Raw genomic sequence first — 54,810 nt, forward strand, 5'->3', positions numbered from 1 at the left:
GAAATGTAAATGTGTGATCCCGCAACTTCGGTACCGAAATAAGCACAAAAAAACACCCCTTTTACGGAGTGCCTCCAGCTGTCTTTAAGAATTTTTCTACCGCTTCCGCCCTCGACTTTACATTGAGCTTCTCGTAGATTCGCGTTAAATAATATTCGACGGATCGAGTGGTCATATAGATTTCCTTGGCTATTTTATGGTTCGTGTACCCCTTACTCACTAATCCTAGAATATGTTCTTCTTTTTCCGTAAGGGCAGCTTCTTTAATCCATCCACTTTGCTTCCCTTTCCCCCTTAATTGTAATTGCTTAAATACTTCAATAGGAATAATAGTTTCACCGTGCTTCACCCGTTCTACCAAACGTATCATCTGTTCTGCAGATGCATCTTTTGTAAGAACACCACTAATTCCGATACTAAGCAATCGTCCTAAGATGGGCAGGTAATCCATACCGGTAAAAATGATCACGTCGACTTCTGATGATATCGTTTTCATTTTTTTCGCTACTTCCAGCCCTTCTATATCAGGCAGATCTAAATCGAGAAAGATGATGTCGGGATGTTCCTGAAGAAAGCATTCCATGGCTGCTTGTCCTGACTCGGCGATACCAATAACCTCTACGCCTGCCACCTTTTCTAGAATCATGCGCGTTCCGAAGCTTATCGTTGGGTGATCATCCACGATCAGTATCTTCTTTTTTTTCGCCATGTTTCTCCTATTCCCTCACTAGAATGATATAATAGTTTCAATTATTAGAAATCATTGTAACATTTTATAACCAAGTAATACAATTTTAATTTTTGTCCATCTATTGAGAAAGGGAGGGATTTGACATGGATAAGGACAGAAATGAATTTCGGCAAACGTTGGAAAACTTACAGAATGTCATTTTTAAATTTAAAAGGCGAGCGGATGGAGCGATTATTTACACCCTATATGAAGGTAGAATTGCTACTCAGCTTGGTCTGACTACGAATGTAACCTACGGTAAAACTTTACAAGAAATATTTTCTTCTGATCAAGCCCAATATCTTACCCCCCTCTATGAACGAGCCACTAACGGTGAGACCGTGTCCTACGAATTCACTTATCAAAACCGTGTATTCTACAATCTACTATCCCCCATTGTCCATAACGGCAAGGTGATTGAAGTTGTAGGATCTGCTGTAGACATTACCGAACGCAAGCGCATGGAACGTGAATTAGAGTGGGCTAGAGATCAGGCATTGCTTGCCTCTCGTTTAAAATCTGAATTTCTCGCAGCGGTAAGTCACGAGATCCGCACCCCTATGAATGCCATTAGCGGTATGATTAGTTTAATGCTTAAAACAGCGCTCAATGAGGAACAAAAGCGTTTCTCTACCGTCATTGCCGACTCTGCCAACTCCTTAATGTCCATTTTGAATGATATACTCGACTTCTCTAAGCTTGAAGCAGGAAAAATGACCATGGAGATCAATGAATTCGACCTTCAAAAGTCTGTTGAAGATATTATTGAACTCTTAGCACCGAAGGCGTACGAAAAAAAGCTGTCACTCGCCCTTTTTCTAGATCCTACGATTCCTAAGCTGGTCAGTGGTGACCCCGGAAAATTAAGACAGATCTTAATTAACTTAATCAACAACGCCATCAAGTTCACCTTACAGGGCGAAGTTAGCATCTCCGCTCAAGTCCTATCTCTTGATCGCCATGATGTATACGTGCGTTTTGAAGTAAAAGATACCGGAATAGGAATCTCCCCCAAGCTTCATGACTGTATTTTTCAACCGTTTACGCAAGCAGACGGTTCTATTACACGACAATTTGGAGGAACAGGTTTAGGTCTATCTATTGTGAAACAATTAGTGGAACTAATGGACGGAGAGGTTGGAGTGGAATCAGCGGAGCAGGTCGGCTCAATGTTTTGGTTTACTTGTCGTTTTCATAGAGTGCCGGAGATGGCTGCTCACCAGGTTGAGTTAAAGACTGACCCTTCGGGCAAGATCGTCATTGTATCACGAGGAAACGACGAGATGAGAGCGCTTACCTACTTTTTCTCTCCATTTGGGACAACCTGTGAACATTGGGAAGATCCAGATCATGCGCTAATGTTCATCAAGCAACAATTGATGAACGGCAAAAAAATAAAAGCCATCATCGCTGATACAGATCTATGGGACACTATTCCATGGGTGCAGCAACTTAGGAGGAATCCTCTGACAAATGGGATCAAAATGATTGCTATCCTTTCTCCGTTGCATTACATCAAAAGAAAAATAATAGAAAGAGGCCTGTTCGACGCCTTCCTTTCTCGGCCCATTAAACCATCTCAACTTAGCTTTTTAAAAGAGAAATTTTGCACTGACGATGGATTCGGAGTAACTACCCCATCCTTATCACAGCGAGATAAATTCTCCAAGAAGAAATCCATTTTGCTGGTCGAGGATAATGTGATCAATCAAGAAATTATATCCTTATATCTTAAGGAAAAGGATTATATGATCCACACCGCCCTCAATGGAAAAGTTGCTCTTGCGCTCGTTTCCAAACAGAACTATGACCTTATTTTTATGGACTGTCAAATGCCCGAGATGAGTGGCTACGAAACAGCCCGTCAGATCCGAAATCTCGAAATGCTTACGGGTCAACATGTTCCAATCATTGCGATCACCGCCCATCTCCAACCAGGAGAGAGAGAAGCTTGCATGGCTGCAGGGATGAGCGATTTTCTCGGCAAGCCTTTTACATCGGAACAACTTCATGAAACTCTAGAACAATGGCTGCCTGAGTTAGAAAGGGAAGTCCCCTCATCACTGGACACAGAACGCTTTCTGTCAATGGATCCGGAAAGCGCAAGGCAACTCAGTATTTTATTTGCCACGGATACAGAAAAGATATTAAACCGTATAGAAGCCGCACTTCCAACACTTGATCGCCAAACCTTTTATAAAGAAGTACATAAAGTCAAATCAGGTTGTTCTTTTATCGGAGCAAAAAAGTTAAGCTCCTTATTAGAGGAAATGGAACAGCTTGATCCCGTTGATCAAGCGTCAGATATTAACCACCAGCTTGCTCTTATTCGGGAGGAGTTTAACAAAGTTAAATTAGAAATTCCAATCTTCTCCCCTAATAACCATTGATAACCATCATTCTTCTTGGACACATTATTCAGAGATACCTACTGGAGGTGAAGAAATTGAGTGACCAAGAGGTTAGAGACTACATTACCATTGAAGATGAGCAAGGTCAGGAGAAGCAATATGCAGTAGAGGCTTTGTTTGACATGGAAGATCAATCTTATGCATTGTTGACCTCAGAGCAAGAGACGATTCTCATGAGAGTTGAAGGCGACGATGAGGACCGTTACCTTGTTGGTATTACAGATGAAGAGGAAAGCGAAGCAATTCTAAGTGCCTACCAAATCGCCGTCGAAAACGCACCAGCGGAATAGCATAGGGTAGATGTGACCCATTATATAGGCGGAGAATTTCCGCCTATTTTTTGGATTTTAAGTTTTTCGGCTAAAATAACAGGAAAATTTTCCGTTATTTTCATATTTCACCTCGATTTTGAGTAATTGGCCCACATTAGCAGGAAAATCTCCGCTTATTTCGATTTCTTTTATCCATCTACCTAAAATAGGCGGAATTTTTTCGCTTACCCCCCAGCCAATCTCCCTACTCCATCTTCCATTTCGCTGGATCAGCTAGTTCCTGGTTTCCAGTAATTAAATTCTTGACCTCGCAATCTCCTCCAGGTTCAAAAGGTAGAAACCACACATACGGTATTCCTTTTCTAGACGCGTAGCGAATCTGTTTGGCAAACTTCACTGCACTAGGGAAGACCTCTACTTTATGCCCGTTCTCTCTTAGCTTGGCTGCAATCGCAAGGGCCTCTGCATACCGATCGTCCTGCGGTAAAACCACGAGGATATCAGTAGGACTTTTTCTTCCTAGTGGAAGCTCGTTCTCATGGAACAGCTTTCCTAGGACCCGCGATAATCCGATAGACATCCCAACTCCACTTAGATTCTTATCAATGAAAGAGCCTGCTAAATTTTCGTATCGACCACCCGAACACACACTGCCTAGCTCAGGATACTGAATTAACGAAGATTCATAGACTGTTCCTGTATAGTAATCAAGCCCGCGGGCAATAGACAGGTCCGCTATCACAGCGCCTGAGGGAAGATCCTGTAAGTCTTGCAGGACCTGATCTAATTCTTCTAGCCCTTCCTGCATAAGAGGATGCTCAACCCCAAGCTCTTGAACCTTAGATACAAGTCCTTCACGATCCGTTTTAATTTTGGCAATCGCTACACATCGTTGAGCTAGTTCATCTGTTAACCCTTCTTCCTCTTGAAGGATCTTTAATACGCCTTTTTCACCCAGCTTATCCCACTTATCGATCGCGCGAACGATTCGGCTCATTTCCTCAATCCCTAGACCTAGAAAGTATCCCTGGAGGACTTTGCGATTGTTTAATCTAAATTGAATATCAAGGCCTAACTTCTGAAAGATCCCAAACATGACTCTAGGCATCTCTGAGTCGAACCTTAAGGGAAGCGTATCCTCATGGATTACATCGATATCACACTGGTAAAACTCACGATACCTGCCTACCTGTGCTCGCTCTCCTCTCCATACTTTTTGCATCTGATATCGCTTGAAGGGAAACACGAGGTCTCCATAATGCTGTGCTACATAGCGCGCAAAAGGGACTGTTAAATCATAATGCAATCCCAATCGGGCTTCATCTCCCTCTTCGGCATGCAGCCTTTGCATCACATAGATTTCTTTATCAATCTCGCCCTTTGCAGTTAGAACATTTAATTCTTCAACCGATGGAGTTTCAATACAGGCATACCCAAAACTCTCAAATTCCTTGCGTATCGTATCCATCCACATGAGTTCAACAGCTTTCTGTTCGGGTAGCCATTCTGGAAAACCTGAAATTGCCTGGGGGCGATACTTCCCCTTTGCTTGATTTGACATGAGTGATCTTCTCCTTAGAAAAAAATGAAAAAGCCATGCAAGGCTACACCTCACATGGCTCCCAATGGCAAGAGCTTCGCAGGTGCAAACACAATAAGCGTTTACACCTAGAAAAAACATTAACTGTTTTTCCAATGGGTACAAACGCAATGAGAATGATGACGATGATGATGGCAGTTGAGTTTCTTATTACTCATCTTGTTTCCCCCCTTAATTATTTATCTAATCTTACTGTAAAATTGTGGTCGATAGCAAGTCATGATTTTCCCTTGTGACTTATTACACATCCTTTTCTATTCTCTCTTGTTAGAATGACACTACAACAAGGATACATTATCAATTAGGGGGAAGAACACCATGCGTGTTATAACAGAATGGAAACCGGAAGTTCCTCAGTTTTGGGAGTCAACTGGAAAACAAATTGCGCGAAAAAACCTTCTCATATCGGTTTTCGCTTTGATCTTAGCCTTTATCGTTTGGCAGATTTGGTCTGTTGTAGCGGTTCGTCTTAATGATGTAGGATTTAATCTAAGCAAGAGTGAATTGTTTACTCTGGCAGCCCTTCCGGGTTTATCAGGAGCAACCTTGCGTCTAGTCTATACTTTCATGCCGGGTTTACTAGGCGGAAAAAACTGGACGGTGATTAGTACAAGTGTACTTTTAATACCAACTATTGGAATTGGATTTGCCGTACAGAATCCAGAAACTCCGTATTATGTTTTAGTGATCTTAGCAGCCTTGTGTGGTCTTGGCGGAGCAAACCTGTCTTCCTCAACAGCAAATATTAATGCCTTTTTCCCTAAGAAGCATAAGGGTACAGCTAACGGAATTAACGTTGGAATTGGGAACCTCGGTGTTAGTGTAGTGCAGTTTGTTACTCCACTAGCCATTGGGGTGAGTTTTATAGGAGTAATGACCGGTAGCTCCCAAGTGCTTCCAGACGGTTCAGAAATCTACATTCAGAATGCTGCGTTTATCTGGGTCATTCCTATTGTTGCAGCGATTCTATTAGCTGCCTTCGGAATGGACAATCTTCCCAATACAAAACAAAGTTTTAAAGAACAAGTTGTTGTCTTAAAGCATAAGCACACTTGGATTATGACATGGCTCTACGTCATGTGCTTCGGTTCTTTTATAGGCTACGCCGCAGCATTTCCGCTGCTAATTCGTTCCGAGTTCCCTGAAATTAACGCCGTGCAATATGCCTTCCTTGGGCCATTAGTAGGTGCTTCCCTTCGTCCACTTGGAGGGTGGATATCTGATAAAGTAAACAGCGGAGCTAAAGTTACTTTCTGGACTACACTCAGTATGGTTGCCGCAACCGCCGGAGTCATCTATTTCTTGAACATAAACCATTTCAACGGATTCTTAGTGATGTTCCTCATCCTCTTTGCAGGTACGGGTATTGCCAACGGTTCAACCTTCCGCATGGTTCCCTTCATCTTTGAAGGAAAGCAATCAGGCCCAGTACTAGGATTTATTGCGGCAATAGGAGCATACGGAGCATTCTTTATTCCTAAGATCTTCGGATGGTCCATCGATTCTACAGGTTCAGCTAATCTTGCACTCAATCTCTTCATCGGTTATTACGTCATCAGCTTGTTTGTTTGCTGGTTCTGGTATTCTAGAAAAAATGCTTCAATTAAATGTTAAATACAAGTAGGCTTAGAAGAGCTGTTTCTGCTATAGTAGAAACAGCTTTTCACATTAAAGGAGACGTTTGTCTATGCAAGAAAAGAAAAGATGTGGTTGGGTAACAACCGATCCCCTCTATATAAAGTACCATGATGAAGAATGGGGTGTCCCTGTGAGGGACAGTCAGAAGCTCTTTGAGATGCTGTGCTTAGAAGGAGCACAAGCCGGGTTGTCTTGGATAACGGTTTTGAAGAAGAGAGAAAATTATCGAACAGCCTTTGACAACTTTGATCCTCAAAGAATAGCCCAATATGATGAGCAAAAAATTAATATATTATTATCAAACGAAGGGATTATTCGACATCGCGGCAAGATTGAAGCCTTTATCACGAATGCAAAATGTTATCTGGAAATGACCCATAAAGGTGAAGATTTTTCCACCTTTCTCTGGTCTTTTATTGGAGGGAATCCTGTCATCAACGATTGGACAGAGAATCAAAAATCCCCCAGTAAAACCGAGGTTTCCGATGCGATGAGTAAAGCATTGAAAAAGAAAGGGTTCAAATTCGTAGGAAGCACGATCTGTTATGCGTTTATGCAAGCCACAGGTATGGTAGACGATCATGACGGCTCATGTTATAAACGAAGCTAAAATAAGAAACCTTGGCTGTCTTCCAAGGATTCTTATTTTGCGTTTTTTTCCACATATTCTATAAACCCATCCCGTGCGCCTTTTTGTTCTATAATTTTCTTCACATAATACCAGTCGGAAAGCAATCCCTCTTGTTTTTGTGTTTCTATATATTTTCTAAACCTGTCTTCTTGGATCAGCTGTTGATACCAATCCTGTTTGTCCAACAAGGTCCATACCTCTGAAAGAGTGGGGTCCTTTATCCTTAAAAGATATTTCTTGATCACATGCGCCACACCTGCTCCGAGCGCTAACATAGCTAATAGTCCAATCATACTTACTAGGCCTCGTTTTCTAATCTTTTCCTTACTTCAGGAAGTGTAGGAAGTGCCGTCATAGCTCCCTTTGTTGAGGCAGCTAACCCCCCTGATACAGCTGCAAATTTTGTAAACTCTCCTACTTCATCAACGGTTAAGGTTGTTATTGTTTTTCTCGATGCATTGATGTTATATAAGATTCCCGAGACAAAAGCATCCCCTGCACCGGTTGTATCCACGACAGAAACAGAAATGGCAGGAATTCGTCGAGTTTGTCCCTTAAACTGGAAAACACAACCTTCCCCACCCATTGTGATAAAGATAAGCGGGATATCATATTGAGCCAACGAGGACAAACCATTCTCTATACTCTGCTCCCCTGTCAAGAATACCAGTTCTTCTTCTGATATTTTGAGAATATCAGCTTGCCCGATAGTGGAAAGGATCGTTGTTTTTGCCTCTTCTGGTGTCTTCCAAAGACTCAAGCGAAGATTAGGATCGTAGGAGATTAACATTCCATTCTGTTTAGCTAATTGAATGGCATGCACGGTTGCACTTCTAGATGGCTCACTAATCAAGGATATCGAACCAAAATGGAGGATGTGATTGTTTTCAAACCATTCAGATTGCAAATCTTTTATACCAAGATATCGATCTGCACTTGGATCAATATAAAAACTAAAACTTCTCTCACCACCAGGGTCTAACGTAACGAATACGATACCTGTACGGACATGTTCTTCCCACGATACATAACTTACATCAACCCCTTGAGCTTCAAGGGTATCCAACAGAAATTTTCCAAGGACGTCTTGTCCGAGCTTGCCTAAGAAAAAAGCTTTCCCACCTAACTTCGATATCCCAACGGCCACATTAGCAGGCGCCCCTCCAGGACTCTTCTGATAAATTAAATGATGTTCATCAAGTGGAATAAAATCAATTAATGCTTCACCTAAACAAATGACACCACTCAAAGCTCTTCCCCCTTTTTCTGTAATTTCCCCTTAACACATGTAATTTAGTATAATGATATGACAAACAACCATTAATTTCTATAACTACAACCTATAGGGATGTGGTTACAAGGGATAAAATATGAAAATAATCGAATATAACAATGAGGTCATACGTTATGGGGAAATTATTCTACGCAGTAAAGGTGGGCCGGGAGCCTGGAATCTTTCGAAAACAAAAACAAGCCCTAAATCAGGTGCGTGATTTTTCTAGAGGAGAATGGTGCCGATTCCCTACGTTTGAGCAAGCTGAGCAATATCTTCGGGAGTCTGTATGCAACATCGACTATGATTGGTTAATTCGGGAACGTAATAAAAAGTGGTATCGGAAAAAGGTCTCCTTTGAAGAACTTTCCTTTTTTGATGAATTAGCCCTAACTCAAGAATACTCCAATGAAGAAGAAACGATCATAGCCTATACGGACGGTTCAGCTTATAAAGATTACGCTGCCTATGGCGTTGTAATCGTAAAAGATCAACAAGTCATACACCAAATATCAGGAATCAAACGAATACACAACCAGAAGTCCATGTCCTTAATTGCTGAAATCCTAGCTGTTGAAGCATCAGTTCAATATGCTATTGAACAACAAAAGAAAAAGATCGCGATATTTCACGATCTCTCCACTTTAGGCCTCGCAGCTTATGGTCAAGTTCATATTAACACGATCCTTTACCGTGATTACCAACAATTTATCACTGAAGCCCTACAACATATTGATATTCACTTTGTAAAAGTTAAAGGGCATAGTGAGAATCCATATAATAATTTAGCCGACCAATTAGCTAAAGATTTAATCAATAAGAAGAAAAAGAAATGAATGGTTTTGATAAGATAAAAAGAGGGTCCCAACTTCGCGTTGGAACCCTCTTATCTCTTTAATTAATAAATGAACCCTGGTCGGGAGATAATCACCAATAAAATGTAAAGCACCAAGATAAACCCAATTGACTGTCCTAATCCTCCTACAACTGCACTCATGACTGAATTCCTCCTTTTTCTGTTAATCTAATATATCTTATGAGAGGGCAACGGCAAAGGTATGTGCTAACACCCATTCACCGTAAATTCAAGCATTCGCCTATAGATTAATTCATCTTCTTTTTAATATTATTGATCTGCTTTTGACTAACACCTGATTTCATTAACATGGAGATCATCCCTAAGGCTGAACCCATTCCTCCTGATGCAATCTTTTTAAAATTTTTGACGAGACGATTTAATTCTTCGTCACTAAATTTCTGTCCAGATTCCTTTCCCGCTGCTTTCAAAACCTTCCTCAAGGTTTTTTCATCCGTTAGCTTATCAGGTGGGACACTTTGCACGAGCTTAATAATCGTATTAATATCCATAAAAACCTCACTCCTATTATCGTATTGACTTGATATTTTATGTCAACCGGACAGGTGAGGTAATAGAGCAAAGACACAATTTAGAAAGAATCATGAAATTCTTCCAACAGGTAATGATATGAAAATAAAGTACCTTGTAGAAAGGGGAAGTACCACAATGAATAACAATCAAATTCGCGAATTTTTAACGGATAAGAATTGGGTAGAACCTCATCACGATTCAAGATTTATTCACCCTCACCATCCTTATGTCATTATTAATGCAGGCGACGAGGGTCAAGTTACCTTAAGAGAAACATCCGATCACGGGCAAAATGGTGAGGAAATCTTTACCTTTTATTCCTTAGACCAATTGCAAGGATGGTTTGAGAATAATATTGGAGAATAAAAAAACAGGGGCTTGATTATCCCCTGTCCTTCTCTTCCTCTATAGGTAGATCGACTCCTGTAATGTGAAAACCAGCATCTACATAGATCGTCTCACCCGTAATTCCTGAGCCCCAATCACTCAGTAGCAATAGGGATGCTTTCGCCACTTCATCGACCGTTGCATTTCTTCTTAATGGAGAGTGAGCAGCGGTATGCTCTATGAGTTGATTGAATGCTCCAATTCCACTTGCGGCCCTTGTTTTAATCGTTCCAGGTGATAAACAATTCACTCGAATACCTTCCCGACCAAGATCCGCGGCTAAATAGCGGACATTGCTTTCTAAAGCCGCTTTTGCTACGCCCATAATGTTATAATTCGTAACAACACGCTCCCCTCCCATATAGGAAACGGTCATGACCGCGGCATCTCGATTTCTCAACATGTCTAGAGTTTCTTTCAAGACCACATTTAAGGAGAAGACCGAGATCAGCATAGAATCCATAAATCCTTGCCTCGATGTTTGAATAAAGCGTCCTTCAAGTTCCCCTTTTTTGGGCCCTCCTGCTACAGAGTGGACGATAAAATCCAGCTCCCCCTCAAAATGCTCTCGAAGTTTCCCCATAACCACCTGAACACTATCTTCTCTTGTAACATCCATCTCATGATAGAACTTGGATCCGATAGACTCAAACAAGGGCTGTACAAAGCGAAGCGTCTTCTCATTCTGATAGGTAGAAGCCAATTCCGCCCCTTCTTCCCAACACTTTTTGGCGATATGCCAAGCAATGCTGTGCTCATTCGCAACTCCGAGAACAAGACCCTTCTTCCCTTGCAATAACTTATTCATCGGTACTTCCTCATTTCTATAATTTTACTCTTCTCCCATTTAATCATAACCTATGACTGGGGGAAAGTCGTTTACAAAATGGACAAAAAGCTTTGAACGTTTAATGAACATGTTTACTGGCTCATTTTCATTTCCTTAATTAGCCATTATGATTATTCTATATTCCCTTGTTATTCTATTACAAAAGGAGCTCAGAACATGTCGGATCCTACCATTCTCATTACAGGATTATTTGCTACCGTGTTTCTTGCCTACAAGCTCGGCAGAAAAGATAAATATCTTCTTTTGCACTCTATTTTCTTTGGTTCAGCCATGATGATTTTACTTTGGCAATCACTTACTGCATCCAACGTTCAACCTTTATTCGAATATCTTATGTTTACGTTAATCACTCTCTCCTTCCTGCCACTACTCGTATGGTTTAAGAAAACAAAAAACATAGCTTAGGCTTTATGGTCCATCCATTTGCCTAGGTTTTTTTGTTTCCATTTTAAAAAAAGGGTTGAATTTTACTTTTGGTATACAATATACTAAAAATAAAGAGAATTATTATCATACGAGGAGGTACACCATGCTATTACAAAAGGAGCAACAAAAAAAAGAAAGACAATTCTTTATCGACGGAATTAATCTATATGGAACAGAAGATGAAAAAGAAGCGTTAGAAGCTTATTTGATTCAACAGGACGTTGTTAAGCGTATGGAAGAATATTATGAGACTCTTCGCCGCGGACACGCCCGAGTAAGTGAATTCTTGGTTACTGGTGGAAAACGCTTCAAGGCAATTAATCTAGCAGAAATGAAAGAGAAGTATGATGAATTGCTTGAAGAACACCGTGCGAAAGAAGAAAGATTGAAGAAAAAGTTTGAAGCGATCCTCTTTGCTACGGATACCGAGAGAGAAGCTGATATCAAACTTCTTCAACATGCCTATAAGAGTCTTTAAACGATTTTTTTAGCTTTTCCTTTGCATTCCCCAGCTTAAACCGTATATGATAAGCATACTACGTCAACAGCAGAAAGAATGCAGGTGAAGCAAATGGAAATGAAGAGAAAAGGAGAATGGCTGGAGATCAACATCCCGGCAGAATGGAAAGACTCCACCATCGAAGATGTCCTTCTGCAAAAGTGGCAAGCACCAAAAGGACTACTCCACCAATGGAGGATGGACAAAGGGGTTAGGGTAAATGGGGAGACTGTCCGTTGGAGCCATCCCCTCCAAGCAGGTCAACGGCTTCAGGTACACTTGTTCAAGGAAGAAGATTACGGGGTGGTACCGGAGTATCTTCCCCTAGAGCCTTTATATGAGGATGATCATCTCCTCGTCATAAACAAGCCGGTAGACATGGACACCCATCCAAACCAAGAACATCAGGGGGGGACCTTAGCCAATGCGGTAGCTTATCATTGGCAAGTGCAAGGTCTAAGCACGAAGGTACGGCATATTCATCGCCTAGACCGTGATACGACGGGGGGTGTCATCTTTGCCAAACACGCCTTGTCTGGTGCCATGCTTGATCGCATGCTGAGCGCCCGAGTGATCAAACGAACTTATGTTGCCTTTGCGCATGGTCTTTTAAAACAGCAAAAAGGTAAGATCGACCAACCGATCGGTCGTGACCGTCACCACCCCACCCGACGTCGTGTTTCAGAACGTGGAGATCAAGCGATTACTCATTTCCGATTGATAGAGCTTTTTCGAGACCATCATCTCTCTCTCGTAGAACTACAGTTAGAGACAGGTCGCACACATCAAATCAGAGTCCACATGAGTCACATTGGTCATCCTTTGGTTGGTGATCACCTTTATGGCGGCAAGGTTCATTTATTCCCCAGACAAGCCCTTCATGCAGGACGTATAGAACTCCTACACCCGCTTACTGGGCAGAACTTAAATATTACGGTTCCTTGGCCTAATGATTTGCTTGATCTTCTAAATAAAGTAAAAACCTACACAAACAAATAAAACAAACTTGCCTCCCCTGCTACAGCAAGGGAGGCAAGTTTGTTTATACCTTATTTAGCTCCGTTAATGATAAACAGATGCTCGTTTCCAAGTATCATGTTGAAGACAAAGTAAAGGATCGGGAACATTAGTATTACAAAGAATATAAGAATAAGTTTAGGAAGTCCATCAAATTGATTCTCCGGCTTGTTCGATTGTAATTTAGCCAATGTGATACACCTCTTTTCTACGACTGTTTACAAGAGTACTTTATCACATTTTTATGGTTAATACGGAGAATAACCGAAAAAGTTATTACAATTTGGTGAACAAGGCCCTTTAAGCCCAATTATCTATTAGCATAAGCAGTTCTTCGTATTCATGTCGCTCCATGCACTGAAGAGGTTCTAATTGTTGTGTTTTCACCATTTCGTGCATCTGGGCAGATAGTTTCTGGAGTACTTCTCTTGCTCCGAGTTGATTCGTTTCCTGATCAGACATTACCAGAGCTTGTAAAGCTTTGATCATACTACGGCTGCCTTCTGAGTCACCAGAGAGGATCTGTTCCCATAGAGATTCGTACAATTCCCCAAAATCCTGAGGCTCCATCATACTAAAACATCCTCCTTCTCATACAGATGTCCATAGTATAATAATTATTTACCTATTTTAACCTCGCCCGTCCAATTTAACATTCCACCGACCATATTGTACATGTTCCGATAGCCCATGGTAGAAAGATATTCGCAAACTTTTCCGCTTCGATTCCCGCTGCGGCAGATAAAGACGGTTTCCTTCTCAGGGTCTATTTCACTTTTTCTTATATCGAACTGGCTTAGAGGAATTAAGGTGACCCCTTCGATATGTCCAGCCTCATACTCTTCAAGCTCACGTACATCAATAAACTGAATATCCTTTCGTTCCTTAAGTAACTGTTCCACCTCTTGTGGAGTTAGATCCTTCCAACCTTTATCTTGCATCTCATTCATTCTCCCTTCTTAAACTATCTATTCCTTGTTCATATGACCCTTCTGCTCGTACATCTTCTGATCTGCTACACGAATAAGCTCCCGCAGCTCCCTTCCATCCTCGGGGAAGACAGATGTCCCTATAGAGATTGTGATCATCAACTCCATATCTTGAGCCAGCCTATGTACATCCTCTCTTATTCGATCAAGAAAAGCCTCCGTCCCTTCACGATCTGTAAAAGGAGCAATAATTAAGAACTCATCGCCACCCCAACGAGCCACGATGTCACTTGTACGCACTTGAGAAGTTAGAATGTGGGATAACCTCTGCAATACTTGATCTCCCACTTCGTGACCATAGCTATCATTAATGAGCTTAAAATTATCTACGTCTACAACCGCAAGACTCAGAGTTTCCTTCCTTCGCACGACCATAGCCATTAATTTAGGGAGTACATCATGGATAAACCTTCTATTGTAAATTTCCGTTAAGACATCCTTCTCAGACAAAAATTTTACTTCATCATATTTTCTCCCTAATCCCCACCCAATAACCATAAAAACCGGAAGGAGCAGAAGCGCCAACGAGTCTACTCTCTCTATTCGCCAATAGAGGTACCCATTCATTGAGATTGTTAACAGCAAAGATAAAAGAAGACCGAGTATTCTCCCCGAATATCCCATTTACATTGCTCCCGTTCATAGAGGAATGATACTAAAAACTTTACAATATATATATGTAAGTTTCCAGTCAATAACTCTCTATCCACAGAAAAACAATAGTTATAAGCGCATTAAGTAATAATACATGAACAAACCAATGGACAGAGTTCCAAGGACGACAAACCCAACAAATGTCCATATCACCCATTTTGTCTCATTGTTATTTTTCAATTGCTCATCCCTTTGATTAGGATTCATCTTAAGTCCTCCTGCCAATTAACGTATGACTTTAAGTATTTCCATTCTCTCATATCCCTCTGGATCTAGCAATCACGCAGCTTCTACTATCCTATCCAACCTTTCTATCCATGAAACATTGCATCTCCCTTACCAACTTAATCGTGAATAAAGATTAACTCTCCATCCACATTAGAATCTACTTTTAGATTGAGATCATCAAAATACCACAGATCACTTTCCTCTATGTAAAAGGTTATCCCCTTCTGCACTACCTTTTCTACAGGTCGATTCGGAGCTTCCTTCACAACTCCTAAGGAGTATCCCGCTTGGACTGTACTACACCCTCCGTAACGAGTATAGAAGCGAATATAATCGCCAGGTCCTGCATTCATTTCATCTTTGAACCATTCCATCGCTCGATCTGTTACGGTTATTTTCACTTACCTCACCTCCATGCCTCTTATCATAACACCAAATAACAACCTTATCCTTCATTGGAATCTCATGTGAAAAAAAGTTATGATAAGGAATATACGATATTAAAAAAGGAGGCTTCCCCAATGGAATGGACAAACCCTAGTCAACTCCCCTCGATCATGCAAAAAGAGTGGACAAATCAAACTGTAAGAGTTACTTATACCCAATGGGAGGACGAAGATTTAGAAGCAGATGAAGTTATGTCAGAGTGGGACGCCCAACTCATCTCATGCACAGTCTCCGATAACCGAAACCATGAGTTAGACGGAGTATTTGAATTTCGAACAGGAGACGGTGAGGAAATTATAGAAATTGTTATGGACTTTCCTCCTGATGGAGAGGATGTTATCGCTGTTCAAGAAGGACCAATCCTTCGAATCTTCGGGAATGAAGCCACCCTGTATCTACAAAAAAAATAGGAGGAGTTTTATACTCCCCTATTCTTCTACTGCCACTTTCCAATACCATGGTTCCCCAATTATAATGCGATGAGTTCTAATCGTTCCCGGATTAAACTCAACAACATGTCTGGTCCCTTCTAGAATCAGTCCCTGTCGGTTAGGCTCCAGCCTTTCTTCTAATCCGATAACCAACCCTTTTTCATTCAAGTAAACGACATCGATAGGGAACCTCATCTGGAAGGTATGGATCGCCGTAGCACCCATGAGAAACAATCCCTTTCCAGCGGTCGTTCTTCCCAATACTCCCCTCATTAATTCTTCCTTCGTTAGGGCTAGCTCCATCGTACGGAAGAAGCGCCTGTGGCGATAAACATGTATGATTTTCACCACACCATCCCCTACACATTATTGCAGTACAGTTGTTCTTTATCGTATTCAAAAATGATGTCTTTGTTCCTACCCGTGCACATAAAATAAGGGAAGGAGGTGTCAACGTCATGTTGCAATTGCCATTCCGGTATGCCCTATCAGCTGCCTATGCCAAACTCATCATTGAGGACGTCATATTGGCTGCGCAGGGTTTGGCTTCTGCGGGTTGGTATAACCTGCTGGTATTCGCAGACCCTGTCTACCGCTGGGTTCGCCAAGTGCGAAGTCAACAGCTCCATCAATGGCAATCGAGAGAGGTCGCTGAATATGTACAAAAAGAGCTAGGTCCAGATGATGATGCCGAACGGATCGTTAAAGAGGTGTGTGTTGATTTTAAGCTTGGAGAAGTTAGAATTATTATGTGGAATCGAATGAATGCGGGTTATGTGTTTCGAAGAATTTATCTGCCTTTGCATTGGCGGGACTTCTTGAATGAGGAGGAGCTAAAAGCGATTATCGGGCACGAATTGGGCCATCAAAAAATGGGGACAGATAGTATGGTTCCCTTGCGTTTAGTAAACAGGATGGGGGATGAGCTCCTTTTTACCATGTTGCCAGTTCATACGACAGGTTATTTCCTCGTACTGATGTCTATTATATCAGAAAATATCTCCTACCTGAAACTGCTCTCCCTTACCTTCCTTTATCGTCTCGTCCACTATATCATCGAAAATTACTTCGCTCGAAAAGATGAATATACCGCAGATCAGTATGGAGCAAAAGCGGTCAATCCTGAGACAATGAAAAAGGCCTTAGCCAAGATTGATCTCAGGGCAAGAGGAGAAATTTTACAGCACTTGCCTTATCTCCCCCACATTAAGCAGTATTATTATCAATGGTTATTAAAAAAAGACAAAGGAACTCTGCGAGAAGCCTTACTCGATCATCCCTTTCTGGGCAAGAGGTTAGAGGCTCTAAGTTCAAAACAGGGTTAAAAAAATGGAGCTGCTTCTTCAAAAAGAAAAGCAGCTCTCCCACTTTTAAGCTTGATTCATAGTACAGTCAGTCGGTTCAGGAATATGCACTGCAACAATATCCTCTATGGATACGGTAATGAGTGGATTCGTTTCATTTGGGGAGTGATCAAGAAAAGTGAGCTGACCTTTGTCCATCTCACTCAGGGTCCCCATAAACTGATGTTCGTCACTCAATTCAACGGCGCCAAACACTTGCTGTTCCAACATGAATTGCAACTTTTCGTCAATATCCATCTTCTTGTCCCCTCCTTATCCTACTTATTACCATTTCCTCAACCTTTCTTCTTATTCAGTAATCTAATTTCCTTCCGCCAACTCAGATAGCTCTGTCCATCTCTCAAGAGCTTTATCTAATTCCTGTGCTACCTTTTCTTGTTCCTCCGACAGTGCTGATAACTGCTGATAATCCCCACCGGATTCGTTAATTAAAGCAAGCAACTCTGCACTTTTCTCCTCTAAGAGAGCTATTCTCTCTTCGATCTGTTCAAACTCTTTTTGTTCTTTAAATGACATTTTCTTTGGTTTCGGGCTAACTACACCCTGAACGATCTCTTGCTTAACTTCTTTTTTCTCTTGCTTTTGCACAGCATCTTCCGCTTTTTTCTTCTCCAGATATTCCGTATAATTGCCGAAGAACGGATAAAGCTTTCCCCCGTCGCCGAAGTAAAACAGATGATCCACCGTCCGATCCAAGAAAAAACGGTCATGCGACACAATGATAACTGCACCCGGAAATACGTCTAAATAATCTTCTAGAATGGTCAAAGTCTGAATATCAAGATCGTTTGTCGGCTCATCCAGAAGAAGAACGTTAGGTTGTTCCATCAGAATGCGAAGCAGATATAATCGTCGCTTCTCTCCCCCAGAAAGTCTTGAGATCGTTGTCCATTGAATGGAAGGAGGGAAAAGAAATCTCTCCAACATTTGCGATGCGGATAAAACAGATCCATCTGCACCGTAGATCACTTCAGCGCCTTCTTTGATATAGTCAATGACCTTCATGGAGGGGTCTAAGTTCATACTCTCTTGATCATAGTAGGACAACTTCACGGTTTCCCCACGTTCGATTTGACCCTGATCTGGCATTAGTCTACCTGCGAGCATATTTAGTAGGGTGGATTTCCCCGTCCCATTTTTCCCTATAATCCCTAGTCGATCCGTTGGCAGAACGATATAGCTAAAATCGTCAATGAGTTTTCGCCCATCCAATTGCTTGGTTACTCCCTCTAGCTCGATTACCTTTTTTCCTAACCTGCTAGAGCTTAAGGCTCCTAGATCAATTCGATCCGACTGCTCCTCATATCCAGCTTGCTTCAGTTCGTGAATACGGTCAATGCGGGCTTTTTGTTTTGTTGTTCGCGCCTTTGCCCCTCTGCGAAGCCAGGCGATCTCTCTTCTAAGGATATTTTGACGCTTAGCCTCTGAGGCCGCTAACTGTTCTAATCTTGCTGCTTTTTGATCTAAGAACTGACTATAATTCCCGAGGTATCGGTATAATTGACCCTGATCCAGCTCAACTATCTGATTAACCACCCGATCTAGGAAGTACCGGTCATGCGTAATTAAGAGTAGAGCCCCTCTATACTTAGCCAGATAATCCTCCAGCCATTCCACGGTTTCGTGGTCAATATGGTTAGTGGGCTCATCAAGAATGAGCAGATCTGCAGGATGGATTAATGCTCTCGCCATCGCCACGCGTTTCTTTTGCCCTCCAGAAAGCCCTAAGAGACGATGGGAAAAGGCACGGATTCCAAGACGAGTTAAAATTGACTTGGCATGGGTCTCTAACTCCCATGCGTCCTGCGCATCCATCTGAGGGATTAAATCATGTAGACGCTTCTGTAATCGTTCATTCCCTGGTTGCTCATTCAGTTCCTCTAAGACGAGTTCATATTGATGAACAAGCTTCATAATAGGACTATCCCCAGCAAAAACATAGTCTAAGACGGTCATATCCTCCTCAAACCATGGTTCTTGGGGTAAATATTGCACTTTCACTTGATTGCCCACAGCTATTCTTCCTTGATCAGGAGGAACTAGACCAGCGATAATTTTTAGGAACGTAGACTTACCTGTCCCGTTGACTCCAATGATGCCGATTTTCTGACCCGCCTCAATGCCAAAGGTGACATCTTCTAATAACGGTTTAATACCAAATGATTTAGAAATAGATTCCATCGATAGTATATTCATAGATTAACACCTGTTTATTTGAATTTTTTCTCTATCATAACATAAACGACATAAAAAATAGGCGTACACATGGTTTCCATTTCAAACCGCGGCACACCCATTCGAATATTAATCTGTAAAAAATTCACTGAAGTGATAGTACCTGTTGTACCTGAGGCAACTGTTGCAGCCTAGATAGAAGAGACTGCGGGATCTCTTCATCCGTAAGTGACACAAGCAATGCTGATTTCCCTTTCTGCTCACGTGAAACATTCATACTAGAGATGTTAATCTTATTCTCAGCCAATACTCTGGAAACATCATGGATCACACCCGGGTAATCCTGATGATAGACAAGAATACCATGGGAATTTGGAGTAATTCGGCAGGTGTAATAATTAATTTCACTGATAAACATTCCCTGATGATCCTTAGAAAAGGTATATTTATTGCCCCCAATTTCTAAGATTGCCAGTTGATTCATGTATTCCCCAGAACTCGTTTCAATGCGAACCTTATGCTCCCTTGAAGGTCCCACTAAGCCTTCTACCATATGCCTCGCGATCTCTTCCCGATGTTCATGAGTCAGAATCATGAGCTTAGCGCCTTCCATTTGAGCTTCAATGTTTCTAATCAAACTTGTTAATTGTTGTAGTCCAGAAAAATCGGTCATGGGCATACCTCTACTTTCTCCTCATCAATCTGTGGTTTCCCCATTACCATTTTATGTGGAATCCGAACATTTATCAACTAAAAAGGGCGTTTTCTAAATTCCTAATGATTAATGTTCGGATTTCACACCAAAGGAAGAACTTTAATGACCGCATCACCTTCTACTACTTTCTTATCATATTGATTAGAGATCGTAGTTTGTAATCTTAAGGTAGAGGTGTCTGGTTCCCATTCTGTTATGACTGCCCTAATATGAATTTCATCATTGACTTTTAACGGTCGTACAAATTTTAAACTCTGCTCTAGATAAACAACATAATGCGTACTGGTATCCACAATCTTTGTTCCTAGAAGAGCAGATAAATAACTTGCACTCAACATGCCGTGCGCTATCGGCTGCTTAAAGATCGTTCGGCTGGCATACTCTTGATCCGTATGGAGCCGATTATAATCACCAGATAACCTAGCAAATTCATGTATAATTTCATCTCTTACCAATTCATCATAGCTAAATGTTTGGCCAATAGTAAACATGCTTACCCCCTCAAATGGATAAATATTCTAACCTTTATCCACTTTGCCATAGAGCAAGCTCTATTTACAATGAATTTTTTATTTTGCTTTTGTAAAAAGTCTACCTGTAGCCTTTTCCCTTTAAATCATGTTGTATTTGAAACCAATCCTTCACGCGAACGACCCCAGCTGGCAGCTTCGCTTGATTATAAGGAGTATCCAAAAGATATACGGGAACCTGTAAGCTATCCCATATTTGCAACGCGTTCTCCAGGCGATCCTCTACCATAATCTTTACCTGGTGCTCCTCTATTGCAGCCAACTTGTCATGGGAACCTGTACAGACGATTTCACGAACCGGAAAACCATGGTCGATGAGCCACCGCTTTGTTAAGTCCATATATTCCTTGTATCGCGCTGTAATGTATACAATATTAAAGCGCTCATCTATCCAGTGTAATTGCTGCTTGGCACACAAACGTGGAATCGACTCTTCATAGATGGGCTTACTATGTTGATCAAAAAGATCTGAGAATTCCTTATACTCCATCCCAAAAATTTCGTGTAAATCATATTGAATGATCTGTTCTGGCTTAACTTGAGTGTTCAAGAGCCGGTTCAAATAAGGGAGAAACGAATCAAACTCTGTTAACGTACCATCTATATCAATTCCTAGCGTTAATCTAGACATATTACACACCTCACATAAGCTAAAAATACCTAGAGAAAAAGGGGAGGTCCCACAAGCCCTATACGCTTGTGGGACCTCGCCCTTATAAGGCCTGACTCACCTGCAACACACGGTCCAAAAATTGTTCAATCTCTTGACGACTCTTGCCTTGTCGGCTAACAAATCGAATGAGTTCTCTCCCATTTCGGAAGGCAATAAAGCTAGGAATTCCAAAAACATCTAATTCCTTTCCTAACTCTTCGAATTTATCTCGATTTATTGAGATAAATTCAATTTTACCCTGATACGCTTCTTCTACTTCCGGCATGAAGGGATCAATTCGATGGCAATCCGGACACCAATCTGTGTAAAACTTGGCCACCGTCACCTGATCTTTACCAATTTGCTCCTGCCATTGTTCAAGACTTATAATTTCAACCATAATTCCCTCTCCTTTATCACTCTTCTACTTCTCTTCATCTACTTTTGGAACGTACTTGCGAAGAATCTTCGTCTCTTCCTCTACTTGATTAAATTCACTCGGAGATACAGCTACCCAACGAGGAGGGAGGCGTTTGACTGCTTCCTTCTGTTTATCTTGAGGAGGCAGCTCACCTTCTGTTAAAAGACGTTCCAGCTCTTTTTCTACCTGATCTTTTTCCACATTCATAGAAGCAATTCCTTTCTGTCCTTAGAATAAGAATTCTCTGCTGCTATTATCGGCTTGTCTGTGCATGCTTATGTGTGCTCAAGACCAGTGTTCTAGCTCTTGTAGTGAGCGAATACATTCTAAGGGGTAAACCCCCTTCTTAGCTAGATGATCCGAATCGGCTTGGTAGGCGATAAAAGAAATTCCTGCTTGTTGAGCTGCCATACCATCAATCCAGGAATCCCCTACCATGACCCACTTCTCCTTCGGAATAGTCGGGCAACGATTCAAGATGTGTAGAACACCAGATGGCGAGGGTTTAAGCTTCTCCATCTGATCTCGACCTGCTACATAATCAAATAAATGGAAAACGGACAGCTCCTTAAGTGCTTTTTCCGCTGCAGGTAAGGCGTTATTCGTCAAAACGGATACCCACTTGTCCTTCCCTCGCAGTCCGCTAAGCAATTGGGCAGTATAAGGTTCTAGTTTTGCTCCTTCCATGCCTTCCGACTCTACTTCCTCAACCAATGTCCATACTTCCTGTTCAATGGCAGGGAAGTGCTGATGTCTCCTTCCAAGCTCAATGATCTGAGAGGGAGTTTTATTAGACCACTCCAGATCCAGAGGAAGCAAGTGGTGAGAGACAAGCAATTCATAAACCGATTTCTTCATCTTGTAAAAGTCAATTCGAGATTGCAGAAGAGTATTGTCCATATCAAAGATAAAGGCTTTAAATGGTTTCATTCTTGCTCCTTTTGGATAAAATTCCTCTATAGGAGGGATCGACATGAAAGAAAAAATTGTAGAAATGCTAACACCAGAAGTCAAACAGCAAATTGACGACGAGATGAGACAACTCAAGTACACCAAAAATTTCCGTTCAGCTTCCGCTGAAGAATGGTACGTCTTTCTTCCATCCTATCAAGATCCGCAAACCCAAGGCGCTGCAGGAAAAGCCATCATTCACTATGATTTATATGGGAACAAAGAGATCTTTATCCATACCACCATCATATTCGACGACCCGAAGCTGCATCAACCCGAATCCTATCCTATCGTCTACTCGATCGCCGATGAGCTCGTCAATCGACTAGTCGGCTATGCCGATACCTTATTGTCTGTTCATTCAGGCGCCAATTCCTTCCAAGCTGAATATGTGAACGGATGATAAGGACATAAGCGGAGAATTTCCTGTTATTTTCAAAAAATGACTAAAAATGGCCAAAATAGACGGAGATTTTCCGCCTATTTACAGTTTTCACTCTCATTTTAGATGTGTTAGGCCTATTAGCGGAATAAATTCCTGTTATTCCACTCCATTTTAATCATCTCAGGGCAATAAAGGAAGTTTTTCCCTTATTCTATCCTCTCAAGAGACCTACCCGTTCAGCACCTGTTCTCTAATCAACGTTGGGACTTCCTTTTTCTCCGGGAAGCGCCCTTTTTCTTTCTTGGAATAGATCAATTGATCATTAATCGTAACCTCAAAGATCCCTCCACCCTTGGGCATTAGGATAATCTCTTCAATATCATATCGAAAATTCGTATCATCCATTAATTCATCCACCAAACTGATGGCTTTTGGCAAAAAGTTTCACATATTGCAGTATTCAATCTTTACGTTCAGCTTCATAGAGCTCACTCCTTCTTCATCTGTCCTCTTCCATTATATACAACTGAGAAATGATAGAAAATACTTTGATGCTCCCCTAATAAGCACCCAGATCTACAATTTTTCGCATGATGGTAATAAACGACTCAGCAGCCTTAGACAGATATCTTCCTTTCTTGAATCCGATCACAAGGGTGCGCGTAGGTTGGAGGTCGCCAATTGGCAGATAAATGGGAACATGGCTAGAACGTCTTGTCCGTGTAACCATCTTTGGAATGAAGCCCACTCCCATCCCTGAAGCCACAAGCGATTGGACTGTTTCAATATTCGTACTTTCAAACACTACCTTCGGCTCAAACCCCGCTTGTTGACATAAACGCTGTGAGATCTCTCGAAATCCTTGTCCCCTCTTCAATACAACAAAAGGTTCCTCTCTGCACTCGCTTAGGTTCACTTCTTTTCTTTCTGAGAATCGATGTTGGGGTGGAACTGCCAGATAGATAGGCTCTTCTAACAAAGGAACCGCATCAAGTCCCTTCTCACTAATCGGAAGAGATAGCAAACTAATATCCGTCTGGCCTTTAGCGGTAAGCTGCTCTAAATGGGTTGTCGTCTCCTCTACCATAACAAGCTCAATCCCCGGAAACTCATTTTGAAACAGCGGCAAGGCAGCAGGAAGCAAGTGGGCTCCCGTTATCGGAAGCGTCCCGATAATGATTTGTCCCTTGGAACTGTCCACGACATCCATCATTTCCTGTTTCAACTGCTCTACCTGGTCTAAAATTTTAGAAGCTTGATCAACAAACCTTTTTCCCGCGTAAGTTAAAACAATATCACCGGGTCTACGCTCAAAAAGTTGAACCCCAAGCTCTTTTTCCAGTTTAATCATCTGTTGGCTTAAAGAAGGCTGAGCAAGGTGGAGCTTCTCCGCTGCTCTAGAGAAATTACGCTCCTCTGCTACCATCAGAGCATATTCAAATTGACGAAGTTCCATAATCCACCCCTTTCGCATTATAGGAAAAACCTATAGTATTTATAGATATTATATCTTAGACCAAACCTCAAGAAAATGTTAAAAATAAATTAACTTATTCGACAACGAAAGGGGAATAATCGGATGAAACCAAGAACAATGTTTGAGAAAATCTGGGATAATCATATCATTCATCAGGAAGAAGGAAAACCGAGCCTTCTCTATATCGATCTACACTTAGTACATGAGGTAACCTCACCGCAGGCGTTTGAAGGCCTACGCTTAACCGGGCGTCAAGTTCGCCGACCTGACCTCACTTTTGCTACTATGGATCACAACGTTCCGACGAAGGACCGCTTTAACATCACGGATCCTATTGCAAAACAACAAATTGATACCCTTATTCAGAACTGTAAAGACTTTGGAGTTCCTCTAGCTGACTTAAACAGTCCAGATCAAGGCGTCGTCCACATTATCGGACCTGAATTAGGACTTACCCATCCAGGTAAGACCATTGTATGTGGAGATAGCCACACCTCTACACATGGTGCCTTCGGCGCTCTAGCCTTTGGAATTGGAACGAGCGAAGTTGAACACGTATTGGCTACTCAATGTTTGCAACAGTCTAAGCCAAAGACAATGGAAGTTAAAGTTATTGGCGAAATGCCTATAGGCACCACGGCAAAAGACTTGATCTTAGCTATCATCGCAAAATATGGAACAGACTTTGCCACTGGGTATGTAATTGAATATACCGGAGCAGCTGTTCGCAAATTATCCATGGAAGAACGTATGACCGTTTGTAACATGTCCATTGAAGCTGGAGCACGTGCTGGACTTATTGCCCCAGACGAAACCACCTTCCACTACTTAGAAGGACGTCGTTATGCACCGAAGGGTGAGCTCTGGTCTGAGGCTGTTGAAGCTTGGAAACAACTAGCGACAGATGAAGGCGCTACGTTTGACCATACTGTAGAAATTCAAGCATCTGAGATTGCTCCACAAGTAACATGGGGAACAAGTCCAGGTATGGGTACCGATATCACGAAGTCCGTTCCGAGTCCAGCAGACTTTGAATCCAGCAACGAACAAAAAGCTGCTACTGCTGCACTAGACTATATGGGCTTAACCCCTGGTACACCAATGTCTGATATTTCTATTGATCGCGTCTTTATCGGTTCCTGTACCAACGGACGGATTGAAGATTTGCGAGCAGCAGCTCAAGTAGCAAAAGGCTACAAAGTTGCATCCCACGTGAACGCTATGATCGTTCCTGGTTCTCAAGCTGTAAAGAAGCAAGCCGAAGAAGAAGGGCTAGACAAGGTTTTTGTGGAAGCTGGATTTGAATGGCGTGAAGCTGGTTGCAGTATGTGTCTAGCCATGAACCCAGATGTATTATCTCCTGGTGAGCGTTGTGCTTCTACTTCCAACCGGAACTTTGAAGGTCGTCAAGGGCGTGGAGGAAGAACACACCTTGTGAGCCCAGCTATGGCTGTTGCTGCTGCGATTAAAGGACATTTTACCGATGTTCGTCAATGGAAATTTAACTAGGAGGGTGAATGATTCATGGAACCATTTAAAAAATTAACCAGTGTTGTTTCCCCGTTAGATCGGGTAAATGTAGATACCGATGCCATTATTCCTAAGCAATTCTTAAAGCGTATAGAACGCTCTGGATTCGGACAATTCCTATTTTACGAGTGGCGCTTCGACGAACAGGATCAACCTAATCCGCAGTTTGAATTAACTAAACCACGCTATGATGGAAGTAATATTTTGATCTCCCGAGTGAATTTCGGATGCGGATCCTCCCGTGAGCATGCTCCATGGGCACTTTTGGATTACGGGTATAAAGTGATCATTGCTCCTTCCTTTGCAGATATTTTCTACAATAACTGCTTTAAGAACGGAATCTTGCCTATTAAGCTGTCTGAAGAGCAAGTGGATGAGCTCTTCCAGAAGACCTTTGCAAAAGAAGGCTACAGCTTAACTGTAAACCTAGAAACTCAAACCATTACGGATGGCGAGGGGTTTGACGTTTCTTTTGAAGTGGACCCTTACCGTAGAGAATGCCTCTTAAATGGTTTGGATGATATCGGAATCTCTCTTGAGCACCAAGATAAAATTAAGCAGTACGAAGACAAATACCCTTCTTACTACCTTGTGAAGGAAGCCTAAAGAAAATAACCCAGTATGCTTTAAGACGCATACTGGGTTATTTTCTTTTTCCAGCTTTGGATTTCGTATCCTGTGTTGGCGTTCCACGTGTTAAAATACAGGATACACCGTATCCAATAGCACCAGGCTTCGACATTTTCTCAATATAAGCAAGACCCCTTTGGCATTGTTGGGTACACTGGATACAAGTGTCTGAAGTTACACTTTTCATGTAATGCTTCATATTATCAAACGATGATGATATCACTTTCTTCTTCTTGGGCGCCATCCTCTTCCCCTGCCTCCCCATAGCATCTAATGCACATTATGATGAGGAGAAAGACAGGGTGTTAGGCATGTACCCGATTATTCAAAAAGGAGTTTTGCATGTGTTAAGACCTATTCAAACGGATGATGCCACTATCCTTTACCACTTGTTTTGCGGAGAAAAAGGTGGATCATTTCTTGATCTGCCTTTAGGATCTCCAAATACTTTTGCCCGTTGGCTTAATGAAGTACAAGCGGGAGAGCTCCTGGGATTTTGCCTGTCGCGAGTCATCATGAGCAAGCAAGATAGAGTTGCAGGTTTGGTTATCCTGTCTTCAATTGATCAGGCTGCCAGAACCGCCGAAATGGGTACTTGGCTTGGATTATCCTATCGGGGTATCGGATTAAATCACCAAGCAAAACAAGAGATGCTTGAAATCGCCTTTGGATCTCTAGGTTTAGACAAAATCCTACTATGGATTGCAGACAAAAATATCCCTGCCACAAAAGCGATCAAGAAATTGCCTTTTGTCACGATACCGGAGCAAGAGCTTTACAGCAATGAAAAGAAACATCGTCAGTTTCTTTTCAGTCAACCTTTCACGGTGTATGAAATTCACAAAGATCTGTACTTTCTCAAGACGAAAAGATGGTAACTTAGCTTGTGTTAAGCTACCATCTCCACCTCCAAGCAAACCACCGATTTTCTTCGTTGATTAAGGATAGATTTCCCTCTTTCCCCACATAGCGGTTATATCTTCGCAGTCGTTTTTCCATCCGTCCCAATGCTGAGATAATTTCCGAAAAGCTTTGCTCCGTTCGTGGATCAACGGACCTATGGTACGTTTCTTTCCACCATTGTAAGTCGATCTGAAACTCCTTCGGGAGATTCGTATGCGCCATAACAGCCAGTACATACTCATACAACCCCTTAATCTGCTGACGACTCTTTTCCTTAGCTTCCCCTTCTCCCCACGAGATCCGGCCGTAATGCTCCGTAATTAATAGAAAATCGCTTAGAATGTCGTTTTTACTAGACTCAATGTAAAGTCCTTTATAATAACCCTTCGGATGCACTTCACTTTTCGACTGCTCTCTCATCCATTGTTCAAATTGATGAGTACGATTAATTAGGTCCTTTAGAGCATTCATTTCTTTTAGATGAAAAACTCCATCGGCCTGCCATTTACTATAATACGTGATAAGAAGCTTCAGCGCTTGCTCATATAATCTTCTAAGATGCGTCACATACTTTGGTGGTAATAACACCGTATTAATGACGCCAGATACCGCCACACCAACAAACGTGATCATAAATCGGTTCCAGGAGAAATATAAAAAGTCCTCAGTAGGAGCCTCCATAATAAAAATCACGGTTACAATACTTAAAGGTATACTATCTTTCCACTTAAATAAGTTTGTCAGCGTAATGACAATAATAATTGCTAAGGCAACTGTGTAGAGATGGACCCCAAAAAAGACAGCAATTATGACACCGATTAAGGCCCCTGCTACGTTTGCCTGGACTTGCTCAACCGCATACCGCATAGAGCGCTTATTCGTCGGTTGGATCGAAAGTGCAGCTGCTACAGCCGCAAAAACAGCCGGCTCCAACCCCAACAAATTCGCTATAAATAAAGAGGCCATGACTGAGATGGCCGTCTTGATTGTCCTTCGTCCAAACATAGGTACCCTCTACCTCCTAGAGGACTTTTTGCGCGGCAGAAGAGCCGCTAAGATGTAATGATCTATATCCAATATTCTCTTGGCTACACGCTGAACATCCTCAGCTGTAACCTCTTGAACTTCCTGTAGCTCCTGCTCAGGGTCGACACTCAACCCTCTTACTGCCATTGCTCCCATATAAGCATTATAGGCTCCTGCTCCTTCTAATTCCATAATTCTGGAACCTTCAAGCCCATTACGAGCGACAATCAGCTCTTCTTCGGTTACACGTTCTTCCACCATTCTCTGCCATTCCTCACGAATAATACCTTCAACTTCGTTCATCTTGCGAGGGTCTAATCCTACACTAACAAGGAAGCATCCTTCCCCTAACCAAGCTTCATGAGTAGTATCCACAGCATAAGCTAAGCCATTGTCTTCACGTATTCTCTGATACAGCCTAGAAATCTCGTTACCGCCGAGGATGGCATTCATCACTTGAATCGCTATGCGATCCGGATCTTCTAGCCCCGGTGCCGGCACCCCCATGATCATTTGCCCTTGATCGACATCTCGGTGGAAACGTACGACTTTCTTTTGTCTCTTTACTGCTGCTCTCTGCTCACGCGGAGCATCGGTCAACTTCATTCCTCCTAATTTTTCCTCAAGGATTGGAAGGATCTCACTCGCTTCCACTCGGCCGGAAACCGATACCGTTAATGTTGAATCAAAGTACCATTGATTATAAAAGGATTGTATATCGTCTCGCGTAATCCCCTGAACACTCTTTTTCGTCCCAAGAATAGGATCTCCAAACGGGTGGTCTTCGTAGAGAGTTTCCATGAAACGGTCCATTAAGAACTCTCCAGGTATATCATTGTACATATCAATTTCCTCGATTATAATGGATCTCTCTTTTTCAAGATCCTCCACAGGAAACTGGGGGTCTAGATATAAGTCAAGCAGGATGTCTAGCGCAGCTTCCATCTGACGATAAGGGACATCTAAGGTATAAGTGGTTGTATCCCGTTCAGTAAAAGCATTAAGATAACCACCTATCTTTAACGTATCTATAGAAATTTGTTTATAACCTCTTTTTTTCGTTCCCCGGAACATCATATGCTCTACAAAGTGAGCCAACCCTTTTTTTGCTGGAGGATCGTACTGTGACCCTACCCCAACCAACACATCTATACACACCTTAAAACTTGTTGGAACTGGTTTAATGAGAACACGGGTCCCGTTGGATAGAAAATAAGTCTGGAAACTCATTGATTTCTCCTCTCTGAACGAAGCATCTTATATATATTAAAAGAAAGTAACCGAGACTTCAATGATAGAAAAAATTACTGAAAAAAGACTCTTTACAAGTTAGATACGTTAGGTGTAATATATTTTTCGGCAACCACACACCAAAAAGTCAATATTTCAGACAATTATTACTTTACTAGTAAATTGAATTATGTTATGATTCAACTATTCAATCCATGCGTTATTAATTTTTTCAAGATTCTAACATACTGAAAGAATAGCAAGACGTATCATAACATCAAGGAGGAAACAGCAGATGAAAAATGAACAATGGGGGAACCGAGCGGGCTTTATCCTTGCTGCAGTCGGTTCGGCTATCGGCTTGGGGAACATATGGAGATTCCCTTATGTCGCTTATGAGAATGGTGGAGGTGCGTTTTTAATTCCCTACCTTTTTGCCCTTCTAACAGCTGGAATTCCAATTCTCATCTTAGAATTTGGTATTGGTAAAAGAGGCGGTGGTTCCGCGCCGTTAAGTTTCAGAAATTTGAATCAAAAGTGGGAATGGTTGGGCTGGTGGCAAGTTATGATTTCCTTCGTAATCATTACCTACTACTCTGTTATTATCGCTTGGGCAATGAGCTACACAAAATTCAGTCTAAATCTTGCTTGGGGAGAAGATACAAAAGACTTTTTATTCGGTAACTTCCTCGGATTAACGGACAGTGTGTGGGAAGTTGGTGGATTACAAACTCACATCATTCTTCCACTCGTCATCGTTTGGGCTATCGTTTTCTTTACTTTGTATAAAGGAATTAAGAGCGGAATTGAAAGAATCAGCAAAATTGTAATGCCTCTTCTCATCCTCTTATTCTTAATCATTACTTTCCGCGGCTTATCTTTAGAAGGTGCAACCTTAGGGTTGAATCACTTCTTCACACCGGATTGGTCGAAGGTCTGGAATTATAAAACTTGGGTCGCTGCCTATGGACAGATTTTCTTTAGCTTAAGTATTGCCTACGCTATCATGATTACTTATTCTAGTTATCTTCCAAAGAAGAGTGACGTAAACAACAGCGCCTTTATTACTGCATTTGGGAACTCGGGATTTGAGTTACTTGCAGGAATTACCGTCTTTAGTGTACTAGGCTTTATGGCCGTTCAAAGTAATGTAGACATCAGCGAAGTAGCTGCTGGTGGTGTTGGACTAGCTTTTGTTGTCTTCCCGAAAGTCATCAACACCTTGCCAGCGTTCAATGAATTATTTGGTTTCTTGTTCTTTGGTTGCCTTGTATTAGCCGGTTTAACGTCTTCAGTTTCCATTTTAGAAGTAATCGTTGCTGCCATTCGAGATAAATTTAACCTAACCCGTCAAAGAGCAGTAGTATGGGTAACGGCTGTTTGCTTTAGCGTAAGCTTACTTTACGCAACAGGAGCAGGACTGTACTTCCTAGATATTATTGACCACTTTATTAATAGCTTTGGTGTTCTACTCTCTGGTCTAGTGGAACTCATTCTATTAGGATGGTTCTATCAATTAAGCAAAATTCGCGAAGATGGAAATATGACTTCCGATTTCCGCATCGGGACATGGTGGGAAATCATGGTTAAATATGTAACTCCTGCCGTTCTCTTTTTTATCTCCATTCAAAACGTAATCGGAGCTTTTAAAGACCCGTATGAAGGTTATCCAACAAGTGCCTTGCTTATCTTAGGTGCTGGTTGCGCCCTAGCGGCCATCCTCCTGGGTTATGTATTCAGTAAATTGAAGTGGCACAACCCTCAACACACCAGTAAGAAAGAGGTGGCATAATGACACAATCAGCCATGATGATGTTTATATTCAGTGCTGTACTATTATGGGGTGGACTGGCCACCTTTCTAGCTATCGCACTGTTCAAGAAATCCTAATCCTTCAAGACCGGAAGAGCACTGCTTTTTCGGTCTTCTTTTTTAGCTCAACTTTAATTCTTCCACTGGGGGAGTTTTCTTCGCCAAGCTGACTATCACCTTGCCAATCCCATTCTGCCAGTTCTCATCAGTAGCGTAGCGAATATTCATACCTTCTAGATGCGCGCCGTTATAATACTTTCCATCTTCACTCAAGTAATGTTCACTAATATAGCGAGCCACTGCATCAATACCTTCCTCTTTACTTGCAAACTTTCTTGCACTCTGATAGGGACTCTGATCGTAGGCAGAAAAACCAAAGAGATTGTTTTTCTCCTTTGAAATCCTAGAACGTCCCCAAGCACTTTCCCAAGCAGCATGAGCTATGAGGTAATACGCATTAACTTGGTATCGTTCCTCAGTCTCGACAAATGCCTTACCTAAACCTTCCAGGCCTGTCCCCTCAATAAGAGCATCGGCTTGTTCTTGACTTAAACCAGAAGGTTTACGTAAATCAAGTCGGGTCACATCAGTCGTTTTCACTAATTGAATAAACTCCTGATTAACCTCCTCTGACTGCTTCATAGATTGATATAAAATCGACGCGGTCGTGTTCTCCATAGATTGCTTCTCTTCCCTTGCTTCCTGGACGAGATCCTCAACTGGAGCTTGTACTACATGGCTTGGTTCGTCAGGAATCTCCTGTAGCATTTCGGAAGACTCAGTAAAAAGACCTGCTTGTCCGAACATTTCAATACCGGCAGCCACCACGGGATTGTAGATGGCGATTATACTTGTAAAAATAAAAGTAAGCATGGAGGTTAGGCTCTTCTGATACACGGTTGGTCTCCCCTCTGTGAAAATATGGAATCTAATATTCTATATTCACAGAGGAGATGAATTATCACTGTAAATTTGGACTAGCTTTCTCTTGTTTTATTTCTTGTATACGAGGAAAGAATGATAGCAAACTTGAGATTTCCCTACTGCCCAAAATATTCGGGTTTAAATCACTTCGAGTAAGTAAACTTAAGCGTTGCCTCTCTAGTTCCTTTCCTATTGATTTTTCTTCTTTTCTTGGCATAAATGAAATGACTAAATGGTTCTCTCCTCCCTCCCCCTGAAACGGTCGTGCTAACTTGGGAATAAGTCTTTGCGGAGCAACAATGCGAATATTCGTCTCAAAATGAGAATCATTAAGCTTACGCAATGTTCCTTGGGATAACCAATTCACATCAGGCATACTTGGCCTCTTTACAGAAAAGATCCGACCTAACCATTGTCCTAAATAAAACAACAGCACTCGAAGCCAGCCAGCTGCTTCCACCCTACCTCTTCCCATCCGAATACCTTCCTGCATTTTGGATTCAAAAAGGCTCGTTTTATGGACATTCCACATGACAGCAGGAATAGGTCTCAAGCAAAAGCTGATCCTAGCTAATTCTCCATTATTTAACGGCAAGACTTCCGGCAAAATCGAGGGAGCATCAGAAGAGAGAGCAAATAAGTTATCAAAAGCAAGCTTAAGCTCGCAAATTGACACTCCTTTTGGGACAGTTAAGATCTGTGGATCATCGAGCGGACTTAGATCAATTTCAACCTTATTCACCCTTTTCCGATCTTTCCTAAACCACTTAGATAAATAAGGAGTGAGTTCAGGGGGAGCCGAAAGATACACTTCCCATGTTTCATTCGGACGATAGATTACATCGATCCAAACCGCATTTTTTCTATTCTCTCGAAGATCAACCTGGTGTAAGATATGGTGATGCAGCCTTCTCCAGAAACGTTGCTGGTCCTCAAGAGTAAGGCAAGACTTTGATACCACCTTGTGCATTTGTAATGCGTGACTCAACATCCTCGCCACCTCCTTACCAATGGTTATGCTGGATTTAGGCAAATAATGTAATAGATTAACGGATAGAATGTATGTTATAATGACAATTAAGTTTCATAATATGCTTGATGCATGACAGGCAACACCATTCATTCTGATCGATTTACTCTCAAATACGATTAGAAAGGTTGATGTCAGATGGAAACGCTGAAGCTATCAGAAATCGTTTTATCTGTAAGGCCTGAACTGTATCGATTACTAACCGAAGTAGAGCGAGATCTACCTATCGTTCTTAAGCATGGGTTAGAATCATTGCAAGCGGAGGATATCCTCCAAATTATTGAAGCAAGTATCTTATATAACAAGGAAAACGACGTCCTCCATTAGACGTCGTTTTTTTCTGCACTAATCTCTGCGGAAGGCTCCCATAACCTCTACTGTCTGTGTGATATTGACAAATGCATTGGGATCGCTCTTTCTAATAATAGCTTTAACCTCAGACAATTCATATCGTGATATGACCACAAACAAAATTTTACGTCTTTCTTTCGTAAATGCCCCTTCTCCATCAACAACCGTTATTCCTCGATGCAGTTCAGATAATAATGCTCCTTTTACACTATCGCCTTGATCAGTAATTATCATTAACGTTAACTTAATATGACGGGTGTGAATACTGTCAATCACTCTACCAGTAGCATAAATGGAGAGTAAGGTATAAAGAGCCTCCTCCCAGGTGAATACGAATCCTGAAATTAAAATAACAACAGCGTTCAGCGCAAATATGATGACGCCTAATGGCATGTCCCGCTTCAAGGTCAATAGCAATCCAATAATATCAAATCCTCCTGTTGACCCACGGAAGCGGAAGATTAATCCAATCCCAATTCCGGCGATAACTCCACCAAAAATAGAGGCTAGCAAAGGATCATCAATAAAAGGCTTTTGCGGAATGTATTGCATTGCCAAAGACGTCACTGCAACGGAAAAGACACTATGTGCCACAAACTTTTTGCCCAGCTTTAAGAATCCCACGATGAAGATAGGAACATTAAGGGCAAAGATGGTCATCCCGGTGTTAAAGGTGGTGACAAGCCCAATCATCATGGCTATACCCGATACCCCGCCACTTAGGATCTTATTGGGTAGAAGAAACGCGTTAAAAGCGAACCCGATCAGTATCGAGGAAAAGAAGATAATAACCAATCTGTACATGATATCACCCTAGTAGCATCGTTTCCTAGGTATGTTACCCATAAGGTAGCATGACATGCACCATTCCTTGAAATAGCGAGATAGCAAAAGTAAAAAAGGTCATCGATGCAAACTATTGCATTGATAACCTTAAACATTATTTTTGTATTGTTTAGGATGTAGCTTGCTTGAAGGAATGAACAAACTGCACTACGGTGTTATATCGTTCCACTAAGCTGGAGTAATACGTTTCGATTTCCATTCCATCTAGAACGAAAGTAAACCGAATATCACCAGGCTTCTCAAAACGATCATAGTCAAACTCTACGGGTCTTTGGCAATTGAATTGAACAGCCAACTCCTCGGCAATTTCAGAAGCTAAATCATAAGCATTGGAATAATCCTTGATCAACTTCATCTCCTAGCCCCCTTCAAGTCCTATGAAATTTGTTTTTCCTTAAAGCTATGTGACCTCTTAGAAAAATAGAACAAAGTAGCCCCCAAGCGATGGACCTATCCACACGTATGAAACAAAGTTAGGAAGGAAAACTAAACAATACTGGATGCTAGCATGATTTATTGGTTATTTGCAGAAAGGAGACATCTTGATGGAGCCATTCGATAGCGATGGATCAATCCAGCCAGGACTTCATCATTACTCCTATCAGGAGTTCATTACACAATTTGTGCATGAATTTCCTGATTCCAATACAAGGGAAGATATCCATACGCTATCCTTCTTGTGGTTGGCCGAATTAAAGAGGCTTGTAACCCCTGTAGAAGTTTGGTTTAACGGTGCCTTTATTACCAATGTGGTTGATCCCAAGTACTTAGAAATGTGTATTTTCTTAGACTTAGAGGACACGAAAGAAGAACAAATTCAAGAATGCATAGGACTTCAGCAATTCTCTGATCGCTATAAATGTAAAGCCTACTTCGGTCTTTATCCTAACTCGAGGGATCCATGGAACAGCGTACTCGGTCCCTACTATTGGACAGAACAATTTGGATTTGATTCGGTGTACAATCCGAAAGGAATTATTGTACTATCCTGGAGCGAAATCATAGAAGCTTTGACCTGAATGAGGTGAACTTATGAATGATGAATTGTTGGCTATTAATAAAAAGATAAAAAGTACAGAAGACGAGCTTGATCGATTAAAGAAACAACTTAATCCCAATTCCACCGAATATGTTTTCTCTTCCGCGGTACTGGTTAAACGCTTACTGGAACTAAAGGAACAAAAACGCGAATGGGAAGGTGAAAACCATCAAGCAGGTGACACGAATGAATTCGTTGTGGCCGAGTCCTTGCCTGAAAAGGTTGAATCACCTACTCCAGTACCCCTTCCGAGTGCGATTACACCTGTTGGTAATGTCCATAGAGAAAAGCTCAGACTGATTCTCTCAGGTAAAGGGATTGGCAGTGGTACGATCTCCATTCGAGTATTGTCTTCCGTCCTTCAACACCTTCAAGCCATGACCGATCATATCGCCTATGCCTTAGACCATGGTCCCGTACAGACAGGGTATATTCCCGCCCATATCCTACGGCAATCGGACCTGACGATAAAACATACATTTCCGGGATCTTTTGGATTGGAACTTGAAGCAGGCCCTGGTGAAGGATCAGAAGATCCTTTATTAGCTCAATCCTTTCGTCAATTGTTTGATCTCCTCGGGTCATCTCATAACCCAGAGGAACTATTAGACCAAGTTGCCCCCCTTGGCCCTAGAACACTCCGTTTATATAGAGAGTGGATAAGTAACATGGCCGAACAAGAAATTACTTTTGCTTGTGAATGGGATCGTCCTCATGGCAACCCTCAGCGGTTTAAGGCTGCACCAGAGGAGCTCAACACCATTATTCAATCCGCAGATGCTATTCGATTGGATAAGACAGAGGAAGTAGAAGTCATTGGCTCCTTTATCGGGGTGAACTTGCGTCGAAATACGTTTGAGATGGTGGAAGCTGAGACTAATCATATCATCAGTGGTAAAAGCCGATATGACTTGTTAATGAAGTATAAAGGCTTAATTGGGGATGTGGCTAAACTTCGGTTAATAAAATGTACAGCAGAAAACTTAAAATCTGGGAAAGATGAAGTACTCTGGTTTCTGTCAGATATGAAGCCCTGGACAACCGGGTAGCACTCGAATCCGGTTGTCCAGACTTATAAACCCTAACTAGCTGATTTTAACTGTAGGAGAGTACAGATGAGTCGAATTTGATTATACTTCTCCCCTTTTTCCCTAGCCGGCAAACTCTTGCCATCTCCATATAATTCTTCAAAGATGGGTTTAAGCCTTGTAGCTCCCTTCGTAGAGACGACTGCTTGTATTTGCTCCTTCTCATTAATGCGATTCACCTCATGTTGCAGATAAGGGATGACTTCATAACCTTCTGTAGATAATTCAATGATCCTCTTCATTAATTGTGTCATGGACATGTTCAATTTCTTCACAATGGTTTCTATTTGCTCTCCACTCTGCATAGCTTGCAGAAGCCTTTTCTTTTCTTCGAGTTCTTGCTCCCTTCTTATCTCTCTCTTTTGATCTCGCGTTACTTTTTCTTCAAATAACCAGATTGACAGCTCTTCCGCACTCACTACATCCTTCACCCACTCCAGCGGAAAGGGATAAGGTTGCTCTAGCTTCTGCGTAAGTTCTAAAATACCTTTTCCGTATTGCTCAACCTTCGCTATTCCTATACCAGGAATCTGCCTAAGTTCCTCTTCATTATGAGGGATGAATGTAGCTAGAATCGATAACAACTTATCTGTAGCAATGAAATAGGGAGGAATTTGACCTTTAGAGGAGGCATACTTTCTCCATTTTCTTAGATCTTGAAACAAGGCTGGGTTCATATTTTTTTGAGAGAAGCATTCTAACTTGCGTAGGAACTGATAAGGTGTAGGGATGGCTGAAAGGGAGAGGGTAAGCAGAGGACTATCGGGGGTAAAACCTTCTTTACCTTTATCTAGTTGAAGAGCTTCCGCTGTTTGCCAGGCTTTATCCTTCTCTTTACCGGTATATTGGATGATGGTTTCTTCCATGCCATCCAAGAGAGAAGTCCAATGTGCTTCATAATTTTCTCCTCGCTGGAAAATGATAATCTTTCCTTTTTCTCCGGTCGGTTTAGCAAGGGTGAGCAAATAATAAACATGACTTAACATCGATCATCTACTCCTTTAGTATGGAATTATTGTACTTCCTGCGGGACAAATTCAAATGGTTCACGTGGGATTAGAATTAGGACTATCACCTCCTATTAGGAGTATGCGTGTGAAAAAGAGTGGGTAGGGACTGCGTGGGCCTCAGGAGATGAACAAGAGGACAAGCTTATTATACCAAGACTGGTCAAGTTTTCCAAGAGGGAAACTGAACCGCTAGTTCGATACCCCCTCTAGGGTATATTAGAAGACTTCTCATAGCAGATGTCTACTAGAGGTGGACTAGCTATCAGTCATAGAATCAATAACAGTAAAAAATTCCGTTATTTCGATGTTTTGGTAATTTTAGCGCGAAATAAACGGAAAATTTTCCGTTATTCATCTTTTAGATGCAATGAATGCGTTTTCATTATATAATAACGGAGTTTGCTCCTGTTATTCCAGCCTTTTTACTCCTAATCCATAAGATAGCGGAAATTCGTTCCGTTAAGGGGTAAGGCTGCTAGGGCTCCTCCTCCCTTCCCCTTCTGTCAGCCACGCATGGACCTGGTAAGGGTACATAAAAAAGGAGCGAAGACCTTCTCTGCTCCTATAAGTTATTCGCTCTCTGTCTTAAGTTTATCTCGTTCAAACATGGAACTCTTTCTCTAAGCTGATTAGCTACATGGGAATGGCAGGTGAAGAAGAGCACTTGCTGATGCTTACTGACTTCAAGTAGGCACTCTATGGCTAATTGAGTGCGACCCCCATCAAAATTAACGAATATATCATCTAAGATGATAGGTAAAGGTTCAGGACCGGCACACTCCTCGATGAGAGAAAACCTTAAACTTAGAAAGAGCTGTTCCTTTGTCCCTCTACTTAAATACCCTGGCTCAAGTCGCATCCCGTCATGTCTCTCCACATAAATCTTTTGTTCACCAACAGGGGAATAGACTCTCGTATATCTTCCTCCGGTCAGATTGTAAAAATATTCAGTGGCCCTCTTTAGAACTCCCGGTTGTCTCTTTGATTCGTACGATTCTCTCGTTCGCTTGAGTAATAAATAAGCCATCCGATAGACCGTCCATTGCTTAGACGCAAGACCTAGTTCATATAGAGTCTCCTCACGCTGTTGGTACAAAGCGGATAGGTTCTGACCCGATTCTAAGCGACTAATCTTATTTTTCCATTGACCTCGTCGGTCTAGGGACTCCTGAAGTTCGATATGAAGTTGTTCTAGCTCCTCCGCCAATTGTTCTACTCGTGCCTCCACTTCCTCTCTGCTATAGAGAGGAAGCATGTCTATGATTTCCTGGCTTGCTGAAGAGTACAGAGCATGCGTCATCACGGATCTTTCTTCTTCACGCTTCTTGCGTTCAAGATAAACAGTAGAAAGTTGTCTAAAATGTTCCCTGTCATTAGCCCCTGTACGTTTCAGTAATTCAACACACTCTGCTTTCAACTTTGCACACAGCCGTTCCTTTTTTTCGAGGCCTTCTTTTCTTTCCTTCCAATCACTTCTCATCCGTTCAGCTTCTCTATAGGCTTCTTCATTCTCCATTGCTAATCTGTGGAGGACCTTCATCTTCGTCCATGATTGCTCTGAATGTAAAAGAATATCTACCTGTGAGCACAACTCGTCGACTCTACTTGTAAAATCATGAAGCCCGTTATCCAATACACGGCACTTATAATCAATTTCATCATACTTTTGCAGTTTATCTTTTGCCTTTTCCGTAACACTTAGAACTTCAAGGACCCCTTCCGGACTTAAGCCTGTTGGGAGCCCTAACTCTCTTAAGGTTTCTATCCAGTTTCCTTGCTCTAGGTCGTATTCAGTAGAAAGCTCTTGTAATTTCCTATCTAACTTATCTATTTCTTTATGTAACTGCTGCAATTTATCTCCCAGTATGGACTTTTTTTCCTTTGCACGGTAGTGGACGCGGTGGCTCTGTCTTAACTGTTGAATATACTGAGCAATTGCATCTAAGGATCGTTCTCCATGAAATGAGTTCATCGAGAGGGTCATCAGTTCCGACTGTTTCGCTTTGATCTGCTCTGTTAAATCTTCTATCGCATTCGCATAGGTATGATCACTCTTACTTGTCCGAAGACTTCCTGCACGGTAGCCATAGATGATGGAGAGCAAAAAGCTTACAATCACTGGAATAACCAACCACCATGCATCACGAAACCAGAAGTACCATCCCGTACTTAAAGCGAAGGCAAGGAACAAAGTAAGGATGGAGATGAATTTCCACTGTAAAGTGGCCTTCGTATTTGCACGCCTCTGACTTCGCTCTCGTTCCCACTCTTTCTTCATCCATTCTAAGCGACTCTGGTCATTCTGTACCGTATGATATAGGGCTTGGAAACGATTATAATCCTGCTCCACACGATCCAGTTCAGGCCCCTCTGATATCGTAGGTTCTTCTTTGATCATTTTGTCGTACTCGCGCTTTACATCTAACAGCTCTTCTTCTCTTTCTGCCTTTAGATGCTTTAAGGTTTTATGATCGGTAGAGAAGGCTTGAAAGATCAGACGTTGTTCTCTTAACATTTCTCTGCGGCTGATGGTCGTATCAAATTCTCTTAATCTACTCCAACTCCAATCCGGCCCAAGCTGGGATAAGAAGTTCTCAATAGCTTGATAGAGGTGATCCCGCTCTACGGATAAAGCCAATAATTGATCGTTCTTCTGCTCCCATCGAGTCGACTGCATAAAGAGGTGTTCGATCTCCTCCTTCAATGATAGAATCCGATCATCGATGGTGAAGCGAGCAATCTTGTCTTGTAGTTCTGCCAACTTCTGATTATCCTCTTCTATGTCCAATTCATGAGACAATATCTCCCTATCAAGTTGATCTAAACGTGCGATACCTTGTTCGGGAAAGGTAGAAGTGTCTGGAAACTCTCTGAGTCGGGCCTCCATTAGTAAGACGTCTTGCCACAAGGGATAGAGTTGTTTTAATTTCTCCCATCGCTTACATTGAAGCTTCAACTCACGATCCCGCGATTGGAGTTGTTCTATTTCTCCATTAAGAAAATCGAGCTCTTGATGGATCGTATTATATGCGTCATTCTCTGCTTGAAGGTGTCTAATTTGGCCATCAAGCTCTTCGACTTGAACAAGAAGCTGGTTGACGAGGGGCTGAGTTCCTCTCGGTTTAAATAATTTCTCTGCTTCCTCTATCCATGATTTCTCCCATTGCTGTAAAGAAACACCCGTGCCAGAATTATAAAGAAAATGGGCCACATCCTCTTGATTCAGGTTACCCAGTAGAGACAACTCAGTTAAACCGAAGGAATAGATGTTAGAGTAAAAGGAAGGAGTAGTTCCTCCTAGTAATTTTCCTAACCATTCTTCCCCCTTCTCTTCACCGCTTGGAAGAATGACTCTGACCGTTCCCTGAGCCTTCTTATTCCCAATTCGTTCGATTTGGTATTCTTGATCCATGGAGTCACGAAGTGTGACGATTCCGCCAAACTTTCCTCCTTCTAGCGGTTCATAACGATCTTCAGGAGTTCTTCTGCTCTCAAACCCAAATAATATGGCCCGCACAAAAGCGAGAAGAGTGCTCTTCCCAGCCTCGTTGCTGCCCTCAACTAAGTTTAAACCATGTCCAAATTCCGCAGTGAAGTCTTGATACTTCCCAAACCCATAGATATGAACAGAAGTTATGATCATGACTTCCATTCTCCCTTCTCTCTATGGCCCAAGAGCCTCTCAAGTTCTTCATTCCAATTCCAATCCCTATCCCCTTCTCCGAACCACGTAACCCATTTCCTTCCAAGTCGGTGTTCATGACGTAGTGGAGAACTCGCTTCCTGAAGCAACTCTTGCAAAAGTTGAGGTTCTTCCTTCAAACGATGCACCCATGTCTGCATCTCTAGTAAGAAAGGGTCTTCTTCAAGTAATACCGATGAAACCTGGACATGAATAGCTTGAAGCCAAAAAAATGGAGTATCGATCTCACGATAACGATCTAACAAATCATGGGTTATGTTATGTTTCCTTAGTATAGCAGCAAGTTCCTCCGTGATCTTCAGTCGAAGACGACCAATCACTGATCTCCCTTTCACCAACTGCTTCCAATTGTCCATCTCTCTGTCTAAGTGATCTAAGAGGTCTTGTTCCGTTTGGCAGATGGTAAGATCCATCTGAGAATCAAACCATCGCACCACGTCTAGTCCCCGAAACGATAGGGAGGTCTTTCCTACGGAATCAACCTCAACGAGGTAGCACCCTTTCTCCCCTGTTTCCTTAAAACTTCTTCCCTGCAGGTTGCCAGGATAGATAATAACCGGCTTGTCCTTCCTCAGGATCTGACCAACATGGATATGACCTAGCGCCCAATAATCCATTCCGCTTCTCTGCAGGTCAGCCATACTGCACGGCGCATAGTTGTCATGTGCTGTGTCTCCTCCTACATTGGAATGAAGGAGACCAATGGCGTAAGAATTATGTTCTTCTCGCTGAAAACGAATGGCGAGATTATCCATCACGTGATGAGTTGGATAACTTATTCCATAAATTCTTGCAAGCTCACGACCGTTCTTTCTATATGGTATGGACTCCACTTCCTCCCCTGAGAAGAAATGAACCTGCTCTGGCCATGTCAATCGCGCCCGATAACCATCCAGAGGATCATGATTCCCATGAATGATATAGCTAGATATCCCACAGGAAGCTAGCCTCTCTAATCCTTCCTTAAAACGAAGCTGTGCACGTAGACTACGATCTGCCGAGTTGTAAATATCGCCAGCTAGTAATAAAAAATCGACTTGTTCATCTATACATAATTGAATAAGGCGCTGGTAAGCTTGAAAGGTGGATTCTTGTATTTGTTCTCGAATACGCGGAGGCAATTGGCTTAAACCGACGAACGGAGTGTCTAGATGAAGATCTGCCGCATGTATAAATCGAATGTCCATTCCCTACCTCCCAAAAACAGAATATATGTTCTTATATTAATAAAGATCTCGTCGATTGTAAAGCAATCTCTGGACAATGCGGATAATTTTTCCGTATTAGGACAGACTAAGCAAAGCATAAGACGAAGGAGGAATCATTGTGTTCTTTAATCGCAAAAAGGAACCTGATCCTATAGAAGAAGTGGAAACGGAAATTTGGAAATGTATGGTCGATACATGTTCAGGTTGGGCTAGAAAAGAATTCTCTTTCTCTGATGAACCCCAGTGTCCATTCTGTGAAGGGGAAATGATGAGCGAAATAAGGATGTTACCTGTACTCTTCGATCGGATGCCCAATCAATAATCAATAATATAGCGAACGAAAAGAGACCTTACTCTTGATAAGTAAGGTCTCTATAACATTTCACCCGAGCTTAATACATCTGTCCACGATCTCTCTCCGTTACGGAGCTTATCCCTTGTTGTAAGACCACCTGATATGAACGGTCGCCTGACTCTGCTAAATAGTGGTTGTGTGTCACAAGGAGCACCTGACGCTTGGTTTTCTGAGTAACACCCTTGAGGAACTGAGCAAGCATCATTCCATATTCCTCAGAGACGTGCTTACCCGGTTCATCCAACATTAATGGACCGTCAGTCTGTTGCTTCCCTGACTCCATCAACGCAATCCGTAAGGCTAGGGAGACAATATCCACAACACCGCCTCCACGCGCATCCTGTGGCTTAGTCTCAACCAATACTCCATCATAATTGGAAACCACATAGAACTCTGCATCCGGCCGGTTATTCTTTTCGGAAAGGATGACACGAAAAGCTATATCGTCCGTACTAAAAACAAACTGCAAAGCCCCTGTAACCCAAGCCTCAATATTTTGCCTCGCTTGCTCCCTGGCAAATGCTGCTGCTTCTTGTAGTAAATAGCGGGCTTTCGTATAATCTTCAATCTCTGCGTGGAGATGTTCGACCTTTTCCTGCCATTGCCTCTTCTCTTCAATTAAGTGCTCCTGTTGGCCTCTTCGCCTTTCATAAATCTGGCGAAATCGAGTAGCCTTCTCTCTTAACTGGGAGTAATCCTCCATACTAATCCCCCTTACTTAATCAAATCAAAAGGAATGAGGCCTTCGATTTCTTTGAGGAGACGCTCTTTTTCCGCTTCTAGTTTCGCAATCTCTTCCTCCATCCGATCAGGGTCCACCCCCATCTTACGGATCTCCTCGAGCAGTTCTTTCTCTTGCTGTTCTAAAATCTCTTTTCGGCTTAAAGCCCTTGTTCTGAGCTCTTTACCTTTTTCTATAGCTATTTTCAATTTATTTAATTGTTCTTGGCTCAAATTCATACGCCTCCTTTTAACTTTTGATCCTCAACGCTTGTCTATTAGCTAATCTCGGCTACAATTCGTTCAACGGTGTGATGTTCAATTTCTCCCAAACATATCGGACATCGTCCAAGATGTTTTAATTGTTCATAATATTGCTTGGCATGAGCCTCAAGATACATGTCTGCTTCCTCAATTTCGGCATCAAGCTTTCGCTTTTCCTTCACCATTGCAAGACTACGATAATGTGCATCTCTCAGAACCTCAAGCTGTTTTCCTAGCTCCAGTACTTTCTGTAATTGCTGGTCTGCAACCGGTAGTGCTTCTGTCTCTTGCGTATAATGGGCCACAAGCTGAAGCTGGGTTGTCCATTCTCCTCTTTTCTGAACAAATCCCTTAAGTATTTGGTAGTTTCGACTAGCTTCTTGCCATTCCTCCCATAATTGTTGTGCTTGATCTAACCCTTTTGTTTTAGACAGGACGAGTTGAATCTTCCTGTCTACTTCCTGATATTCGTTGGCCTTCGTTGCAAAGGATATTAGTAGCTGTTCCTTCTCGAGTACATCCTGTAGTTTTCGGATTCCGATTTCTGCTTGGGAAATCGAAACGGTCTGATGGACGATCTGATTCATTAGATCTCTTTCCTGATTCAGCTCTCGTTTTGTGTTTTGCAGTCTTTCTACAGCTTGTCCACGTTCAAGTACACTAATTGCTTGTACGAGCAGTCCACCTGCCATTTCTAAGGAAGACGTCCTTCTAATCCATTCTTCCGCTGCTTGAAGGGAGAATCTAGTCTCGTGTAATTGCTTATGGAAAGATAAGAGCTTCTCCCTATGATTTATAGCCTTTTCCGCACTCTTCCAATACTCTCCCGCCATATCAAGAGGAGCTAATCGGTTAATGAATTCCTCTGCCGTTCTAAGCTTCTTATCCAGCTCTTTGCGCTCTAAGAGCTTCTGCTTGAACCACTCGATCCTGCGCTCTAATTCCTCAGCTTGCTGTAAACCTCTTTCTAAAGAAGTCAGAGATTTTTCCCATTGGTCTAGATCATCGAATTGCTTTAACTGTTCCTCGCGCTTCTCAATCTCGGCAAGAAGTCGTCGCTCTTCAATTTGTTTGCTGTTTAATTCACTACTAGTTGTCTTATGAGCATAATCCAATATATGCACACCATTGATGCGTCCTATCGCTTTTGCCTTAATCGCTCCATTACTGTCTAATAGAAAAGGAGCATCCAATTGCATCCCTATGTTGATATTAACTTGAGTGGACTCATCTATTTTCACAGGACGAACGCCTGTTGCATTCATCACTTCTTCAGGTACTCCATGTCCGAATCCTTCATAGATCTGCTCCTCTAATCCCGGAACAGCTACAGAATATCGATTACGTGAGGAAGTACGTTCACGGCTAACTATCGTTCCATCGTTCATAATTAAGGTTACTTTGGTTCGATTGGAGCCAACTCTTATAAAATCCGACCCTTTGGGCTCGTTATACAACACCCAACGAATAGCCCGTATAATGGCTGTTTTCCCTTGGTCACTCGGACCTACAATAACATTAAACCCTTGGACAAAAGCAAGTTCGGTTGTTCGATGGGATTGAAAATCATCGATAATCACACGCTGAATCCATTTCACTCTTCATCCACCTCCAGCCGTTCCTGTGCCTTCGCAATTTGATCCATAACGAGTTCGCGAACAGATGTACTTATGCCTTCCCGTGATGCGATCTGTTCGATAATGTCGTGGATATTGGCATATTGGAAGTCACCAGCTTGCTTAATTTCGTCCACAATAGCATTTAATTTCTGCTCTCGGTAGATGGCTTCTTCACCTTTACTGCGGTCAAGAATCTCCTCTCCCTTCGGAGCACTGCGAAGAGGAATTTTCCTATAGGTTAGCTTGCCATCTTCAATTTGAATGAGTACCATCTGAGGTCTGCGTGCCATCTCTGCTGGGTGATTGCTTAACCGAACGAATCCGCCGGGATTAAGGAAGAACTTCCCGTCCTTTTCTGTATCCCGGAATCCTAAATGATTATGGCCACAAAGGGTTAGATCCGCTTCTGTTCCCACAATCTGATCGATCACAGTATGAGCCACTCCATCGATAAACTTTCGATCCATAAGCATACCATGCACCATATGAATGGCGACATCGGCATTTTCCTTTGTAACGCAGTAATCTAATGTCGGATCACGACGATCTAAATCGACATGGAAGTGCTGCCCCGTAAGTTGTACTTTAGTCCCGTCCTTCTCTAAATAAACCCTTTCCCCTGGATGAATGATGCGGATAATCCCGAGCCTATTCGCAAGACCCAACATGGTTCGATCTAGTGTCTGCGGGTTATGGGCGAACACATCATGGTTTCCAATAATGCCGTACAATGGCGCCTTTAATTTGGTAAAAATAGATAGAAATTCCCCTACTACAGATGGAGACGGTGATGGCACATCAAACACGTCACCACCATGCAATACAGCATCGACATCCACTTGATTGGCATAGTCCACGGCCTCATTTAGTTTAGTCTTTAGAGTGTCTGGGAAATGGTCTAAACGGTTGGCGGGGGACGTTCCACGAATATGGGTATCAGTTATATATAGTAGCCGTATCAACTTTAATCCCCCCTAAACTAAACTGTACTCTGTACCAAATATGCCTCGCTCTTTTTGAATCTTGCCCTCATCGACCAGGTCTTCGAGCATCGTCACAATCCGATCCCTTGTTAAAGGCATTCCTAATTTGGTTTGCCACTCCGCTACATCAATATTTCCGGCTCCACATGGCAGTAATTTAGAATTCACAATCTTCTCCCACAGCCTGTCCTGCTCTCCTTTAAATTCATTATCTAATTCATCAAAAGGATTTAACATATGCGGACTTCGAGTCTTAGAGACTCGTATTCTCACCAAGATACTTCGACCTGTAAGAGAAGAGGAGATAAAGGCCGTTCCGGAAGGTAAATAGGGCAATCTGCGAGTCTCTTCAGGAGACAAATCCGTCTCTTCCTTAATGGTTTCAATATCATTTGAGTTATTGGTCTTAAAGACGAACTTGGTAGCTAATTGAGCCTTTACCGTAGAATCTAGAGTAGCAGGGCGTTGGGTAGCCAAGACCAGGAACACACCATATTTTCTTCCTTCTTGAGCTATTTCTTTAATAATGTCCTTCGTTGGGGAACGTTCATCTCCACCTGAAGGAGCAAAGTTATGCGCTTCATCACATACAACAATGAATGGTGGAAACTTCACTAAGGGATTTCTTCCTTGCTGCAAGGCATCCTTGTACTCTCGCCTCTTCTGATAATAGCTGCGCGTGAGATAGGCAGCGAATAAACGAAGCTGTTTAATCGGTCCACGAATGGTCACGAGTTTACGTGATAGCATGTCTGCTTCCACTTGGCGTGCGTCTCCACGTACAAGACCGGTCAAATCTAGCATATTTAACCGAGAGAGAACCGCATCGACAGGACCGATATGCGTAATTTTATCTTTAACACTATTAAGTAAGCGGCTTAATTCTCTGCCTCTCTCATCTGAGGTCTGCAGGCTCTTCTCCTCTTCCATGGCTGTTTTTAGGTTGTAGACAATATCTCGAAATCTCTCAAACGTCATGTTCTTGCGGTGAAGAGTTTCCACCACGTTCTCTTGCAAAGGGCTTAAGAAGGAGCCTAAAGAGTTCAACAAACTCACAACATCCTGAGCATGCAACTCAGTAAAATCAATCCCTACATCCTTTCCTAACGTATACTGTGCTGTTCGCTTGCGAAAATCCTCTTCAAATCCGGCAGGCAGCCCTTCAAATGGAACATCGAATGACAATTCAAAGTGTGGGTCGAAAATAATGGTTGGCACTTTTTTCTTAATAATTTCCTCTAGGAGCACCCTCATTCCAAAGGACTTCCCTGACCCCGAACCTCCGAAAATACCAATATGCGGGTATTCATTCATAGCTCGATAATCAAATACAAAAGGCACTCCAACTTGTCCCATCACCCCTACGCGAGCATCATATAAAGGGGCGACACCCGTTAATTCTGCAGGCAGTCGTTTTCCGATCTCTTCCGTACCCACAATAACCCCTAGGGCCAATCCTTCAGAAGGATATTTGCGAACCAGCAGTTTCTCTACTTCAGAAAAATCGGGAACCCGAACGATGGACCCAGTGGAAACGGGTGTAGATACCGTATCGAGCAAACGAATTTTAGCTACGTGTATCACATCGTCCTGTATAGAGTAGCCTGCTTCCTCTAAACTAGATAAGAAGGCTTGATCAAGCTTCATCCCGCTGTCCATCTCAAGGGGAATAAAGCGATTATAAGACTGAGTCGAGATCACTTCTCCCTTCGGAGAACCCAGACGGTGATCTTCAATAATCAATATTTCGTTTAGATGAAAAGGTCGTTCCTTCGATGCAGCATAGACCTCCTGTGGTGTGGTAATCCCTACGATATGGATCATCCGGTACCTCCCTATTCCCTTAAATATCTCTTCTACTTCTCTGACTAACTAGGAATTTTTCCACCCAAGCCGGTGGAAACGCATGTCTTATCATCGCTTCTGTTTCCTTGTACGTAAGCTTTATCTCGTGGTCTACCCGATCAATCCAGAAGGGAACACCGCGACTTCCCTCTAGCGTATTGGCAAAGAGGAACCGTAAAGCGGTTGAGAGCTCCTCCTTGCGGTCAAGGAATACGTCACAACCAATAATTGAAGGGTGCGCTGAGAGTCTAGCAAAACAAGTATAGTAACGCCCAGAAAATCCTTTATGCTTTAAGTCTGTATTTAAAAACAATGCTTCCCCAGGCTCTAAAACACCAAATAAGATCTGACGATCATAAGGAAGTAGTTTTCCCCCGAGCGCTTCTATGAGGGCTCTCGAGATGAAGTTCGTTCCTACTTCTTCAATTATACCTATAGAAAAGATATTCTTTTCACGGGCGCGCGAGGCATACTCCTCCCAGAGCAGGAAGGCTTTGGATTCATAACGAACAAACCCCCCATCGAACAACATGAGCGCTGGCTCTTCCGATTCTAGAAGCTTGAGTGCGGCTTCGACTTCGAGTTGAGCCATTCGTTCATCCTTATAGCGAAGGTACGCCTCAGATTCACCAAGGGTATGTCGATCTTGGTATTCTGCTATGCGTAAACGGTCACGACGACTCATCGGGGAAAGAGCATCTCCGACTAGGTATTTATTTCGTTTCATTGTCATGGCCCCCGCTTGCAGTAAGGCTATGGTTCCCGGATAGCTCCCCCCAAAGGAATTAGAGGAGCCATCGACTCCTGCCACGGTTCTGCCATTTAAATAATAAATCAATTCTTCTTTATCCATCTTCTGAATAGAGACAAACTCACCAATTCCATGCTCTTGAATCAGCCTTCGTAAATTTTCTTTGCTAGGTTGGCTATCAATCTGTTCCGTCCACTCTTCTTGTAAGTAAAGCAAAGTATGTCGTAATCCATCAGACATGGCTAGCATGCGAACACCTCCCGAACATCCGTTATTACTTAGTGTAACAGTAGGGAAAAAGAAAATCATCAGGAAATTCATCCTGATGATTTATTGGAATTTGATTTCAGCTTGATAGCCTAGGCCTTCAAGGTAACTTGTAATCTGTGAAGCGGCTCTCTCTTCTGCTTGAGAGATAATTCCTGCTTCAAGAGCCTTCTGCCGGAAGGTTTCCTTCGACTCTTCCATCAACCGATTACGATCTTCCAATGAAATGCGTCTGAAGATCATATCCGATTCCCCTGAGAAACGCAGCTCACTATCCACAGAAAAAATTTCTGCCCGAGGAAAAGTGACAAAGACACGACCGCCTTCCTTTTCCACCTGAACTTGAGATTCCTCAAGATTGACTCCAGCCAGAATAGAGGCTGTTCCTGTTGCGAGAAGGGACTTTTTTAATTGAAATAGAATGAAGTCCTTTTGATCATTCCATTCAAAGACATCCATATAATGGTGTTGTACTGTAGCTAGTTTAGAGATGGCCTTCACACTCGTAAGCAAAGAAGCTTCTTGTCGAGTCTTTTCCTTGGCAAGCACAACATAGCTAATGGAGGCTGTCACAACCGCCAGTAGGATAAAAAAAGCAACAATTGCAGCTAGTAGAATCCATAGCCGTTTTCGCCAGGCGTCTTCAATCTGATAAGATATTTCTGCGGCGGTTGAAACTTCGGTTGTTGCGGCAAGGATCTCATGGATGGACTTCTTCGGATAAAACATGAGGTGTTCCACCACCTTTTTTGCATCGTCGTTAGATTAATATATTATTACTGAGAACGGCTTGTACATTATACTAACGTCTCTTTAGCAACTTGTAAATATAGCCGCCAATGAGGACAATTCCTGCGACAGCAAAGGTAATAGGACCTAAGTATTGCGAAATCAAGTCCATCGCTTGATCACCGAAATAAACAATAAAAGCTGCAATCAGGAAGAAACGTGCCCCTCGACCAATTATCGATGCGATCATAACCGTTACGATATTCGCCTTAAACACTCCTGCTGCTACCGTAAAAACCTTAAAGGGGATTGGAGTGAAAGCGGCGACGAACATGGCCCATCCTCCGTAGCGAGAGAATAGGTTCTCCACTCGAGAAATCTGCTGTTCGGGGATAAACTTCAATAGAATCGGACGGCCAAGCCACTTCCCAATCCATATACCAAGCAATGCGCCCAGCACAGAAGCTATAGTTGTCGCAAAGGCCAAGACCCAAGCGTTCTCTGGATTTAACATGGCCAAAGGAATGAGCAGCACGTCAGGAGGAATCGGGAAAAACGCCGATTCAAAGAATGACATAATGCTAAGTCCCCAAATCCCGTAATCAAGTAATACATCAATGATTTGCTCTAACCAATTATGTAAAGAAGACATCATGATTCTCCCTAAGTTTTTTTATAACTATTTCATTAGGCCACAAGCCGGAGGAATTGGCAAGCCTTTTTCAGTTATTTAACAGAAAAAAAGCGTGTATTCCCTTTTAGAATACACGCTTTATAGCAGACATACCATGCTCAATTTTTTGGATGCATAGCTTTGGATTTCCATAGATTTCTTTAGGACTTAAGTGAATAAGTTGCCACCCCTGCTCCCTCAAAAGTCTTTCCTTTCGCCTAGACTGGGCCAGGTAAATATCGGTCATCTCCCACTTATTCCATCCGCACTCAATGGCCACTTTACTATAAGGAAAAGCAATATCTACCTCATATTTACCAATTTTATAGGCCACATCAGGATAGTAGCCTTCCTTCCAAAGAGTTTGGAAGAGATAACGCTGACAGGATCGATTACACTGAGTAAATTGAGGAGCCTTTGTCCGATAAGGGCTCGTTGTCATGAGAAGTAAGAATCCTATAGTCAAACATAGAAAAAAAGTAGCCACCTCTTAAAACACCTCCGTAAGAAAGTATGGCTACTCAGCTCAGGAAATATACGGAAATACAGGTTTATTCCTGTTAAGTTCTTCTTTTTTTCATTTTTTGTTCTTCTCTTGCCGCAATAACATCGCTTCGATCTCTTAGGGTATGCCGATGGATTAGTTCTTCTTGTTCACCGCTTCGCCCTTGCCAAATCATTCCTTTTTTGTCGCATTCCTCAAGGCAGCGCGTAAGTAATTCGGGATCGTTGATTGCCAGATTTAAATCTGTGTACACCAGTCCTTGTTCAATTTGTTTAATCCGTTCCTGGATTAAACGATAAGATTTTTCGTAATCTAGCCCTAATTGGGTAATTTCAGTTGAATCCATTCGTTTTAGGCTGCTCTCCAACATTTTCCTTGCCCCTGCGTAATTCCCTCTCCGATGATGATACAAACCAACAGCAAGCTGAATAAGAGCGACCCACTTATCCGAGCGTTCTTCTTCCGATTTCCAATACTCCTCTAGAATTTCGTGACACTCAAAAAAATCACGATCACCGTGAAAATGCACTAAGAATTCAATATATTCGATGGGGTATTCCATAGTTTCTCCTTCAATCATATTGACGCTTTGGTCTTAATATAATAATAAAACATTCTGTTACTGCCGGAAAGGAGGGGGCATTTATCGAAACAAGCTTATTTGTGTTCGCCGGATTTGACTTTGAACCCTATGTTAAAATTATGCTCGCTGTCCTTATAGGCTTTCTCATTGGATGGGACAGAGAGGTCAAAAGTAAGCCAGCAGGTATAAAAACCTATTCCTTTGTTACAGTAGCCTCTACTCTCATGACGATTATTTCCGTGGATTTATTCCATGTTTATGCACACAGTGGGGTTACAATGATGGATCCCGCTAGATTAGCAGCACAAATTCCACCCGCGCTAGGCTTTATTGGGGCAGGACTCATCTTGAAACAAGGACGTAGAGTTTCTGGACTGACCTCAGCCTCTATGATTTTATTTGCTGGGGGCATTGGAATTGCGATTGGCGCTGGGTACTATGGAATCATGGGCTTTAGTGTGATCTTGATGCTCCTTGTGATCAAGCTAGGAAACGCTTTGAGTAAGCGATTTTATCCTACAGAAGAACAAGCCAATGAGGAACACTTAGATTAAAAAAGTTTTGCATATATTACACATTGACTGTATCCGTTTAAAGTGGCAAAATAATAAGTAAGCGGATACATTTTCTTGTAACTTTTATGTAACCGCTTACGTATATAGTGATGATAACCTAATTGGAAAGGAGGCTTAGAAGTTGAACACCCATAGACACCCAATTGAACCCCAGTTCCCTTACGACTTTAGCCACGTCCACTTCGACAGCAAACAAGAAGGAGATCTCCACGTTGTAGACATCTCCATTGATGACCGTCTAGTCAATCGCAAATTATTTTTCTCCTCCCAAGAAGCCAGCATTCACCTTTTTAATCTTAATATTGCCATCCAGTTAGGTGCTACTTTCAACGAGGAAGGCTACTGGGCCTTTGAGAACTATCCTCCACATAAAAGAAAGCTTTTAGAAAAGCAGTATTATCGACTATCTAAAGGCTAGCTGATCGACGAGATCCCCATTCTTGGCAGATTAATAGATAAGGGAAGTATTTTTCCCTTATCTCGATTTTCAAGCTCCCGTATCCTGTAGCACCTTCCTCTTAAATAATAAATCCGATTTTCTTGGCCTCATAGAGCAATTCTTCCCTAAACTTCGGGTGAGCTATCCGAATGAGGGCTTTTGCTCTCTCTGAGATGCTCTTTCCTCTTAATTGAGCTACCCCATACTCAGTAACCACCCGGTCTACGTCATTTTTCGATGTTGTAACGGCGGATCCCAAGGATAGTTGAGGACGTATACGAGAGATCGTGTCGTTCTTCGTAGTAGAGTGCATACAAATAAATCCTTTACCCTCCTTCGCAAATCGAGCTCCTCTCGCGAAATCGGATTGACCTCCACTAGAGCTATAGTACCTTCCCCCTACCGTTTCTGATGCACATTGCCCTAAGAAATCGACTTCCGTTGTGGCATTAATAGAGATCATCTTATCCTCCCTTGCAATCAATCGTGGATCATTTACTTCTTCGACAGGCAGGAAGGCTACACCAGGGTTCTCATGAATATACTCATAGAGTCGATTCGTACCTAGGGCAAAGGTCGCTACTACTTTACCAGGATGTGTTTTCTTTGCTATCCCATTCACGACTCCTAACTCTACTAAATCTACAACCCCATCGGAGAGAAGCTCCGTATGGATTCCCAGGTTTTTATGATTCACAAGCAAGCTAATTACCGCATTAGGAATGGCTCCAATTCCAGCTTGAATGGTAGATTCATTTTCAATTTGTTCCGCCACAAGAGTTGCAATTTGGCGATCAATGTCTGTGATCAGCGGTGATTGAACCTCGTGGAGGGGGTAGTCTTCAATCGTATACCCCGCGATTTGACTAATATGAATCTGATTGGCCCCGAAGGTACGAGGCATATTCATATTCACTTCGAGGAAGAATGGAACTTTACCTATGAAAGAAGTAATATAGTCCGCTTGAGTCCCGAATGAGAAGTAACCATGCTCGTCGATTGGGGAGGCACACGTAATGATCAGGGATGTTTTTGTGGTTTCTCTTAGAATTCTTGGCACCTCATGAAAGTGATTAGGCACCAGGTCACAGTTTCCCTCTAAGAACGCCTTCCGGGAAGCTCCACTCAGAAAGTAAGCTACATGACTTAAATGACCACGATATTTCCCATTTATATAGTCCCGCCCGCGTAAAGCATGCATCTGATGAATGCTTACATCACGATAACGTGCTGCATTCGCTTCAATGCAATCCAGCAATACTTTAGGCTCCCCGTTCGCGAGAGGAAGGATGATATCATCTCCATCCTTGATCAGCTCTAGGACGTCTTCAGATTTCTTGCGTTTTTCCTTTAATAAATCCATTAGCGGTGTATTCATAACCATATTCTCCTCCATATGTTGTCTTCCGAAGAAGGTCGAGTTTCTACAATTTCCCTTAGCTCTTACATGGTAGCATAATACACCGCAGGATAAAGTGAAAAAAGTCCAAACATTATTCCATTATTTTGTTAAGATTGCAGCAGCCATGCCTCCATATATTCACTCAAAGATCTTCTGCTATTTCCATCTCTCCCTGTAACAGACTTAGCTGTTACCATCGAATTCAAAATAGACTCCTCCACTGCTTC

At 42.2% G+C, this 54,810-nt stretch carries 69 protein-coding genes (1 of these 69 only partly in view); 23 read left to right on the plus strand and 46 right to left on the minus strand.

Translation table 11 applies throughout. The annotated features are described in order from the left end of the window. Window positions 1–61: 61 nt before the first annotated feature. Window positions 62–709: a response regulator gene (locus EIZ39_RS11585; protein ID WP_129200124.1), complete on the minus strand. Its 648-nt coding sequence runs from the start codon at window positions 707–709 to the stop codon at window positions 62–64. A 125-nt stretch (window positions 710–834) separates the two neighbouring features. Between EIZ39_RS11585 and EIZ39_RS11590 the strand changes: the two genes are divergently transcribed. Together EIZ39_RS11590 and EIZ39_RS11595 are read left to right on the plus strand one after the other, a co-directional pair. Next, window positions 835–3,120 carry a response regulator gene (locus tag EIZ39_RS11590; protein WP_129200125.1) on the plus strand — a complete coding sequence of 762 codons (2,286 nt, stop codon included), beginning with the start codon at window positions 835–837 and terminating at the stop codon, window positions 3,118–3,120. A 56-nt stretch (window positions 3,121–3,176) separates the two neighbouring features. Beyond that, window positions 3,177–3,431, plus strand: a complete 255-nt coding sequence (locus EIZ39_RS11595) for a DUF1292 domain-containing protein (RefSeq protein ID WP_129200126.1) — start codon at window positions 3,177–3,179, stop codon at window positions 3,429–3,431. A 226-nt stretch (window positions 3,432–3,657) separates the two neighbouring features. On the opposite strand, the gene hisS is transcribed toward EIZ39_RS11595, so the two are convergent. After that, window positions 3,658–4,974 (minus strand): histidine--tRNA ligase, encoded by a 1,317-nt coding sequence (gene hisS / locus EIZ39_RS11600; protein WP_129200127.1) that lies wholly within the window; start codon window positions 4,972–4,974, stop codon window positions 3,658–3,660. Between the two features lie 357 nt (window positions 4,975–5,331). Between hisS and EIZ39_RS11610 the strand changes: the two genes are divergently transcribed. Both EIZ39_RS11610 and EIZ39_RS11615 read left to right on the plus strand, forming a co-directional pair. Next, window positions 5,332–6,627, plus strand: coding sequence for a NarK family nitrate/nitrite MFS transporter (locus tag EIZ39_RS11610; RefSeq protein ID WP_129200129.1), 1,296 nt, complete (start codon window positions 5,332–5,334; stop codon window positions 6,625–6,627). Between the two features lie 73 nt (window positions 6,628–6,700). Then, complete coding sequence (locus EIZ39_RS11615; protein ID WP_129200130.1) at window positions 6,701–7,261, plus strand: DNA-3-methyladenine glycosylase I; 561 nt, start codon at window positions 6,701–6,703, stop codon at window positions 7,259–7,261. 32 nt (window positions 7,262–7,293) lie between these two features. On the opposite strand, the gene EIZ39_RS11620 is transcribed toward EIZ39_RS11615, so the two are convergent. Then, window positions 7,294–7,575, minus strand: a complete 282-nt coding sequence (locus EIZ39_RS11620) for a hypothetical protein (protein ID WP_129200131.1) — start codon at window positions 7,573–7,575, stop codon at window positions 7,294–7,296. A gap of 5 nt (window positions 7,576–7,580) precedes the next feature. Then, a complete protein-coding gene (locus tag EIZ39_RS11625) occupies window positions 7,581–8,531 on the minus strand; it encodes an aminoimidazole riboside kinase (RefSeq protein WP_129200132.1) in 951 nt (316 codons plus the stop codon). 158 nt (window positions 8,532–8,689) lie between these two features. Here EIZ39_RS11625 and EIZ39_RS11630 point away from each other — a divergent pair, with 158 nt between their 5' ends. Further along, window positions 8,690–9,391, plus strand: a complete 702-nt coding sequence (locus EIZ39_RS11630) for a ribonuclease H family protein (protein WP_164985044.1) — start codon at window positions 8,690–8,692, stop codon at window positions 9,389–9,391. A 62-nt stretch (window positions 9,392–9,453) separates the two neighbouring features. On the opposite strand, the gene EIZ39_RS11635 is transcribed toward EIZ39_RS11630, so the two are convergent. Further along, complete coding sequence (locus EIZ39_RS11635) at window positions 9,454–9,552, minus strand: sporulation protein YjcZ (RefSeq protein ID WP_129200134.1); 99 nt, start codon at window positions 9,550–9,552, stop codon at window positions 9,454–9,456. A 107-nt stretch (window positions 9,553–9,659) separates the two neighbouring features. Next, entirely contained in the window at window positions 9,660–9,923 is a 264-nt protein-coding gene (locus tag EIZ39_RS11640) for a stage VI sporulation protein F (RefSeq protein ID WP_129200135.1), read from the minus strand. Between the two features lie 157 nt (window positions 9,924–10,080). Here EIZ39_RS11640 and EIZ39_RS11645 point away from each other — a divergent pair, with 157 nt between their 5' ends. Beyond that, window positions 10,081–10,311: a hypothetical protein gene (locus tag EIZ39_RS11645; RefSeq protein WP_129200136.1), complete on the plus strand. Its 231-nt coding sequence runs from the start codon at window positions 10,081–10,083 to the stop codon at window positions 10,309–10,311. Between the two features lie 16 nt (window positions 10,312–10,327). On the opposite strand, the gene EIZ39_RS11650 is transcribed toward EIZ39_RS11645, so the two are convergent. Next, window positions 10,328–11,140, minus strand: coding sequence for an enoyl-ACP reductase FabI (locus EIZ39_RS11650; protein ID WP_129200137.1), 813 nt, complete (start codon window positions 11,138–11,140; stop codon window positions 10,328–10,330). 198 nt (window positions 11,141–11,338) lie between these two features. Here EIZ39_RS11650 and EIZ39_RS11655 point away from each other — a divergent pair, with 198 nt between their 5' ends. The 3 genes from EIZ39_RS11655 to EIZ39_RS11665 all read left to right on the plus strand — a co-directional run bounded on the left by EIZ39_RS11655 (window position 11,339) and on the right by EIZ39_RS11665 (window position 13,106). After that, window positions 11,339–11,587 (plus strand): hypothetical protein, encoded by a 249-nt coding sequence (locus EIZ39_RS11655; protein WP_129200138.1) that lies wholly within the window; start codon window positions 11,339–11,341, stop codon window positions 11,585–11,587. A 124-nt stretch (window positions 11,588–11,711) separates the two neighbouring features. Next, the gene (locus EIZ39_RS11660) at window positions 11,712–12,086 is read left to right on the plus strand and encodes a hypothetical protein (RefSeq protein ID WP_129200139.1); all 375 of its coding nucleotides are present in this window, start codon (window positions 11,712–11,714) and stop codon (window positions 12,084–12,086) included. 93 nt (window positions 12,087–12,179) lie between these two features. After that, window positions 12,180–13,106, plus strand: coding sequence for an RluA family pseudouridine synthase (locus EIZ39_RS11665; protein ID WP_129200140.1), 927 nt, complete (start codon window positions 12,180–12,182; stop codon window positions 13,104–13,106). Between the two features lie 50 nt (window positions 13,107–13,156). On the opposite strand, the gene EIZ39_RS26605 is transcribed toward EIZ39_RS11665, so the two are convergent. From EIZ39_RS26605 to EIZ39_RS11685, 6 genes are all read right to left on the minus strand, one after another. Beyond that, window positions 13,157–13,315 carry a hypothetical protein gene (locus EIZ39_RS26605; protein WP_164985045.1) on the minus strand — a complete coding sequence of 53 codons (159 nt, stop codon included), beginning with the start codon at window positions 13,313–13,315 and terminating at the stop codon, window positions 13,157–13,159. Window positions 13,316–13,424: 109 nt separating this feature from the next. Further along, window positions 13,425–13,697: a hypothetical protein gene (locus EIZ39_RS11670; protein WP_129200141.1), complete on the minus strand. Its 273-nt coding sequence runs from the start codon at window positions 13,695–13,697 to the stop codon at window positions 13,425–13,427. A 44-nt stretch (window positions 13,698–13,741) separates the two neighbouring features. Then, window positions 13,742–14,065, minus strand: coding sequence for a rhodanese-like domain-containing protein (locus EIZ39_RS11675; protein ID WP_240675777.1), 324 nt, complete (start codon window positions 14,063–14,065; stop codon window positions 13,742–13,744). A gap of 27 nt (window positions 14,066–14,092) precedes the next feature. Continuing rightward, window positions 14,093–14,737 (minus strand): GGDEF domain-containing protein, encoded by a 645-nt coding sequence (locus EIZ39_RS11680; RefSeq protein WP_129200143.1) that lies wholly within the window; start codon window positions 14,735–14,737, stop codon window positions 14,093–14,095. Window positions 14,738–14,836: 99 nt separating this feature from the next. Beyond that, window positions 14,837–14,974, minus strand: a complete 138-nt coding sequence (locus EIZ39_RS26610; protein WP_164985047.1) for a hypothetical protein — start codon at window positions 14,972–14,974, stop codon at window positions 14,837–14,839. A 137-nt stretch (window positions 14,975–15,111) separates the two neighbouring features. Then, the gene (locus tag EIZ39_RS11685; RefSeq protein WP_129200144.1) at window positions 15,112–15,396 is read right to left on the minus strand and encodes a HesB/YadR/YfhF family protein; all 285 of its coding nucleotides are present in this window, start codon (window positions 15,394–15,396) and stop codon (window positions 15,112–15,114) included. Window positions 15,397–15,516: 120 nt separating this feature from the next. Here EIZ39_RS11685 and EIZ39_RS11690 point away from each other — a divergent pair, with 120 nt between their 5' ends. Then, on the plus strand, window positions 15,517–15,852 hold the full coding sequence (locus EIZ39_RS11690) for a hypothetical protein (protein ID WP_129200145.1): 336 nt from the start codon (window positions 15,517–15,519) through the stop codon (window positions 15,850–15,852). Window positions 15,853–15,870: 18 nt separating this feature from the next. Here the strand turns inward: EIZ39_RS11690 and EIZ39_RS11695 are convergent, their stop codons facing one another. Beyond that, window positions 15,871–16,221, minus strand: coding sequence for a DUF192 domain-containing protein (locus tag EIZ39_RS11695; RefSeq protein WP_129200146.1), 351 nt, complete (start codon window positions 16,219–16,221; stop codon window positions 15,871–15,873). A gap of 110 nt (window positions 16,222–16,331) precedes the next feature. On the opposite strand from EIZ39_RS11695, the gene EIZ39_RS11700 reads away from it, so the two are divergent. Further along, a complete protein-coding gene (locus tag EIZ39_RS11700; protein WP_129200147.1) occupies window positions 16,332–17,198 on the plus strand; it encodes a M48 family metallopeptidase in 867 nt (288 codons plus the stop codon). A 45-nt stretch (window positions 17,199–17,243) separates the two neighbouring features. Here EIZ39_RS11700 and EIZ39_RS11705 read toward each other — a convergent pair whose 3' ends face one another. From EIZ39_RS11705 to EIZ39_RS11740, 8 genes are all read right to left on the minus strand, one after another. After that, complete coding sequence (locus tag EIZ39_RS11705; RefSeq protein WP_129200148.1) at window positions 17,244–17,474, minus strand: hypothetical protein; 231 nt, start codon at window positions 17,472–17,474, stop codon at window positions 17,244–17,246. 63 nt (window positions 17,475–17,537) lie between these two features. Continuing rightward, the gene (locus tag EIZ39_RS11710) at window positions 17,538–19,433 is read right to left on the minus strand and encodes an ABC transporter ATP-binding protein (RefSeq protein ID WP_129200149.1); all 1,896 of its coding nucleotides are present in this window, start codon (window positions 19,431–19,433) and stop codon (window positions 17,538–17,540) included. A 124-nt stretch (window positions 19,434–19,557) separates the two neighbouring features. After that, window positions 19,558–20,091 carry an ACT domain-containing protein gene (locus EIZ39_RS11715; RefSeq protein ID WP_240675778.1) on the minus strand — a complete coding sequence of 178 codons (534 nt, stop codon included), beginning with the start codon at window positions 20,089–20,091 and terminating at the stop codon, window positions 19,558–19,560. A 116-nt stretch (window positions 20,092–20,207) separates the two neighbouring features. After that, entirely contained in the window at window positions 20,208–20,618 is a 411-nt protein-coding gene (locus EIZ39_RS11720; RefSeq protein ID WP_129200150.1) for a MaoC family dehydratase, read from the minus strand. A gap of 100 nt (window positions 20,619–20,718) precedes the next feature. Further along, the gene (locus EIZ39_RS11725) at window positions 20,719–21,288 is read right to left on the minus strand and encodes a hypothetical protein (protein WP_129200151.1); all 570 of its coding nucleotides are present in this window, start codon (window positions 21,286–21,288) and stop codon (window positions 20,719–20,721) included. A gap of 82 nt (window positions 21,289–21,370) precedes the next feature. Beyond that, on the minus strand, window positions 21,371–21,709 hold the full coding sequence (locus EIZ39_RS11730; protein WP_129200152.1) for a thioredoxin family protein: 339 nt from the start codon (window positions 21,707–21,709) through the stop codon (window positions 21,371–21,373). A gap of 24 nt (window positions 21,710–21,733) precedes the next feature. Next, window positions 21,734–21,937 carry a hypothetical protein gene (locus tag EIZ39_RS11735; RefSeq protein WP_129200153.1) on the minus strand — a complete coding sequence of 68 codons (204 nt, stop codon included), beginning with the start codon at window positions 21,935–21,937 and terminating at the stop codon, window positions 21,734–21,736. A 78-nt stretch (window positions 21,938–22,015) separates the two neighbouring features. Further along, the gene (locus EIZ39_RS11740; RefSeq protein WP_164985048.1) at window positions 22,016–22,660 is read right to left on the minus strand and encodes an HAD family hydrolase; all 645 of its coding nucleotides are present in this window, start codon (window positions 22,658–22,660) and stop codon (window positions 22,016–22,018) included. A 43-nt stretch (window positions 22,661–22,703) separates the two neighbouring features. Here EIZ39_RS11740 and EIZ39_RS11745 point away from each other — a divergent pair, with 43 nt between their 5' ends. Next, entirely contained in the window at window positions 22,704–23,084 is a 381-nt protein-coding gene (locus EIZ39_RS11745) for a hypothetical protein (RefSeq protein WP_129200155.1), read from the plus strand. A 210-nt stretch (window positions 23,085–23,294) separates the two neighbouring features. Here EIZ39_RS11745 and EIZ39_RS11750 read toward each other — a convergent pair whose 3' ends face one another. Next, on the minus strand, window positions 23,295–23,504 hold the full coding sequence (locus tag EIZ39_RS11750) for an Rdx family protein (RefSeq protein WP_129200156.1): 210 nt from the start codon (window positions 23,502–23,504) through the stop codon (window positions 23,295–23,297). A 121-nt stretch (window positions 23,505–23,625) separates the two neighbouring features. Beyond that, window positions 23,626–24,522 carry a LysR family transcriptional regulator gene (locus EIZ39_RS11755; protein ID WP_129200157.1) on the minus strand — a complete coding sequence of 299 codons (897 nt, stop codon included), beginning with the start codon at window positions 24,520–24,522 and terminating at the stop codon, window positions 23,626–23,628. 123 nt (window positions 24,523–24,645) lie between these two features. Between EIZ39_RS11755 and leuC the strand changes: the two genes are divergently transcribed. Both leuC and leuD read left to right on the plus strand, forming a co-directional pair. Continuing rightward, complete coding sequence (gene leuC, locus EIZ39_RS11760; RefSeq protein ID WP_129200158.1) at window positions 24,646–26,052, plus strand: 3-isopropylmalate dehydratase large subunit; 1,407 nt, start codon at window positions 24,646–24,648, stop codon at window positions 26,050–26,052. A gap of 15 nt (window positions 26,053–26,067) precedes the next feature. Further along, window positions 26,068–26,679 carry a 3-isopropylmalate dehydratase small subunit gene (gene leuD, locus EIZ39_RS11765; protein ID WP_129200159.1) on the plus strand — a complete coding sequence of 204 codons (612 nt, stop codon included), beginning with the start codon at window positions 26,068–26,070 and terminating at the stop codon, window positions 26,677–26,679. Between the two features lie 37 nt (window positions 26,680–26,716). Here the strand turns inward: leuD and EIZ39_RS11770 are convergent, their stop codons facing one another. Then, entirely contained in the window at window positions 26,717–26,947 is a 231-nt protein-coding gene (locus EIZ39_RS11770; RefSeq protein WP_129200160.1) for a hypothetical protein, read from the minus strand. Window positions 26,948–27,014: 67 nt separating this feature from the next. On the opposite strand from EIZ39_RS11770, the gene EIZ39_RS11775 reads away from it, so the two are divergent. After that, window positions 27,015–27,581 carry a GNAT family N-acetyltransferase gene (locus EIZ39_RS11775; protein WP_240675791.1) on the plus strand — a complete coding sequence of 189 codons (567 nt, stop codon included), beginning with the start codon at window positions 27,015–27,017 and terminating at the stop codon, window positions 27,579–27,581. A gap of 16 nt (window positions 27,582–27,597) precedes the next feature. Here the strand turns inward: EIZ39_RS11775 and EIZ39_RS11780 are convergent, their stop codons facing one another. Both EIZ39_RS11780 and EIZ39_RS11785 read right to left on the minus strand, forming a co-directional pair. Continuing rightward, a complete protein-coding gene (locus EIZ39_RS11780) occupies window positions 27,598–28,611 on the minus strand; it encodes an FUSC family protein (RefSeq protein WP_129200162.1) in 1,014 nt (337 codons plus the stop codon). A gap of 9 nt (window positions 28,612–28,620) precedes the next feature. Continuing rightward, the gene (locus tag EIZ39_RS11785; RefSeq protein WP_129200163.1) at window positions 28,621–29,862 is read right to left on the minus strand and encodes a M16 family metallopeptidase; all 1,242 of its coding nucleotides are present in this window, start codon (window positions 29,860–29,862) and stop codon (window positions 28,621–28,623) included. 295 nt (window positions 29,863–30,157) lie between these two features. On the opposite strand from EIZ39_RS11785, the gene EIZ39_RS11790 reads away from it, so the two are divergent. Both EIZ39_RS11790 and EIZ39_RS11795 read left to right on the plus strand, forming a co-directional pair. After that, window positions 30,158–31,654 carry a sodium-dependent transporter gene (locus tag EIZ39_RS11790; RefSeq protein WP_129200164.1) on the plus strand — a complete coding sequence of 499 codons (1,497 nt, stop codon included), beginning with the start codon at window positions 30,158–30,160 and terminating at the stop codon, window positions 31,652–31,654. Beyond that, a complete protein-coding gene (locus tag EIZ39_RS11795) occupies window positions 31,654–31,752 on the plus strand; it encodes a MetS family NSS transporter small subunit (protein ID WP_129200165.1) in 99 nt (32 codons plus the stop codon). Before EIZ39_RS11790 ends, EIZ39_RS11795 begins: the two co-directional genes overlap by 1 nt. A 42-nt stretch (window positions 31,753–31,794) precedes the next feature. On the opposite strand, the gene EIZ39_RS11800 is transcribed toward EIZ39_RS11795, so the two are convergent. Together EIZ39_RS11800 and EIZ39_RS11805 are read right to left on the minus strand one after the other, a co-directional pair. After that, entirely contained in the window at window positions 31,795–32,571 is a 777-nt protein-coding gene (locus EIZ39_RS11800; protein WP_129200166.1) for an N-acetylglucosaminidase, read from the minus strand. A gap of 64 nt (window positions 32,572–32,635) precedes the next feature. After that, window positions 32,636–33,589 carry a PDDEXK family nuclease gene (locus tag EIZ39_RS11805; RefSeq protein ID WP_129200167.1) on the minus strand — a complete coding sequence of 318 codons (954 nt, stop codon included), beginning with the start codon at window positions 33,587–33,589 and terminating at the stop codon, window positions 32,636–32,638. A gap of 177 nt (window positions 33,590–33,766) precedes the next feature. On the opposite strand from EIZ39_RS11805, the gene EIZ39_RS11810 reads away from it, so the two are divergent. Next, on the plus strand, window positions 33,767–33,955 hold the full coding sequence (locus EIZ39_RS11810; RefSeq protein ID WP_129200168.1) for a hypothetical protein: 189 nt from the start codon (window positions 33,767–33,769) through the stop codon (window positions 33,953–33,955). A gap of 18 nt (window positions 33,956–33,973) precedes the next feature. Here the strand turns inward: EIZ39_RS11810 and EIZ39_RS11815 are convergent, their stop codons facing one another. Next, complete coding sequence (locus EIZ39_RS11815) at window positions 33,974–34,783, minus strand: YitT family protein (RefSeq protein WP_129200169.1); 810 nt, start codon at window positions 34,781–34,783, stop codon at window positions 33,974–33,976. 151 nt (window positions 34,784–34,934) lie between these two features. Continuing rightward, window positions 34,935–35,180, minus strand: coding sequence for a hypothetical protein (locus EIZ39_RS11820; RefSeq protein WP_129200170.1), 246 nt, complete (start codon window positions 35,178–35,180; stop codon window positions 34,935–34,937). Window positions 35,181–35,370: 190 nt separating this feature from the next. Between EIZ39_RS11820 and EIZ39_RS11825 the strand changes: the two genes are divergently transcribed. Beyond that, window positions 35,371–35,844, plus strand: coding sequence for a DUF6932 family protein (locus EIZ39_RS11825; RefSeq protein ID WP_129200171.1), 474 nt, complete (start codon window positions 35,371–35,373; stop codon window positions 35,842–35,844). A 13-nt stretch (window positions 35,845–35,857) separates the two neighbouring features. Then, window positions 35,858–36,913 carry a hypothetical protein gene (locus tag EIZ39_RS11830; protein ID WP_129200172.1) on the plus strand — a complete coding sequence of 352 codons (1,056 nt, stop codon included), beginning with the start codon at window positions 35,858–35,860 and terminating at the stop codon, window positions 36,911–36,913. 32 nt (window positions 36,914–36,945) lie between these two features. Here the strand turns inward: EIZ39_RS11830 and EIZ39_RS11835 are convergent, their stop codons facing one another. The 3 genes from EIZ39_RS11835 to EIZ39_RS11845 form a co-directional block, all read right to left on the minus strand. After that, window positions 36,946–37,938, minus strand: coding sequence for an HRDC domain-containing protein (locus EIZ39_RS11835; protein WP_129200173.1), 993 nt, complete (start codon window positions 37,936–37,938; stop codon window positions 36,946–36,948). A 586-nt stretch (window positions 37,939–38,524) separates the two neighbouring features. Then, entirely contained in the window at window positions 38,525–41,605 is a 3,081-nt protein-coding gene (locus tag EIZ39_RS11840) for an ATP-binding protein (protein WP_164985051.1), read from the minus strand. Continuing rightward, on the minus strand, window positions 41,602–42,852 hold the full coding sequence (locus EIZ39_RS11845) for a metallophosphoesterase family protein (RefSeq protein ID WP_129200175.1): 1,251 nt from the start codon (window positions 42,850–42,852) through the stop codon (window positions 41,602–41,604). Before EIZ39_RS11845 ends, EIZ39_RS11840 begins: the two co-directional genes overlap by 4 nt. A gap of 139 nt (window positions 42,853–42,991) precedes the next feature. On the opposite strand from EIZ39_RS11845, the gene EIZ39_RS11850 reads away from it, so the two are divergent. Continuing rightward, entirely contained in the window at window positions 42,992–43,195 is a 204-nt protein-coding gene (locus EIZ39_RS11850) for a cold-inducible protein YdjO-related protein (RefSeq protein ID WP_129200176.1), read from the plus strand. Window positions 43,196–43,265: 70 nt separating this feature from the next. On the opposite strand, the gene EIZ39_RS11855 is transcribed toward EIZ39_RS11850, so the two are convergent. The 10 genes from EIZ39_RS11855 to EIZ39_RS11900 form a co-directional block, all read right to left on the minus strand. After that, on the minus strand, window positions 43,266–43,931 hold the full coding sequence (locus EIZ39_RS11855) for a P-loop NTPase family protein (RefSeq protein ID WP_129200177.1): 666 nt from the start codon (window positions 43,929–43,931) through the stop codon (window positions 43,266–43,268). Window positions 43,932–43,942: 11 nt separating this feature from the next. Further along, on the minus strand, window positions 43,943–44,182 hold the full coding sequence (locus EIZ39_RS11860) for a hypothetical protein (RefSeq protein ID WP_129200178.1): 240 nt from the start codon (window positions 44,180–44,182) through the stop codon (window positions 43,943–43,945). A gap of 44 nt (window positions 44,183–44,226) precedes the next feature. Beyond that, window positions 44,227–45,810 (minus strand): AAA family ATPase, encoded by a 1,584-nt coding sequence (locus tag EIZ39_RS11865; protein WP_129200179.1) that lies wholly within the window; start codon window positions 45,808–45,810, stop codon window positions 44,227–44,229. Beyond that, a complete protein-coding gene (locus EIZ39_RS11870; RefSeq protein WP_205668544.1) occupies window positions 45,807–46,793 on the minus strand; it encodes a metallophosphoesterase family protein in 987 nt (328 codons plus the stop codon). Before EIZ39_RS11870 ends, EIZ39_RS11865 begins: the two co-directional genes overlap by 4 nt. A gap of 12 nt (window positions 46,794–46,805) precedes the next feature. After that, window positions 46,806–48,638, minus strand: a complete 1,833-nt coding sequence (locus EIZ39_RS11875) for an ATP-binding protein (protein WP_129200180.1) — start codon at window positions 48,636–48,638, stop codon at window positions 46,806–46,808. A 19-nt stretch (window positions 48,639–48,657) separates the two neighbouring features. Continuing rightward, window positions 48,658–49,659 (minus strand): DNA double-strand break repair nuclease NurA, encoded by a 1,002-nt coding sequence (locus EIZ39_RS11880; protein WP_164985053.1) that lies wholly within the window; start codon window positions 49,657–49,659, stop codon window positions 48,658–48,660. 81 nt (window positions 49,660–49,740) lie between these two features. Then, entirely contained in the window at window positions 49,741–50,406 is a 666-nt protein-coding gene (locus EIZ39_RS11885; RefSeq protein WP_129200182.1) for a DUF4230 domain-containing protein, read from the minus strand. Between the two features lie 73 nt (window positions 50,407–50,479). Then, window positions 50,480–51,061 (minus strand): YqaA family protein, encoded by a 582-nt coding sequence (locus tag EIZ39_RS11890; RefSeq protein WP_240675779.1) that lies wholly within the window; start codon window positions 51,059–51,061, stop codon window positions 50,480–50,482. Window positions 51,062–51,164: 103 nt separating this feature from the next. After that, window positions 51,165–51,566, minus strand: a complete 402-nt coding sequence (locus EIZ39_RS11895) for a PDDEXK family nuclease (RefSeq protein ID WP_129200183.1) — start codon at window positions 51,564–51,566, stop codon at window positions 51,165–51,167. 73 nt (window positions 51,567–51,639) lie between these two features. Next, a complete protein-coding gene (locus EIZ39_RS11900) occupies window positions 51,640–52,146 on the minus strand; it encodes a DUF309 domain-containing protein (protein ID WP_129200184.1) in 507 nt (168 codons plus the stop codon). A gap of 101 nt (window positions 52,147–52,247) precedes the next feature. Here EIZ39_RS11900 and EIZ39_RS11905 point away from each other — a divergent pair, with 101 nt between their 5' ends. Further along, window positions 52,248–52,721: an MgtC/SapB family protein gene (locus tag EIZ39_RS11905; protein WP_240675780.1), complete on the plus strand. Its 474-nt coding sequence runs from the start codon at window positions 52,248–52,250 to the stop codon at window positions 52,719–52,721. A gap of 142 nt (window positions 52,722–52,863) precedes the next feature. Then, window positions 52,864–53,160 (plus strand): hypothetical protein, encoded by a 297-nt coding sequence (locus tag EIZ39_RS11910; protein ID WP_129200186.1) that lies wholly within the window; start codon window positions 52,864–52,866, stop codon window positions 53,158–53,160. 100 nt (window positions 53,161–53,260) lie between these two features. Here the strand turns inward: EIZ39_RS11910 and EIZ39_RS11915 are convergent, their stop codons facing one another. Beyond that, window positions 53,261–54,559, minus strand: coding sequence for an acetyl-CoA hydrolase/transferase family protein (locus EIZ39_RS11915; RefSeq protein ID WP_129200187.1), 1,299 nt, complete (start codon window positions 54,557–54,559; stop codon window positions 53,261–53,263). Between the two features lie 131 nt (window positions 54,560–54,690). Beyond that, on the minus strand, window positions 54,691–54,810 hold the 3' portion of the coding sequence (locus EIZ39_RS11920; RefSeq protein ID WP_129200188.1) for a DmpA family aminopeptidase. It continues 945 nt past the right edge of the window; only the last 120 of its 1,065 coding nucleotides appear in the window; its start codon lies beyond the right edge, outside the window — the gene reads right to left on this strand; its stop codon occupies window positions 54,691–54,693.

Origin of the sequence: Ammoniphilus sp. CFH 90114 (assembly GCF_004123195.1) — a bacterium.
Classification (GTDB): Bacteria; Bacillota; Bacilli; order Aneurinibacillales; family RAOX-1; genus YIM-78166.

What these genes read in the sequence shown, in the direction of transcription:
- EIZ39_RS11585 (WP_129200124.1), bottom strand. Translation starts at nt 709, where the DNA reads ATGGCGAAAAAAAAGAAGATACTGATCGTGGATGATCACCCAACGATA.
- EIZ39_RS11590 (WP_129200125.1), top strand. Translation starts at nt 835, where the DNA reads ATGGATAAGGACAGAAATGAATTTCGGCAAACGTTGGAAAACTTACAG.
- hisS (WP_129200127.1), bottom strand. Translation starts at nt 4,974, where the DNA reads ATGTCAAATCAAGCAAAGGGGAAGTATCGCCCCCAGGCAATTTCAGGT.
- EIZ39_RS11610 (WP_129200129.1), top strand. Translation starts at nt 5,332, where the DNA reads ATGCGTGTTATAACAGAATGGAAACCGGAAGTTCCTCAGTTTTGGGAG.
- EIZ39_RS11615 (WP_129200130.1), top strand. Translation starts at nt 6,701, where the DNA reads ATGCAAGAAAAGAAAAGATGTGGTTGGGTAACAACCGATCCCCTCTAT.
- EIZ39_RS11620 (WP_129200131.1), bottom strand. Translation starts at nt 7,575, where the DNA reads ATGATTGGACTATTAGCTATGTTAGCGCTCGGAGCAGGTGTGGCGCAT.
- EIZ39_RS11630 (WP_164985044.1), top strand. Translation starts at nt 8,690, where the DNA reads ATGGGGAAATTATTCTACGCAGTAAAGGTGGGCCGGGAGCCTGGAATC.
- EIZ39_RS11635 (WP_129200134.1), bottom strand. Translation starts at nt 9,552, where the DNA reads ATGAGTGCAGTTGTAGGAGGATTAGGACAGTCAATTGGGTTTATCTTG.
- EIZ39_RS11640 (WP_129200135.1), bottom strand. Translation starts at nt 9,923, where the DNA reads ATGGATATTAATACGATTATTAAGCTCGTGCAAAGTGTCCCACCTGAT.
- EIZ39_RS11645 (WP_129200136.1), top strand. Translation starts at nt 10,081, where the DNA reads ATGAATAACAATCAAATTCGCGAATTTTTAACGGATAAGAATTGGGTA.
- EIZ39_RS11650 (WP_129200137.1), bottom strand. Translation starts at nt 11,140, where the DNA reads ATGAATAAGTTATTGCAAGGGAAGAAGGGTCTTGTTCTCGGAGTTGCG.
- EIZ39_RS11655 (WP_129200138.1), top strand. Translation starts at nt 11,339, where the DNA reads ATGTCGGATCCTACCATTCTCATTACAGGATTATTTGCTACCGTGTTT.
- EIZ39_RS11660 (WP_129200139.1), top strand. Translation starts at nt 11,712, where the DNA reads ATGCTATTACAAAAGGAGCAACAAAAAAAAGAAAGACAATTCTTTATC.
- EIZ39_RS11665 (WP_129200140.1), top strand. Translation starts at nt 12,180, where the DNA reads ATGGAAATGAAGAGAAAAGGAGAATGGCTGGAGATCAACATCCCGGCA.
- EIZ39_RS11670 (WP_129200141.1), bottom strand. Translation starts at nt 13,697, where the DNA reads ATGATGGAGCCTCAGGATTTTGGGGAATTGTACGAATCTCTATGGGAA.
- EIZ39_RS11675 (WP_240675777.1), bottom strand. Translation starts at nt 14,065, where the DNA reads ATGCAAGATAAAGGTTGGAAGGATCTAACTCCACAAGAGGTGGAACAG.
- EIZ39_RS11680 (WP_129200143.1), bottom strand. Translation starts at nt 14,737, where the DNA reads ATGGGATATTCGGGGAGAATACTCGGTCTTCTTTTATCTTTGCTGTTA.
- EIZ39_RS26610 (WP_164985047.1), bottom strand. Translation starts at nt 14,974, where the DNA reads ATGAATCCTAATCAAAGGGATGAGCAATTGAAAAATAACAATGAGACA.
- EIZ39_RS11690 (WP_129200145.1), top strand. Translation starts at nt 15,517, where the DNA reads ATGGAATGGACAAACCCTAGTCAACTCCCCTCGATCATGCAAAAAGAG.
- EIZ39_RS11700 (WP_129200147.1), top strand. Translation starts at nt 16,332, where the DNA reads ATGTTGCAATTGCCATTCCGGTATGCCCTATCAGCTGCCTATGCCAAA.
- EIZ39_RS11705 (WP_129200148.1), bottom strand. Translation starts at nt 17,474, where the DNA reads ATGGATATTGACGAAAAGTTGCAATTCATGTTGGAACAGCAAGTGTTT.
- EIZ39_RS11710 (WP_129200149.1), bottom strand. Translation starts at nt 19,433, where the DNA reads ATGAATATACTATCGATGGAATCTATTTCTAAATCATTTGGTATTAAA.
- EIZ39_RS11715 (WP_240675778.1), bottom strand. Translation starts at nt 20,091, where the DNA reads ATGCCCATGACCGATTTTTCTGGACTACAACAATTAACAAGTTTGATT.
- EIZ39_RS11720 (WP_129200150.1), bottom strand. Translation starts at nt 20,618, where the DNA reads ATGTTTACTATTGGCCAAACATTTAGCTATGATGAATTGGTAAGAGAT.
- EIZ39_RS11725 (WP_129200151.1), bottom strand. Translation starts at nt 21,288, where the DNA reads ATGTCTAGATTAACGCTAGGAATTGATATAGATGGTACGTTAACAGAG.
- EIZ39_RS11730 (WP_129200152.1), bottom strand. Translation starts at nt 21,709, where the DNA reads ATGGTTGAAATTATAAGTCTTGAACAATGGCAGGAGCAAATTGGTAAA.
- EIZ39_RS11735 (WP_129200153.1), bottom strand. Translation starts at nt 21,937, where the DNA reads ATGAATGTGGAAAAAGATCAGGTAGAAAAAGAGCTGGAACGTCTTTTA.
- EIZ39_RS11740 (WP_164985048.1), bottom strand. Translation starts at nt 22,660, where the DNA reads ATGAAACCATTTAAAGCCTTTATCTTTGATATGGACAATACTCTTCTG.
- EIZ39_RS11745 (WP_129200155.1), top strand. Translation starts at nt 22,704, where the DNA reads ATGAAAGAAAAAATTGTAGAAATGCTAACACCAGAAGTCAAACAGCAA.
- EIZ39_RS11755 (WP_129200157.1), bottom strand. Translation starts at nt 24,522, where the DNA reads ATGGAACTTCGTCAATTTGAATATGCTCTGATGGTAGCAGAGGAGCGT.
- leuC (WP_129200158.1), top strand. Translation starts at nt 24,646, where the DNA reads ATGAAACCAAGAACAATGTTTGAGAAAATCTGGGATAATCATATCATT.
- leuD (WP_129200159.1), top strand. Translation starts at nt 26,068, where the DNA reads ATGGAACCATTTAAAAAATTAACCAGTGTTGTTTCCCCGTTAGATCGG.
- EIZ39_RS11770 (WP_129200160.1), bottom strand. Translation starts at nt 26,947, where the DNA reads ATGGCGCCCAAGAAGAAGAAAGTGATATCATCATCGTTTGATAATATG.
- EIZ39_RS11775 (WP_240675791.1), top strand. Translation starts at nt 27,015, where the DNA reads ATGTACCCGATTATTCAAAAAGGAGTTTTGCATGTGTTAAGACCTATT.
- EIZ39_RS11780 (WP_129200162.1), bottom strand. Translation starts at nt 28,611, where the DNA reads ATGTTTGGACGAAGGACAATCAAGACGGCCATCTCAGTCATGGCCTCT.
- EIZ39_RS11785 (WP_129200163.1), bottom strand. Translation starts at nt 29,862, where the DNA reads ATGAGTTTCCAGACTTATTTTCTATCCAACGGGACCCGTGTTCTCATT.
- EIZ39_RS11790 (WP_129200164.1), top strand. Translation starts at nt 30,158, where the DNA reads ATGAAAAATGAACAATGGGGGAACCGAGCGGGCTTTATCCTTGCTGCA.
- EIZ39_RS11795 (WP_129200165.1), top strand. Translation starts at nt 31,654, where the DNA reads ATGACACAATCAGCCATGATGATGTTTATATTCAGTGCTGTACTATTA.
- EIZ39_RS11805 (WP_129200167.1), bottom strand. Translation starts at nt 33,589, where the DNA reads ATGTTGAGTCACGCATTACAAATGCACAAGGTGGTATCAAAGTCTTGC.
- EIZ39_RS11810 (WP_129200168.1), top strand. Translation starts at nt 33,767, where the DNA reads ATGGAAACGCTGAAGCTATCAGAAATCGTTTTATCTGTAAGGCCTGAA.
- EIZ39_RS11815 (WP_129200169.1), bottom strand. Translation starts at nt 34,783, where the DNA reads ATGTACAGATTGGTTATTATCTTCTTTTCCTCGATACTGATCGGGTTC.
- EIZ39_RS11820 (WP_129200170.1), bottom strand. Translation starts at nt 35,180, where the DNA reads ATGAAGTTGATCAAGGATTATTCCAATGCTTATGATTTAGCTTCTGAA.
- EIZ39_RS11825 (WP_129200171.1), top strand. Translation starts at nt 35,371, where the DNA reads ATGGAGCCATTCGATAGCGATGGATCAATCCAGCCAGGACTTCATCAT.
- EIZ39_RS11830 (WP_129200172.1), top strand. Translation starts at nt 35,858, where the DNA reads ATGAATGATGAATTGTTGGCTATTAATAAAAAGATAAAAAGTACAGAA.
- EIZ39_RS11835 (WP_129200173.1), bottom strand. Translation starts at nt 37,938, where the DNA reads ATGTTAAGTCATGTTTATTATTTGCTCACCCTTGCTAAACCGACCGGA.
- EIZ39_RS11840 (WP_164985051.1), bottom strand. Translation starts at nt 41,605, where the DNA reads ATGATCATAACTTCTGTTCATATCTATGGGTTTGGGAAGTATCAAGAC.
- EIZ39_RS11845 (WP_129200175.1), bottom strand. Translation starts at nt 42,852, where the DNA reads ATGGACATTCGATTTATACATGCGGCAGATCTTCATCTAGACACTCCG.
- EIZ39_RS11855 (WP_129200177.1), bottom strand. Translation starts at nt 43,931, where the DNA reads ATGGAGGATTACTCCCAGTTAAGAGAGAAGGCTACTCGATTTCGCCAG.
- EIZ39_RS11875 (WP_129200180.1), bottom strand. Translation starts at nt 48,638, where the DNA reads ATGATCCATATCGTAGGGATTACCACACCACAGGAGGTCTATGCTGCA.
- EIZ39_RS11880 (WP_164985053.1), bottom strand. Translation starts at nt 49,659, where the DNA reads ATGCTAGCCATGTCTGATGGATTACGACATACTTTGCTTTACTTACAA.
- EIZ39_RS11885 (WP_129200182.1), bottom strand. Translation starts at nt 50,406, where the DNA reads ATGTTTTATCCGAAGAAGTCCATCCATGAGATCCTTGCCGCAACAACC.
- EIZ39_RS11890 (WP_240675779.1), bottom strand. Translation starts at nt 51,061, where the DNA reads ATGATGTCTTCTTTACATAATTGGTTAGAGCAAATCATTGATGTATTA.
- EIZ39_RS11900 (WP_129200184.1), bottom strand. Translation starts at nt 52,146, where the DNA reads ATGGAATACCCCATCGAATATATTGAATTCTTAGTGCATTTTCACGGT.
- EIZ39_RS11915 (WP_129200187.1), bottom strand. Translation starts at nt 54,559, where the DNA reads ATGAATACACCGCTAATGGATTTATTAAAGGAAAAACGCAAGAAATCT.